Source organism: Grimontia sp. AD028, from assembly GCF_000973155.1.
GTDB classification, from domain to species: Bacteria; Pseudomonadota; Gammaproteobacteria; order Enterobacterales; family Vibrionaceae; genus Enterovibrio; species Enterovibrio indicus.
This window is the reverse complement of record NZ_LASY01000041.1, coordinates 1-53,711: the sequence shown is the minus strand read 5'-3', so window position 1 is coordinate 53,711 and position 53,711 is coordinate 1. Positions and strand designations below refer to the sequence as shown.

Here is a 53,711-nt window from a genome sequence, read left to right as displayed (position 1 = left end):
GCTACACATCGAAGCCTCTGCCTTGCATAAAATCCCCACAAACTGCTGCAAAAATCATCACCAAAGGTCAACAGCCCCTAGAACCCGTTAACGCGCCGATTATGCGCCTGCACACTTTGGTCAGCCAGAGAATCTCTACAGCACATATCCAATGCGTGACTAGGCTCACCAAAAACAGGTCGTTCGATGCCACCTTAAGGTTACTAATCTCTAGCATCCAGTTATTTCCACAAACGACTAATTCATCCAAAGCGATGACAATAAAAATATAAATTACTGTTTATTAGACTATTTAATGCATATTTTTACGAACCTGTCACTCTTCTCTTACTGAGAACAAGATCACACCTCACTTTCAATGTTACAAATATCCAGTAAAAGCCTTATCTCTCCTCTTCAAACAGTACACGCGAAAACGGGAAAATATATCTATTGGTGAGAGCCGTTAAAAACAAAAACTTTTGAGGGATAGACATCATGATTACATCGCTAATCAATGAAGATCTGATTTGCCTGAACCTGAAAGCAACGTCCAAAGAAGACGTTTTTGCAGAGATGATTGAACTTCTGCATGCTCAGGGCAGAGTCAACGACAAAGCACAGTTCCTGGCTGATATTCACGCCCGTGAAGAACTGGGTAACACCGGCTTCGAAGATGGTGTTGCCCTACCGCACGCAAAAAGTGCTGCAGTGATTGAGCCTGCTGTTGCTATCGGTATCAGCCGCGAAGGCATCGAATACGGTGCTGAAGATGGCCTGCCTTCAAAACTCTTTTTCATGATTGCTTCGCCAGACGGCGGCGCAAACCACCATATTGAAGTGCTGGCTGAACTGTCTTCAAAACTGATTGAAGATGGCTTTATCGAAAGCTTCATGAAAGCCGAAAGCGCTAAAGAGGCACTCGCTCTGCTACTCGAGAAAAAACAAGAACTGGAAACACCAGAAGCCAATAAAGGTTTGCTGATTGGTGTGACTGGTTGCCCTGCAGGTGTTGCACACACTTATCTGGCGGCAGAAGCACTGGAGAAAGGTGCAGCAGAACTGGGCTATGAAATGAAGGTAGAAACCAACGGTTCTATCGGCGTGAAAAACAGCCCGACTGCAGAAGAAATTGCCCGCGCAGAAGCGATTATCGTTTCCTGTGACAAGCAAGTGGACATGACCCGTTTTGCTGGCAAACGTCTGATCAAAACCGGAGTTAAAGCGCCAATCAAAGATGCAAAAGGCTTGATCAATCAAGCGCTGGAAGCTCCAGCATACGTTGCTTCTGCTGATGACAAAGCATCTGAGTCGTCTGAAAGCAAAGCTTCTCAGGCACGCTCTGATTTGTATCGTTACCTGATGAATGGCGTATCTCACATGATCCCATTCGTAGTAACCGGTGGCCTTTTGATCGCACTGGCACTGGCAATTGGTGGTCAGCCTACCGAAGCAGGCATGGCGATCCCTCCTGGCAGCATGTGGAACAAAGTGTTGGATGTGGGCGTGGTTGCCTTCACCCTGATGATCCCAATCCTTGCCGGTTACATTGCTTACGCGATTGCTGACCGTCCAGGTCTGGCTCCTGGCCTGATTGGTGGCTGGATTGCCAACAACGGTTCGTTCTATGGCGCAGAAGCAGGTACAGGCTTCATCGGTGCTATCGTTGCAGGTCTGCTGGTGGGTTACTTCGTGAAATGGGTAGCTACCCGTAACTATCACAAGTTTATCCAGCCATTGGTGCCAATCATGATTGCACCAATCACAGGTTCTCTGTTCATTGCTGGTCTGTTCATCTTCGTTATCGGCGCGCCAATCGCGGGACTGATGGAAGGCCTGAATACTATGCTGACCAACATGAGCACAGGTAACGTTATCCTGCTGGGTATTGTGCTGGGTGGTATGGCTGGCTTCGACATGGGCGGTCCATTCAATAAAGTGGCATTCCTGTTCTCAGTAGGCATGATTGCAAGCGGTCAAACACAGTTCATGGGGGCAATGGCATGTGCGATTCCTGTTGCTCCTCTAGGTATGGCGCTGGCTACGGTTATTGGCCGCAAGTTCAACATCTTCGAACAGTCTGAAATCGAAGCGGGTAAAGCTTCCGGTGCCATGGGTCTGGTGGGTATCTCTGAAGGTGCGATTCCTTTCGCAGCACAAGACCCAATGTCAGTGATTCCTGCGAACGTTATCGGCTCAATGGTTGCTGCGGTAATGGCCTTCTCCTTCGGCATCACCAACAGCGTAGCGCACGGTGGTCCAGTGGTTGCCCTTCTGGGTGCAATGAACAAACCTGTACTAGCGTTGGCGTGTATGGCTGCGGGTGCAGTGGTGACTGCTCTGGTTGCAGTATCCCTCAAGAAAATGCGTCAGGCGAAAGCGCAAAACGAAGTAGCAACAGCTTAATCTTGCGAAGAACGCTCCCTAAGGGGAGCGTTTTATTTGCGTGAAATCAGCTACGCAGAGCCATAATTTGATAGACTCCTTGCCAGATTTCGAAGGCTTAAAGAAGAACAATGACAACTCAATTTTTTCCTCTGAAAAACGTTATCCAGGACTATGCCTGGGGCAGTCACACTTCACTGACTGAACTGTTTGATATGCCAAACCCAGAGAACAAACCGCAAGCGGAAATCTGGATGGGTGCTCACCCAAATGGCTGTTCAAACATCGCTGTCGATAACAAAGAAACCCTACTATCAGATTTCATCAGCTCAGACATGGAAAACATTCTGGGCGCATCCACTACCCAGCAATTTGGTGAACTGCCTTACCTGTTCAAAGTGCTGTGTGCTGAAAAAGCGTTGTCAGTGCAGGTTCACCCAAGCAAAGCGCAGGCGGAAGCCGGTTTTGCAAAAGAAGAAGCGGCAGGTATTCCCCTGTCAGCGAGCTTTCGAAACTACAAAGACCCTAACCACAAACCGGAGTTGGTTTTCGCGCTGACTGATTACACGGCGATGAACGGCTTTCGAGACTACAGCGATATTCTGGGCTTTTTCCACCAGCTCAACATCGAAGAGTTGGCATCATTGGTAAGTGCATTGCAAGACAACCAGAGCGAACAAGGCCTGAGTGATTTCTTCGGTGCCCTGCTTTCTCTGGAAGGCGAAGCCAAAGACGCAGTGGTATCTAAATTACTGGCCTATGCAGATGCCAACCAAACTGATGAATTGTTTGCACTGCTGTTGACGCTGTCTGAGCAATACCCTGGCGATATCGGTCTGTTTTCACCGTTGATCCTGAATACGCTGACTCTTCAGCCGGGCGAAGCGATGTTCCTTGATGCCTGCACGCCACATGCTTATATCAAAGGGACAGGTCTGGAAATCATGGCGAACTCAGACAACGTGCTTCGCGCCGGTCTGACACCAAAACATATGGATGTACCGGAACTGATTTCCTGCACCCGATGCTTGCCAATGCCAGAAGATACTATCCTGCTGGCGCCACGCGTTGACGGCAATGCGCAGCACTACCCGATTCCTGTGCCGGATTTCAAATTCAGTGTTTACCGCAACGCTCTGAATGAAGTACTGAGCACACATAGCGCTGAAATCCTGATTGCTGTAGATGCACCACTGACTCTTACCCACTCGAATGGTGACAGCGTCACTTTGAGTAAGGGCGAATCCGTATTTATCCCGGCGTACGTTGGCGACTATCAGGCGAGCTGCGAAGGCTTGTTTGCCCGCGCCTATAACTAGGGGCTGTTGACCCTAATCACACCTAAGAAAATCCCCCTAAGTAAGATCGCCCGGCATTTGCTGGGCTTCTTTTTGTTTGTACCCGATTCCAACTTTTGCATATGCGTCAACGAGATGCGTAACAGTCAATTTAACAACCTTTTTCCACCATCTGAGAAAGTGTTGCTAAAGCCAAATGCGCTAAGATATTTGATTAATTTGCTATGTTTAACATTAGAAAAAGCCCCTACCATGCCTAGCTTCCTGAACACTCAGTGTCTCAGGAGTTAGTGTGCTCGAGGGAGTTATCTTGCATTCAAAGAAAGCGCTTTCATATGCCAGCAAGATAGTGAGCACGCAGTCTAAATAGAACTGACTACCCTCGGAGGGGCTCTATGCTCAAAGGAAAAATCATAGTGTCAGGAGTAACATCACTGGCCATTCTGTCGGGGTGCTTTCTTGAATCGAAAGTCCCTTACTACCCGGATTGGCCTCAGATCAACAGCGCAATCAAAAAAGACCCGGAAATAGAAAGCCGAGTTGCGGAAATACTCGCGCAAATGACGCTGGAAGAAAAAGTCGGACAGATGATCCAACCCGACCTTCGCAGTGTTACCCCTGAAGAAGCGAAAGAATACAAACTGGGTTCTCTTCTCAATGGCGGTGGCGGCTGGCCTGACGGCAACAAATACGCCACAGCCCAAGATTGGGCAAACGAATCAGATAAGTACTACCTCGCGCTTGAAGAAGCTTACGCAGACCGTGGTTTCCGTATTCCTTTCATGTGGGCAACCGATGCTGTCCACGGCCATAACAATGTTTTCAAAGCCACCGTCTTCCCACACAACATCGGTTTAGGTGCGGCCAACAACCCAAAACTGATCAAACAAATCGGTAAAGCCACGGCTCGTGAAGTCGCCGCAACTGGTCTTGACTGGACATTCGCTCCCACCGTCGCCACGCCTCGCGATTATCGCTGGGGGCGTGTTTATGAAGGCTATTCAGAAGACCCTGAAATCGTCTACCAATACGCCGGAAAAATGGTTGAAGGTCTTCAAGGTGGAGAGAAAGGATTGAAAAGCCAGCGCCACGTGATTTCTAACGTGAAACACTGGCTGGGCGATGGCGGCACCACGGACGGAGTTGACCGTGGCAAGAATGAATATAGCGAAGAGTACCTTCGTAATATTCATGCAACGGGCTACTTCTCGGGCCTGGATGCTGGTGCGCAAGTGGTCATGACGTCGTTTAACTCTTGGCACAACGAAGCTAACTACGACGTGATGGGCACCGACAACTACAATAAAAAGCTCCACGGCAGTAAGTACATCGTTAACGATGTGCTGAAAGACAAAATGGGCTTTGACGGCTTGGTTGTCACCGACTGGAATGGTCACAGCGAAATCAACGGCTGCACCGCAGGCAACTGTCCTCAAGCAGTGCTCGCTGGTAACGACATCTTTATGGTGACAGCCCGTAAAGATTGGCAGGCCTTCTACCGCAATGTGATCGATCAGGTGAATGACGGCACTATTCCAATGAGCCGCATTGATGATGCAGTCACCCGTATTCTTCGCGTGAAAATGCGCGCAGGCCTTTGGGAGAAGCCTCAGCCAACCGAACGTCGTCTCGCCGGTAAACAGGACATTCTGGGCTCAGACGCGCACCGTGAACTGGCGCGTAAAGCCGTCAGCCAATCTTTGGTTCTGCTAAAGAACAAAGACAATGCCCTGCCTCTGTCTTCCCAGAAACAGTATCTGGTGGTCGGCAGTGCAGCCAGCGATATCCAGAAACAAACCGGCGGTTGGTCTCTCACCTGGCAAGGCACAGAGAATACGCTTGAGCGTGACTTCCCTGGCGCAACCACCATGCTAATGGCGATGCAGGCTCAGGTCGGTGAAGAGAACATTTTCACCGATGTTGATGCTGCACCGCTGAATGCCACCGCTGTCGTGGTGATCGGGGAAGATGCCTACGCAGAGATGTTTGGTGATATCAACAAAACCAAAACGCTGGAATACGCGACCTTGAAATCGTCCTATGGGGCAGATCTCCGTCTGATCAAATCCCTTAAAGAGAAAGGTTTCAACGTCGTTACTGTGTTCTTCTCTGGCCGTCCACTATACGTGAATGAAGAGATCAATCACTCCGATGCCTTTGTTGCAGCATGGCTACCGGGCACCGAAGCAGGTGGTATCACTGACGTGCTGTTTGGTGTTGATGACAAAGACTTCCGCGGTCGCCTTTCTTTCTCCTGGCCAAAAACCAAGTGTTCCACCACCATCAACCGTAAAGCACCCAATCTGGTGAACTATGAAACACCGGAGATGGAACAGGATATCGAAGGCGACCACGCACCGCTGTTCGCTTACGGCTATGGCCTTTCTTACAACAAGAAGAAAAGCAGCAAGCTGAATATCGACTTAGATAACCTGCCACTTGATCCGCGTGAATACGGTTGTGGTCTGGATGCACCAGATGACGGTATTGCGACCACCAATCTAGAAATCTTTGGTCGTTCAGCCGATGACGAGTTTACTCCTCGCATTGCAGGCTCATCGAATGGCTGGGTCGGCGTGACAGTGTCTAACGGTACACCAACCACGATTGGCTCAATCACCACCACGCCGATTGATCACCTCCACCAGCAGGATGCGATCAATGTGAAGTTCACGGGTGAAGCACCAGCGCAGGTTTACATGCAGACTGCGGATGAGCAGGTTGTCGATAAGCAAAGCTATCTGAATGCGGATGCGACGCTTCAATTTGATATCGACATGAAATCCACCGCGCCGCAAAGCATGATTCTGGCAACCCACTGTGAGTGGCCGTGTCTGGGTCAGGTGCCTATTCACAAAGTATTGCCAGCACCAAGCGGTCAGGACGAAACCAAGTGGACGACCATCAAGATCCCGCTGCAATGTTTTGCCGACGAAGGCATGGCCTTCCAGATCCTCAATACCCCATTCCTGATTTATGCAGACGAGGAAGTTGAGTTCAATCTGGGTGAGGTTCGCTATGTGCCACGTAGTCTGGATGCAGCAGAAGACGCAATTACCTGTGAAGAGCTGAAAGTGCCGGTAGAACCGCCGCTTGAAGGCGATATCGTCGATGTATGGGAAACGTGGGAACCAAATATCACAACCTGGCAAGCACGCACAGACACATGGGAAAACCTCACTGACCACGTTGTGGTGACAGGCAATGATTCGTCTGATGCCACCCATGAGTTCACAGTCACTTACGATGCAAGCAGTCCAGAGTTCTACAAAGGTTTGGTATTGGTGAAAGGTAAAACACTGAACCTTTCCAACTTCCTGTCGGGCAACCTGACGTTCGATATTTACATCGAAACCTATGGTGAACCTGCGAATTCAGGTGAAACGCAAACCGAAGAGGTTGTTGTGAAAATGGAATCAACGGCGGGGTCTGGTAACGATTACCCACTGGGCAGTCTGGCTACTGGTCAATGGCACTCAGTGATGGTTCCGGTTGCTGAACTAAACACGGGCGCGCTAGACATCACCAAGGTCAACACGCCGTTTGCAACGCTGTCTGACTGGAATGCTTCGCAAGCTGCTGTGGTTTACCGCATCAGGAACATCAAACTGGAACAATAAGCTGACTCAGAAATTGCTCTCAAAGCCCGCTTCTGCGGGCTTTTTTTGTCTTTCTCGACAATTCCCCCGACTAACCTCCGTTTTTCCAGCCCATGCGAAAGAGAAGACCACTCTGATACGGTAACATCTTGATGTCTGAATATTATGTGGAAAGGAATCCATGCCGTTCAAATCTATGTCGTTTTGCTACCCCTGGCGTCCCTATCAATCCCGCGTGCTCGATACCATTCATGAGCATCTCAACGATCAACGACTGCACATCGTCGCTGCGCCTGGCGCTGGCAAAACCACCTTGGGGTTGGAGGTGTTCCGCCTATTGGGGAAACCGACTCTGGTGCTCTCCCCAACCCGCGTGATACGCGACCAATGGATTGACCGTCTTAAAGATTTTTGCGACACCGATTCGGTACAGGCATTACCTTGGGTCAGCAATTCTATTACAGAGCCAAAGACGCTCACTTCCATCACCTATCAGGCTTTGCATACCAAGCTCTCTGACGTGTTGGACAGTGAAGATGACGAAGCCGCGACGCTTGAAGATGACGATGGACTTGAAGGCGAAGAAGTTGACTGCTTTATTCAGCTTCTGCAAACCCACAAGATTAAAGTCCTGATCCTCGACGAAGCCCATCACCTTCGCAATGAGTGGTGGCGAGCACTCGAAAAAGTGTGTCAGGAAATCCCCGACATCACGCTGGTCTCCCTGACTGCAACGCCTCCTTATGATGCACAAGGTCATGAATGGACGCGATACGAACAGCTATGCGGCCCGATTGATGAGGAAATCTCAGTCCCCGAATTGGTGAAAGCCGGCACACTCTGCGCCCATCAGGATTATGTCTGGGCCTGCAATGCGACCCAAAAAGAAAGCAAACAGATCGAAGAATATGATCAGCAGGTGTCTACTCTTTGCCAATCACTTTTCGGCAACCCAACCTTCGAAGCCGTCGTGCTTGCCCACCCCTGGTTGGGTGAAGGCGAGTTTGAGCTGGCAGTGATCAAGCAACCCGAAATCGCCATCGCATTGCTGAGTTTTCTGAAAGCCAAAAATCTGCCCCTCGACGCGCAGTTGAAAACACTGTTGGACCTTACAGCCACTGATATTCCAGAGCTTGGCCGACATTGGTGGCAGGTATTAATTGAAACGGTGCTCTTCTCCAATACCTTCCAGCATGGCGAAGAGCATCTGTCATTTATCGATGATTTAAAGAAACAGCTCAGAGCCAACGAGCTCCTCTACAAACGCGAATTATCACTTGAGCGTTCACGTCGCAATGAGCGATCGCTTGCGTTAAGCAGCGCCAAGGTAGAGGCCTGCAGCAAGATTCATCACCTTGAACTTAAAAAACGTGGAGAATCCTTGCGGCAGGTCTTTTTGACTGACTATATCCGCGACGAAAACCTGACATCAGAAATCGATGCTGGAGAGACCAATCTCGGCGCTTGGCCCGTGTTTAAAACCATCACCTCAGACTCACCCATTCGTGAGCAGGTAGGTCTGCTGACCGGAAGGCTGAGCATTATTCCTACTTCACTATTGCCCGACCTCATCGCGCATATTGGTCATGACAAAGTCAAAACCCAAGCCATGGGTAATGAGGGGCAATATCTGAAGGTGACTGCACCACTAAACCAACTGACCATCGCTTTTACCGCGCTGCTGATGGAAGGCAAGCTCAAGGTGCTTGTCGGCACACGTTCGCTGTTGGGCGAAGGTTGGGATGCACCTGCAATCAATTCGTTGATCCTCGCCAGTTCAGTCGGTTCGTTTATGCTCACCAATCAAATGCGCGGGCGGGCTATCCGTATCGACAAGAGCGCGCCGGATAAAATCAGTTCGATTTGGCATCTTGCCGCCATCAACGTAAAGGCTTTTTCCGGTTGGTCTGACTACGACAATCTCAAGCGACGCTTTGATACTTTTGTCGGCCTATCAGAGAAAGACGATACCATTGAAAGTGGCTTTGATCGTATGGCTGCGAGATGGCTAAAGCATGATTATGTCCAAAAAGGGACCTCGCCGATTTTTGCCAACAACTCGCAAATGACCCAGCGCTTTAACGATATTGAACGCGCGGGTGAGCGCTGGAAGAAGGCGCTAACTGTTGAAGGCTCTGCGCGGGTATTACCATCAGTCAAAACACCACAAATTCAGGCGCTCCGTGGATACATGCTAAAAAACAGCTGGCGCTATTTATTTTCACAGCTGTTGATCGCCTTGTCCGGCACCTTTTTTTGGACGGTGCACTTATTCCAAAGCTCTAGCAACGTATTGTTACTGCTGGCTATGGCACTCACTGCCACCCTTATATACAAATTTCCGCAAACCGTCGCGACCACCAAAACCTTGTTACGTTTCTTGCCCGTAGATGGAGCACTCAAACAAATGGGTGTGGCACTGGCAGAAGCGCTTTGTCAGGCAGGATTTGTAGAAACCTCTATCCGCAGAATGAAAGTCAATGTCTATGAAACAGCAGATGGGCAATTTTATCTCTCCCTGTCTGGCTGCAGTTTCTATGAGTCTTCGATATTCGCCGATTGCATGCATGAGATTCTTTCGCCGATCGACAACCCAAGGTATTTGGTGATTCGGGAAGGCAAATTTCTAGGCACCAAGCGCGACGATTACCATGCTGTTCCTCTTCGGTTTGGTGCAAAGAAAGAGACTGCGATGATCTTCTATAAGGCGTGGTGTCAGCACGTCAGCCTTTCCGAACTGATTTACACAAGAACCCTAGATGGAAGGCAAGCCTTGCTTCAGGCAAAGATGAAGGCTTTTTCATCCAATTTCGAAAATGAAGTGAAACGTCAGGATCGATGGAACTGATAAGCGCGGGATTGAATATGCATCTTGCGGCGATCAACTGTCTTCATATCAATACAAACAGGTATACAAAACTCAACACTAATTAACCAAAAAAGAACCAAACCCTGACACAAAATCATTAGCTTTTGTTCTCTGGATGCGCCAATTTTGTCTGACTTTAGTAACAATTCATTGTATTCAGTCAGTTAGCCGCTCACTATCATAGACGTACAGCTTGCTGTGCACTCTGCTTAGATATCTATCCACGCAGAGTTCGCAACAGGCCTCCTATCCCTTGCCATGCAGGTGGCTTGTTGCACCCACACAAAAAACGCCCGCGATAGTCGCGGGCGTTTCTCATTCTGATCAATCACATTAAATCAGCGATTCAATACCGTAGTCTTTACCGAAGTTTTCCACCACAAAGTCGATGTCTTTGTCGCCCCGGCCAGAAAGGTTAATCAGGATTGAGCCTTTCTCTCCCTGTTTCGCCAGCTTCAACGCATAGGCCACAGCATGGGAGGATTCGATAGCAGGGATGATCCCTTCCAAACGCGACAATTCAAAGAAAGCGTCAATTGCTTCATCGTCGCTCACCGCACCGTAATTTACGCGCCCCAAGTCTTTCAGGTAGCTGTGCTGCGGACCTACCGATGGGTAATCCAATCCGCTCGCTACGGAATACACTTCCTGCGGTTCGCCATCTTTGTCTTTCAACATATATGACTTGAACCCATGCATGATGCCAGGCTCACCAAGGGTCAAGGTTGCCGCATGCTCTCCTTCCACATTCAGCGAACGACCAGCTGGTTCTGCACCATGAATGGCCACTTCTTCGTCTTCCAGAAAAGCGGTAAACAAACCCATCGCATTGGAGCCCCCGCCTACACAGGCGACAAGATTATCGGGTAGGCCACCTGTCATCTCTTTAAACTGCACTTTGGCTTCATTGCCGATGATGGATTGAAAGTCGCGCACCATCATTGGGAATGGATGAGGCCCCACCACTGATCCAATGGCGTAAATCTGGCTGATAGGATCTTTCATGTACGCTTCAAACGCAGCATCTACCGCCTCTTTCAGAGTCTTGCGACCATGGGTAGCGGGAATCACGTTCGCGCCAAGGATGCGCATACGGACGACATTCGGATGCTCCTTGCGAATATCGACTTCACCCATGTAGATATCACATTCCAACCCTACCAATGCGGCGGCCGTTGCCAGTGCTACGCCGTGTTGACCCGCTCCGGTTTCAGCAATCAACTTCTTCTTACCTAACTTTTTGGCCAACAGCGCTTCACCCAAACAATGGTTAATTTTGTGTGCGCCAGTATGGTTGAGATCTTCACGCTTCAAATAGATGTTGGTGCCGTATTTGGCGGAAAGGTTCTCAGCGTGAAAAATAGGGCTTGGACGACCAACAAAATGCTTATAAAGCCGAGCCAGTTCAGTTTTAAAGGCAGGATCCTTGCGACATTCTTCATAGGCAGCCGCAATTTCAATCATGATAGATTCCAACTCAGGCGGGATAAAACTGCCGCCATACTCCCCAAAATATCCCTGCGCATCTGGCTGCGCGTGTTCAAAGGTATTCTGCATGGGTCACTCCTGATCTCTGTCCTTGGATGATCCCTTTATGCCTTTCTAAAAGTTGGCGTAAAGGCTGATGAATAGCCCACACAAAATATATTGATTAAAGAAGAAGCAATACGGTAAATCGACAGTTTTGTGACAACCAATGGCGGTGTGCATCACATTTCACAGCTGTTTGTGGTACTTCGAACTAGAAATGCATGAATTTATTAATAAAAACATTGCGTTAGTAAGACTGCTGTGTCACCTCACACTTTATATGTGTCTACTCCCCACAAATGACTGTAAAGCTAGACAACACTAAGCCTACCGACAAGTGAAAACCCAGCCCTGAGAATCTCATATTACCTTTTTATTCAGCAGGATAATTCTTATCCCCGACACACATCAATGCCCATTAAGTCAGTCATATTGGTATGGCCTTTCATGCATTTGGGCACAAACAACGTCAATAATGTAAATAGAAGGATATAGATAATGACAGCCATATATGGATCTACCTGTGCTGACACCATCATCAGCAACTGCAACGTAGACTGGATTTACGGCAAGGGCGGCAACGACTACATCGTTGCCTATGGTAATGAATGTCTTATCGACGGTGGCGACGGTCATGACAAAATCATTGGCAGCGGTAGTAGTGATCACATCAAAGGTGGTAACGGAAACGACTGGATTGAGGGTGGTTGTGGTGATGACAAACTAGAGGGTGGCAATGGTTGCGACACCATTCAGGGTGGCGAAGGACACGACCTGATTTACGGAGGTTGTGATGATGACGCGCTTTATGGCGGAAATGGTAACGACACCTTAAAGGGCGAATGGGGTAACGATTTCCTCCAGGGCGGTTGTGGCGACGATAAACTTTGGGGGGGCGATGGACACGATACTCTCTTCGGTGGCGACGGTCATGACTATCTTGATGGTGGTTGCGGCAATGATGTCATGAAAGGCGGCAACGGTAATGACAAGTTGGTCGGTTACTATGGCGATGATCAGTTATTCGGTGGTGCAGGATGTGACGAACTGTTCGGTGGTTGCGATAACGACTATCTCCACGGTGGCGACCACAACGACTACCTGAATGGCGGCTGGGGACACGATAAGCTGGTTGGCGGAAACGGTGACGATAAGTTGGACGGAGACTGTGGCAATGACATCCTAAACGGTGGCTGCGGTAACGACAAACTCGATGGCGGTTGGGGTAATGACCTGATCGCCGGTGGTCAGGGCAATGATATTCTCACAGGTAATTGCGGTAAAGATACCTTCTACTTTGATGCCCATGACGGCTGCGACAAAATCACCGACTTCAATTGCTGGGATGACAAAATCCAGGTTGATGATTCACTCGCTACCTCTATTCACCAAATCAACATCACTAAATCCGGCGGTTGCATCACCCTAGATTTCTGCGATGGTACGTCTGTTCAGGTGAACAATGTTTGGGGCTGTTTCGACGCAAACTGCATCGACTTCGTAACAGGTTGCGAGCTGGTTTAAGCGCTCCGTTTAACTCACGTTTAAGGCGGCTCTGGCCGCCTTATTTGTATTGCGTCCACCTTTTGGATTTCAAATGGATGGTTTGCGGCGCATTGGTTTTTATCTTACTGTCGGTGTCATCGCAACGCATTTTCCCGCTCAAGGATGACACGGAAATCATGGAAAACAGCCTCAGCATTCGCGCCTATACCCGCCAGCGACAAGGCCATGCGCATGACTATCATCAACTGGTATTGCCTCTTCAGGGCACCATCCAAATTGAGCTTGATAACTATTCCGGTGGGGTCAGCGTTGGTGAGTGCGTGGTAATTCAAGCTGGCACTTTTCATCACTTCCGCGCCAACGAAGCCGCTCGGTTTATCGTGGCGGACATGGCTAAGCTGCCGAAAAACATCACAACACCCAACTTCGCAGTGTTTTCCATCAGCGCCCCCTTGCTGAGTTATCTCTATTTCGTGGAAAAACAGTTAGAACATGAGGTAGATGATTTGCTGGAAGGCGCTGTATTTGATGTTTTCTCTCGTTTACTCGCGCAGCAGGAAAACAACGAAGTGCCCGATCCCCGAATCCGCGCTGTCCAGTCACACATTGTCGAGCATCTGGATTCAGAGCTTTCGATAGAATCTCTGGCTGCGATTGCCTGCTTGAGCCCTACCCAATTTAAAAAGCGATTCAAAGAGATGTTAGGCATGAGCGCTTTTCAATACATCACTTTACAACGGATGGAAAAAGCCAAAGCCTTGCTGACACATACAGACTTGCCAGTACAATTAGTCGCTGAGCGGGTCGGCTATGGGGATCTTTCTGCATTCAGCCGCCGCTTTTCCGCGCACTTCGGCATGTCACCCAGAGTCTTCTCGGGCAACGGGGAATAAAGCGCCCTTTTAGCGGCAAGAAACGTCCTTTCAGCAAAGTTAGATAGCCAAACCAACGCTATCCTTGTTTTCATTCGAACAATTTGCAGTGGATGATTGAACAGTGAAAGGCATCTTCCTGAATATGGACCGCTCACTTCAAGGCAGTCTGGCCATTCTATTTTCCTCGATTCTCTGGGGTACGACCGGGACCGCAGCAGCGTTTGCGCCAGACATTAGTCCTTTGGGTATTGGTGCTTTTTCTATGGGGGTAAGTGGTTTATTGCTGGCGTTCTTGGCAAGAAAACCTCTTAAGGCAGACTTGCCTCGGATTCTCGAGTCTCGCACTCCATTGATCATTGGCGTTGTTGCACTGGCGATCTATCCCCTCGCCTTTTACTCTTCTATGCGCATGGCTGGTGTCGCTGTGGGTACTGTGGTGTCGATTGCCAGCGCCCCTTTTATGACGGTCTTCATCAACCGTCTTTTCGGCAAAGCCAATATAGTAAGCCTCCGCTGGGTGATGAGCTTTTTACTTGGTACTGTCGGTATCGTCATGCTGACGTTTGCGGAATCAGGTCACGCTGCCGTTGCTTCTGACAACAGCCAGAAATTGCTCGGCGTGTTACTGGGCCTAATAGCAGGTCTTTCCTATGCGACCTACGCTTGGGTGGCAAAGCAGTTGATTGATACTGGTGTGAAATCTGATTCAGCCATGGCGACGATTTTTGGCTTGGGTGCATTATTGCTACTGCCGACCTTGCTCTTCACTGGCGACAACCTTTTCTCTAGTTGGAACAATACCAGCGTCTCACTCTATATGGCGTTGGTCCCCATGTTTGTTGGCTACCTCGCTTTCGGGTTTGGACTTCGTCACGTTGACGCTAGCAAAGCCACCTTGTTGACGCTGTTTGAGCCTGTCGTCGCAGCCTGTTTCGCGGTGTTGATCGTCGGTGAGGTCATCGCGCCTATTGGCTGGGTGGGCATGGCACTTATCATGGTTTGCTTGGTGTTGCAGGCAACGGAAAGGGAACCCACAGAATCGCCACTCACCGAAGTCATTTAATAGTGACGTCTTTTATGTCTGAGAAAGACCAAGATATAGGTTTCAGCAACAGCGAGGAACGAGGACACAATGACAAGCGGGTGTTGATTTACTGCACGCCGGATAATGGTTAAAGAAAAAGGCGACACTAAGTCGCCTTAGTTTACTTCTATTGGTGGCTAGCTACCGCTTTTTGTGTTTCTACGGATAAGGTTACGAAGCGGCTGTGCACCACGATAAATCAACAATGACGCCAAAATCAGCGAACAGCCCGCAATCTTGTGGGCAGGCATGGCTTCGTAATACCAAACTACACTTAGGATCACCGTCCAAACGGGTTCCAGAATCATAATAATTGCCGCATTTGCTGCACTCGCGCCTTTCTGCCCCAAGGTTTGCATTAGATAACGGAGACTGGTTGCGACAAGCACGCTGAGCCCAAACCACACCCAGATATTTGATGGCACATGTTCTGGCCAGGTTTCCATGAGCAGTGAGGCAATCGTTGCCACTACACCTGTCACAAACAGTTGCACGCAGGTCAGTACTAACGCAGGAATACGTTGGGCGTAACGGCTGTTGGCATTGAAATGAATCGCAAGACAGAGTGCTGCCAGCAGGAACCAGATTTGGCTTGCAGATAACTGCCAACCCACACCACCAAGTGACAGGAGTGCTAAACCACAGACTGCGATTGGCATCGACAACCAGAAAATTCTCGGTGGTGCCTGCTTGAACAGCAACCACGCGATAGGAGGAACAAACAACATGGACAAGCTCATGATGAATGCGCCCTCACCAATCGAAGTACTGACAGACATGGCATAAATCCACGAGAGCAGAGCACAAGAGAGGATGCTCCCTACACCGCCCGCGCGAATGAGATCAGCCTTTTGCGAGCGTTTGAATGCCTTTAGGCAGAAAGGAACTAAAAACAAGGAGGCGGCAATAAAGCGAAGGCCAACAAAACCAAACGGCGGCAGTCCTTGAATCGCCTCTTTTGAGAAAATCCAGCCCCAAGCGGCCAACACGGTAGCAAACAACAAAATCAAAGAAGCGCGTCTTTCAGACAACATTCCACACCAAAAATGAAAAGAACTAAGCGGCAGACATTATCCCACTCCGTTTCGGTGGTGAACATTGAAATTGCGAGAAATCACAAAAAAAGCGGTGCCGAAGCACCGCAAGAGTCAGAAGGAGCTCGCCAGCCCCTATATGAGCGACACTCCGCCCTCCAGGGGGAATTAGGAGGAGCCGAGTACCGCAGTCATATCCGTTTTTATGTTGTCAGATTGAGTACCAAAGATAGCCTGCAGATTGTCACCAACTACCACCACATCTATTGCACCCAACGCTTTAATCGAGTCGATATTGGCTTGCTTGATGTCCTTCAGGTTGACACGTAAGCGGGTAATACACGCATCGACATTCTGGATGTTGCCTTTACCACCCATGGCAAACACCAAGTTGTGAGCCAGTTCTTCTCCAACAACATTGGATGTCGCAGCTTCTGTTTCTCCTTCGCGACCCGGCGTTTTCAAATCGAACGTGGTAATCGCGAAACGGAACAGGAAGTAGTAAAGCGCCGCCCAAAGAGGACCAATGATGGCGTAAAGCGCAGCATTCTCTGACAGCCCCCAGTAGAGGAAGAACTGCAGCGCGCCGTGGGCAAAATCGGTGCTGTGGAGGATTTCAAAGTAGTTCGTGATAGCAAAGCCAATGCCTGTCAGTACACAGTGCACAAAGTACAGAACCGGTGCAACGAACAGGAAGGTGAATTCGACAGGTTCAGTAATACCTGTTAACCAAGAGGTGAACGCGGCGGATGCCATCAAACCACCCACCATGACTTTTTTCTCTGGTGCAGCGCAGTGATACATCGCCAATGCAGCCGCTGGCAAAGCCCACATGGTGTACATAAAGCCGCCACCAAGACCAGTTGCTGTTTTGTCACCTGCAAAGAAGCGTTGCAGCTCACCGCGCACCACGTCGCCGTTTTCGTTGACGAAGCTACCTACTTCAAAGAACCACACCGCATTCCAAACATGGTGTAAACCCAGTGGGATCAACGCACGCTCAACAAAGCCATAAATACCGAATGCCGCTGGCTGACCAAGCCCACTGACTGCATCAATACCACCGTAAATACCGGCACTCACCAGCGGCCAGACAAAGGCACAGGCGATACCGAGGAACAGTGACACAAAGGCAGTAATGATCGGCACAAAACGCTTACCGGCAAAGAAGGCGAGATAGTCTGGCAGCTTGATAGTGTGGAATCGGTTAAAGAAGTAAGCCGCAAACGAACCAATCAGGAGCGAACCGAATATCCCGGTGTTAAGGCTGTTTATTCCTATCATCTGGGTCAAATACCCCTGATGCTCCTCTATGCCACGAAGTACAACGGTTTGGCCCATAGCGGCGTTAAACACAATCCAGCCTGCCACAGCAGCCAGTGCGGCGGTACCATCGTTGTTTTTCGCCAGACCAATCGCAACACCAATGACAAATAGCAGCGTGATGTTGCCGAAAATCATATCCGCGGATTGCATCATGATTGACCAGAAAGCATCTGGAAAGAACAGTTGTTGCGTTAAACCAAAGTTACCAACACCGAGCATTAAACCCGCCGCTGGCAACACAGCGACAGGCAGCATCAGCGAACGCCCGACTTTTTGTGCTTGTCCAAAGAATGAGCTGAACATAACAGATCCCTCTTGAATGAAAGTGTGTAATTCCCGGCATCAATGTGTCGGGATGCTTTCATCTTATTTCGCTGAGATCCGCCGTAGGTATCATTTGGAAATCGTTTTGTATCAACACGGTTACATAGTCGAATTGCCCCAGAAAAAGCTGTGAAACCGTTCGCATAATCGCCGCCCATCCCCCGTTCAAATTTTCCCCAATGCCATGATTGTGCAGAGGAAAATAAGGAGATGATTCATGGCATTTCAGAAAAGGATTTTGATTGTCGATGACAGCGAGGAGCTGAGAGATGCGCTCAGTGCTTACCTGACCAAATCAGGCTTCGACGTTGTGACCGCCGTCGATGGTGAGCAGATGCACAAGGTGCTGGCTCAGGGAGAGCCGAGCCTGATTATCCTCGATGTGATGTTACCCGGTGATGACGGTTTCACGCTCTGTAGTCAAATCCGAAAAACCTCCAACGTTCCTATCATCATGCTCACCGCCGTGACCGATGAAATCGACCGTGTCACCGGATTAGAGCTGGGCGCGGATGATTACATCACCAAAACCTTCAGTCCACGTGAATTGTTGGCGCGTATTAAAGCACTGCTGAGGCGCTCTCAGTTCAATCAGGGTTTAGAGGGCGCGCGTTATATTTGTTTTCTCGATTGGAAGCTCGACACACTGGCCCGGGTTCTGGTCACGCCGGGCGGTGATGAAACCACCCTGTCTGGCGCTGACTTCTCTTTGCTTAGTCTTTTCCTCCGACACCCTAACAAACCCCTTAGCCGCAACATCATTTCTGAAACCATTCGCGGTCGTGAAGCCATGCCACTCGAACGCGGTATAGATATTCAAGTCAGTCGTCTTCGCGCCAAACTGGAAGATCAGGACCATTCGCTGATCCGCACCCTTCGCAATGAAGGTTATATGCTGAGTGCGGATGTGATTCATGAAGCCTGAGCCTCAACCAAAAGAAGACGATAAGTACGAAACGAAAGGTAAGCTGCTCAATCGAATCTGGCCTTTGGGTCTCGCCAGCCGTTTTATTCTGATGCTTTCTCTGGTCATTCTGACATCGCAGGCACTGACCAGCGCGGTCTGGTATCGATACAGCTATATGCAGGAAAAAGAAGGCTTGGAAACGGCGCTGGAAAGCATTGCCTCCAATGCGGCATTCACTGTCTCTTATTATCGCAAACTGCCTAAATCGAGCCGCCATTTGGTGCTAGAGCAAAATCGCAGTATGGGCGGAACCCGTTTTTTTATCTCGCTCAACAGCAAGAGAATTGACGCTAGAGGATTAGCGGCATCGGAGAGAAAACAGGAGCTGGAACAAACCGTCAGCGAAGTGCTGAAAAGAACGCTTGGCCAGCAAATGTCCATAGACATTAATTTCAGCAAGCGCGACGATTTGCGTGTTTACGATGCAGAAGTGCCACTTGACGATATTCCGCGTGCCTTTGCCCGCTACACCATTGAAAAAGTGAAAGACGACCCACCTGTGCTGGTGATGCAGTTCAAGCTCCCCAATGAGCAAAGCGCGCCCGATGCACCGGAGCAATGGTTGTATCTGGCCACGAACCTTCCTGCACCTTATGTCTCGCTGGAATCACGCTTTCTCGATGCTCGCCAGCTTAATTTCATCCTGCTGACCTCGGTGTTTGTTTTACTTTGTACCTGGCTGATCGTGCGCCGGGAGATCAAGCCAATTAAGAACCTTGCCCGCGCCGCCAAATTGATGGGAAGCAAGATGGATGCGCCCATTATTAAAGAAGAAGGCAGCGGTGAACTCATTGCCGCCGTCCATGCATTCAACACCATGAACCGTCGCATCCGCGCTTATATACGTGACCGGGATTTGCTGTTCGGCGCGATATCACACGATCTCAAAACCCCTATTGCTTGCCTGAAACTTCGAACGGAAATGCTGGATGATGAAGAAACCAAAATCCGTTTTGAACGTTCACTCAACGAGCTCGAGTTTATGGTGCAAGGTGCCCTGCACTACATCAAAGACACAGATATCCGCGAACAGGTCGAATGGGTGGATATCAACGCTGTCCTCGAGGAAATCAGCGCCTTCTACGGTTCTGGAGAAAGTCAGGTCAGCGTTTTGGGTTCTGCTTCCCAATCGTTTCTGTGTAAACCCGTTGCCATAAAACGAATGCTGCACAACCTGATAGAGAACGGCGTGAAATATGGAGGACACGTGGATGTCAGCGTGCTGGATACTCCCCGTAATCTGGTCATCAAAATCCGAGACCATGGTCCCGGTATTCCGGATGAACTTCGAGAGCGCGTGTTCGAGCCCTACTTCCGCATTCATCAGGAAAAGGAAGAAGGCACTGGGCTTGGGCTGAGTATCGTGCGCAATATTATTCGTGGTCATGCTGGCAAGCTGGTTTTGCAAAATCATGCAGACGGTGGCCTCGTTGTCACTCTGTCGCTACCAAGAGAGGAATAACAATGAAAAGAACCCTTCTCGCCACCGCTTTGCTGGCAGCCAGTTTCCCCTCAATGGGTAATGCCGTCGAGTTGCTTCACTGGTGGACGTCGAACGGCGAACGTGAGGCATTAGCAGAGCTGGAATCTGCACTCGAACAACAAGGTTTCGCGTTAAAAAGTTCGCCCGTTCATGGCGGTGGTGGTGATACTGCGATGACCGTTTTACAAGCCAGAGCCATTGCTGGAAACCCGCCGGAAATGGCGCTGATTGAAGGGCCGGGTATTCAGTCGTGGGCAACGTTAGGGTTTGTTTCTGACTTACACTCTGTCGCCACCGAGCAAAAGTGGGATGAAAGACTCCCTGATATTGCCACCAGCATCAACACCTACAAAAATCACTTTGTTGCCGCCCCAGTCAACATTCACCGCGTTAACTGGCTATGGGTAAACAAGGCTGTTTTTGACGAAAATAAGCTCACTCCACCAACGGATTGGGATGAGTTTTTCACCGTAGCTGACGCGCTGAAAGGTCAGGGAATCCCCGCCCTTTCTATTGGCAATGAGCCTTGGCAACTGGCGATTTTGTTTGAAGTGCTCGCACTGGGTCTTTATGGCAGTGATTACTATCGTGAACTCCTGATTGAGTTTGATGATGCCTTGGTAACGAACCAAAAAACCGTTGAGCTATTTAAGACATTCCGTCGCCTCAAGCCTTATATGACCGATCCATCGATACCTGTTTCATGGGACGCCGCGACTTTAAATATGGCAGAGGGAAAAGCCGCCATGCAGCTTCAGGGAGACTGGGTGAAGGGCGAGCTCAGTTATATGAATCTCACACCCAGTCGAGATTATGACTGCCTGCCCGTGCCGGGAACCGCCAATACCTTTATCTACAATGTCGATAGTTTTGTGTTATTCCGGCTAAGAACAGAAGCGTCTGAAAACATGGCGAATCAACTGGCAAACACCTTGGTTTCCTCTGATTTTCAGTCCCGCTTTAACCAGAAGAAAGGCTCAATTCCCATTCTCAAAGATGTCGACATGACGCCATTTGATCTCTGCGCCAAAGCGTCCAAACAGGCATTTATTCATGCCGAAGCAAACAACACCCTACTCCCCAGCATGTCCGATTCCATGGCCGTCGCCCCACAGCTTCAGGAAGCCATGCTTGAGCTGATTAACCACTACTTCAATGACGATACCTTTACCGAAGAAGAAGCCATTAGCCAGTTAATGAAAATTGCTGCCAGTGTGCATTTCAATCGCTAACGTTAATCGCTAACCATAAGAAATTTCGATAAAGCTCTACAGCCTTTACTGCGTTTGTTATAAATAGAATATACCCAAGATATCTCATGCAGTAAGGACAAAGAATGAGTGCAGGACAAAGGGAAATGACATTACGTTTTCTGGCAGAGCCCGGAGACGTTAACTTTGGCGGAAAGGTACACGGTGGTGCCGTGATGAAATGGATTGACCTTGCAGCCTATGCAAATGCAGCAGCATGGAGTGGCAAATATTGCATTACGGCGTACGCTGGCGGTATTCGCTTCGTGCAACCGATTCACGTTGGCAACCTTGTCGAAGTCAGTGCCAAAGTCATCTACACGGGCACATCTTCTATGCATATTGCGATTGATGTGCAAGCCAGTGACCCGAAAGAGATGAAAAATCGTCTAACTACCCACTGTATCGTCATTATGGTGGCTGTGGACGAAAACGGTAAGCCTACACCTATTCCGAAATGGGTGCCGGAAACTGACGAAGACAAAGAGCTTGAGCAATCTGCCATTCGCCTGATGAACATGCGTAAGCAAATCGGCGAAGAGATGGAAGCCCATGTGAAACTTCTTAAGTAGCGAGAGAGTAATGCTCAAGATTGTTCAATTATATTGTTGAAGTTAAGAGTATTAAAATATTCTGAAATAAGAGGCCCCCCAGCCTCTTATTTTATATATATCAACCAACTAAATGACAAATTGAAAGAGTAATCAATAGATTTACATATATATTCAAACACACCATATCAACAACTAATTCGAACGATTCACACGAAATACCCAGAAAAATGGTAAAAATTCCCACTTTTTATCTCTTCCAACAGCATTTCATTCATATTCCATACTTTCTTATTTTCTAATGACTAATTATTTTAGAATCCTCTTAGTAACAACATCAAATTTACAAACGGAAAAGTAAGCAAATCATCTGATTTTTATAGAATTATTTATTTTCTTTAGCGAAAACTAAAAAACACCGCGTATTTTCCACCGCATTCCCCCTTTAAACAGTCCGGCAATTAATTCGACAGAAAATGTCTCATTTCTGAAACCTTTCAGTATAGAAACTCATCCGCTGATACGTCAGATTCCGCTGGCAAGAAAGCGCTTACATCGCGATCGATTTTTCTCAATCAGACAAACGGAGCATCAAATGGCCAACATCATTAATGGAACAGAAAATGATGACCACATCATCGGCACAAATGGCGTCGATTTTATCTATGGCAACGGCGGAAACGACTACATCGAAGGCTGGGATGGCACAGACTTTATCTATGGCGGTGATGGTGATGACACTGTTATTGGCGGTAAAGGCACAGATGAAGTGCATGGTGACGCGGGGAACGACTGGGTACGTGGTGGTCTGTCGAACGACAATCTTTACGGTGATTCGGGCGATGACCGAGTTGAGGGCTTTGATGGTGACGATAACCTGTATGGCGGAACCGGTGCTGATGATCTTTATGGCGGTCAAGGCCAAGATAACCTTTATGGTGGTGATGGCGACGACAAAGCTCGAGGTAACGAAGGAGATGACTTTGTTAGTGGCGGCTTGGGTAACGACATTCTCTTCGGTAATGAGGGCAACGATGAGATCAATGGCGATGAAGGCAATGACGTACTGTGGGGTAATGAAGGTGAAGACTTTATCCGTGGTGGCGAAGGCCAAGATTCACTCTGGGGTGGTAGCGAAAACGACCAGCTTTATGGTGGCGCCGACAACGATCAGCTGAGAGGCGAAGACGGCGCTGACAAATTGGGCGGTGGCTTAGGCGATGACAAGCTTTACGGCGGCAGCGGTGGTGATGAACTTTACGGTGATGTCGGTAACGATGAACTTTATGGCGGCGGTGGCAACGACTATCTGGTCGGTGGTGACGGCGACGACATCATGCACGGCGAAGGCAATGATGACCGCATGCTAGGTGGTGCAGGAAACGACACCATGTACGGTGGCAACATGTTGGATTATATGCACGGTGGTACGGGCAATGACACCCTGTATGGCGGTAACAACAATGATGAACTCCGCGGCTCCGAAGGTCATGACACCCTGTATGGTGAAGCCGGTGAAGACTACCTGAACGGTGGAGAAGGCAATGACTATCTGGACGGTGGTTATCATGCTGACATTCTCGAAGGTCACATGGGTAACGACATCCTTAAGGGCGGCGCAAACTCCGACAAACTTTATGGTGGCGGCGAAGACGACCAACTGTTTGGTGAAAATGGCGACGACTTCCTAGTAGGTGGGAACGGTGATGACTATTTGGTGGGTGGTTTCGGCGCGGATACCTTCTTCTTCGAATATCGTGATCACAATGACACCATCGCTGATTTCAGCAAAGGTCAAGGCGACAAAATACAAATCGACAGTTCTCTGCTGACGAAATTCAACCAAATTAGTATTACCCAAGTTGGTGCAGATACCGTGCTTGATTTGGGCAACCACACGACAGTGACATTGGAAGACTTCAATGCCAACAAAGTGACCAGCGATATGTTTGATTTCGTTTAATTCACTATTTGGATGCTGGGGTTCAACACTTCCCCAGCATTCTTAATGGTTCATGGAGGAACCAATGAAAAGCTTCGTAAAGTCTGCCTTAGCACTGTTACTGATTTTGAATGCAAACCCCATCCTTGCAGAGTCTAAAGAACGTATCACCGGTTTCGTACTACGTGGCGATGTAGATGGCTCAGTCAACAACTTTACCTCTGATCGAAATGGCTACGACGACCCTTATCAACTCGTTTCTGTTGAAACAAGTGATGGGCAAATAGAGCAAAAGCCTATCGGCGAATATATTGATGGACTCGTTGTTCAGGTTGAATGGCGTCACCTTCAGAAAGAAGAAGCGGGGCCAATCACCGAGAATAATGTCATTGATCAGGCGATTGCACGCGTCAATGAGTGGAACAATGACCCTGAGACAACTAACACCCTAGGCATTAAATTACGCGTCTTTTCAGGTGTTTTTTCTCCTAAATGGCTCACTTACCATTGGCACAAAGGGAAATACAAGCTGAAGAATTGCGAGAAAGGACAGAACGCTACAGCAGAAGAAATGTGCGGCGTAAGAGCCTATTTCAAAAATAACAAACAAGGCATCATCCCTTCCCATTGGAAGCTATCTTTCAGAACACACTGGAGAGACCTGCAAGAGAAACTTGCCGATAAATACGACAATGTTCCTGTGATCAGAGAACTCGCTGTTTCTGGCTGCATGACACACCATGCGGAAACAATGTGGCGCAACAAAGGCGATTACAACCGACCAGACGGAAAACACAACGTGCAGGCCTTGCTAAATGGAGGTATGACCCTGGAAAGCGACAAATCATGCCTTCGCTGGCAAATAAAAGTTGCTGCGAAGAAATGGGACAACACCCCAATCGCCATGGCGTACAACATGTGGAATGACTACGAGGTTGTTAATGACGAATTGATTTGGACAACAAAGCCGCAGTTCACAAAAGAGTTAATGGATAAATGTATTGAAGAGGCAGACACAAACTGCATCCTCGGCAACAACTCGTTGGGATTGAATGATATTGGAGATGAGAACAACACTGATGATGTCACCTATTACCTGAAAGAACTTGGAGAAGCCGGGCATCATATCTACGTCCAAACCGAAACAGAGATAAATAAGCAATGGGTCGCACTCGATCATGCTGCCGACGTACTCAATGCGCAGATGGGAGAACTTCCCAAAATTAAAGCGATGAACAAAGAGAGTCCAACTTTTCTAACGGGCAGTAACATGCAAAATGCCCGAAATAATTTAAAGTTCTAACCAAAACTTTTTGCCGGGCTATCCGGCAATTTTTTTGGATATAGGGTCTTTTCACGGGGGTCTATTACCCCCTTTTCTTTTCCCTGTTCCAACCCCATTCAATGCTCACTATTCCTGTTGAACATCCATTCTCTATGCTCCTTTTTGCACTGATTTGTGAACAGCCACCATTCAATGCTCATCTGTCCAAACACTAATACAGACTTGCTAACGCGCTTTGTTTTGTAATCAGTTTTGATGGCCAAAAACAATTATCAGCCAAGATTCTAAAACTTCTCATTCCGTCTTGGACGTTAAATATTGCCGCCGACGGAAAGCATTCCACGGAGATAGGTATGTCTATTCAAGCACCAAGTCTTTCTAACGAAGGAACGTATTCACTCACGCTCAGTTCAGCCAACCTTGAACTCACCGATTTCGTTTATACAACCACTACCTATAACGAGATTACCGGTACAGAAAACGACGACGTCCTCTATGGTGTCGAAGGTAACAACCGTATTTACGGGCTCGGTGGAAGAGACACCCTTTATGGTCACGAGAGCACCGACGAGCTATATGGTGGCAGTCTTGACGATAAGCTCTATGGCTATGGCGGAAATGACTTCCTCTATGGCGATGGTGGCAAAGATACCTTATATGGTGGCCTTGGAGAGGATGAGTTATATGGCGGCATAGGTGACGACAAGCTTTATGGTGAGGAAGGCAACGACAAATTATACGGTGGCACCCTAAACGATACTCTCCATGGGGGCGAAGGTAATGATGAGCTTTTCGGCGAGCAAGACAACGACAAATTATACGGTGGTGCCGACCAGGATAAGCTCTATGGTGGCGATGGCAGAGACACCCTCTATGGTGATGAAGGTGATGACTCTCTGAGTGGGGATGCCGGTAACGATAGGCTTTATGGCGGTGACGGAAACGACATCCTGAATGGAGGTGCCGATCATGACACACTCTATGGGGGGCAAGGTAACGATTTACTTCATGGTAATCAGGGCTGGGATTCCCTCTACGGAGAGGCTGGAGACGACATTCTGATTGACGAAGATGGAGGCTCTCTCTCAGGTGGTGATGGGAACGATACTCTGACTGTTTATGGGAATGATAGATCTACGCTGGATGGAGATAACGATAATGACACCCTCAATGGCGGTGGCGGTAACGATACACTCAGTGGCGGCGGTGATCATGATGTCCTGAATGGCGGTGACGGCGACGATACCTTGTATGGCGGCGAATCGTTTAGGGCCGATTGGCGCCCCGCCAACGACGATGGTGATGACACTCTGAACGGCGGAACAGGTAACGATACCCTATACGGTGACTATCGAACCGTCTCACATAGTAGTGTCACCGGCAATGATACGCTTAATGGTGGAGATGGCGACGATATTCTTTATGGTGACTACGAGATTAATGGTATCAACAGCATTGGGGGCAACGATACACTTTCTGGTGGTGTAGGGAACGACTACCTAAATGGTGGTGACGGACAGGACCTTGCCATGGGTGGTACTGGTAACGATGTTATTTTTGAGTCTGAACTGGCGATTGGTGGCAGCGGAAATGACAGAGTTCATGGAGATTCAAGCTCATCCGATACTCTTATAGGGGGTGCGGGTGATGACTGGGTGGAAGGCTATGGAAATGATGTTGCAAGGGGTGGCAGTGGCAATGACGTATTAACGAGCCTTGGCAACAAAGACACGCTATTGGGGGGCGAGGGAAATGATGTCCTCCACGTTGTCGGCAGTCTAGGAAATGGAGCTGTCCTGTTCGCTGGGTCAGGGGATGATATCCTGTCCGGCAATGCCAATAATCAATGGTTTCATGGCGGTGCAGGCTCGGACACTTTCCATTTTGGCACTTCCTTGTATTTTGACCTCGCCAAAAGTGCAAATTCGATACCCTCCTATTTCACTGGGCATGACAAAATAGCCGACTTCGAAATTGGCATTGATACCATCGCCATCGATACAGCGATTGCCTCTGACTTTGATGATCTGGTTATCGAGCAAGTGGGCTCAAAAGCTGTGATTACTCTGTCTAATGGCTCCACCATTACCCTGAACAATACCAACGCTTCCTTGTTATCCGCCGACGATTTTTCGTTTACAAGCACATCGACCTTCAATGATTCCCTGAGTACTTGGGGAGCGCACATTGGAGAGTCTTGGCACTATGGCGGTAGCTTTCAATCAAACCAATGGGTTTTCGGTGATAAACGGCACGACGTCATCACCGCGACTCACTATGCGGATGGTGGAGCAGGAAATGACACGCTAATCAGTCACGGTAAAAAAGAGATTTTGGTGGGTGGTGAAGGTGCTGATACGTTCGATCTCCAGTTTGGGTCCAGTGGTATCACGACAATTAAGGACTTTGACGTTAACGAAGACCAATTGATATTTAAAGCGACTATCAGTTACTACGGTTTTGATTATTCAGAGAGACCTAGTCTGACTTTCTCACCATCAAGCTTGGCACCTACCGCCTACGAAAATGGCACGGTCCTCAAAGCTGACCTAGGCTTTGAAATCTATTTAGAAGGCGTTGATCCAGACTCAATAGCATTAGATGACATCACACTTCTCCTACGCGCTGCATCCGACGGTATTGGGAATACACTTATCGGTGGCAACCGTGATGACTATCTTAATGGCAACTCCGGCAGCGACACTCTCGAAGGCCGTGGCGGCAATGACACTCTGATTGGAGGCGGAGGTCATGACACACTCCTCGGCGGTGAAGGCAATGATGAGCTGTCTGGTGATGGTGGTAACGATAGCCTTGACGGTGGTCAAGGGAGCGACAGACTCCATGCTGGAGAGGGAGAGAACCAACTCTCCGGAGGCGAAGGCGCTGACACCTTTTTGATTGGTCATTTCAGTACTGAGTTGGCTGGCTTTAACAGCTATGATTGGAACTCTTTCAATAACTACCGATATGAAGACACCATCACCGACTTTGAAGCGGCCGTTGACTCCTTGAATATTACCCACTTGCTGGATGACAACACTATCCGGTTCCTCGCTAATGAAGACAACATATTCAGAGGAAGTGATTTGATTAAGCAAGTAGGCAATGATGTCGTAATTCAAGGCTCATCAACAGCCATCTCCACCCTTCAAAATGTTCAGCTCGATGACTTTTCAGATGAGCAGGTTTCCTTCACTTTAATTGGCAGAAACTCCGCCAACCATATCATCGGCGGCGCCAGTGATGATTATCTTTTTGGACGTGCGAGTAACGACATACTGGAAGGAGGAAACGGGAAAGACTGGATACAAGGAGACGAAGGTTACGATACCCTCACTGGTGGACAAGGTGCAGACACTTTTGTCTTAAGTGACGCTCGACAGACTTACAGCAGCAGCGTTGAAACAGATACCATCACTGATTTTGAAATTGGTATCGATAAGATCGCATTCAACAACATCCACTACGCCGAGATTAACTTTGATGATTTCATCATCACACAACAAGGCGATGACACCTTGGTTCAGATGATCCGTAAATTCGACTTCGGCGGAGAGACTGAATATGTTGATGACAACGTCAATGTGCTGCTGAAAAACATTAACGCTGAAGACATCAGCGCTGATGATTTTGATTTCTTCTATCTGTCTTGATGCTTCACATTATCGTTCTGAAAACAGCGCCAATAGGCGCTGTTTTTTCTACATCGACATGGGCTGTGAGCTATGAGCTATGGCTCAATCTGCCCTCGAATTTCACCACTTCCAACCGCAGGTGTATGCACATTCACGTAGTGCCCGCCTGACTGAAACATCGCTTTTTGTTCGTCGGTCAAGGTGGTATCTGCTGGCGTTTGCCACACGGAAGGGTCATCCACGCTTTGTTCCAAACCAACCACAACGCCGCCGCTGGTGCCAGCGATACCTTGGTGGATATGTGCCGCCACTGCATCCTCAACACCTTGGGTAACCACGCTTAAATCCAGGTTACCATTTACATCATTCAGCAAGGCATAACCATCACCGCTGGCGTCTGTCGCAACAGGCGGAACTTCCTGACCACCTGACAATGGGAAGGTGTAGATGGAATAGTCAGACGAGAAAATCTGCCCACGGATTTCGCCAGGCGGGTTCGCTGGCGTGTGGAAATTGGTGTAAAAGGCGCCTGAAAGCATGTCTTCAAACGTTTCTGCGCTTAATGACATGTCCTCAGGCGCCGTCCACACATTGGGATCCTCCGCGTTTTGATCCAACGCCACCAGCACGCCGCCATTGCTGCCAACGCGACCAGTATGGATATGGGCTGCGACTGCATCTTCAATGCCCTGCGAATTCACCCTTAGATTCAGCGTTTCTTCGACGCTGTTATAAGCCAGATAACCTTGTCCACCGGCATCAGTCGCGACCGACGGCACCTGTTGGCTGCCATCCGCTTTGAAGGAGAGAATAGTGATAGTCTTCGGCACAATTTGCGCGCGCACTTCGCCTGAAGGCACGGCTTCGGTGTGAACATTGATGTACCAATCGCCGTTCTTCAGCGCTTCCATTTCGGCATAGCTTAAGCCGTTCTCACGAACCACTAAATAGCGCTTTTCACCGTGTTTCCATTTGTGCTTTTTCGGCGCTTCAAAGGTGTATTCCACACCGCCAGTTTCCCCTATTCCACCGCTATGAATATGGGCAAACTTGAATCCTTCGATATCATCGATATACAGCCTAGCCCGAAGCTTTTTGCGTTTTTCATCAAGCTGGACACGCGCTTTTGTCGACAGCTCTGAATCATTGAGCGGCACTGCCTGGCTGCCACTCAAGGTTAAGTGATACGTTTGCGTCGCCTCAAATCCACACGCTGACAACAGAAACACTGCCATCAACACCACTAGCTTTTTCATCCTAAAATCCTCTTTTGTCCTAAATGATCAGGTTTCTTCTTTCACCTGTTTTCTGAAGACGAAGATCGGATTCGGGTAGATGCAGCGATTTGCACCATGACCCTCAAAGCATTAGTGAATAGTCAGGAGTGAAATGTAAAACGCGTTATCGAGACAAAGGTCTGTAAAGTTTATTGCAGAGGTGAGCGCTAAAATCAGGTATGGTCAGTCTCCACCACAACCGCCACTATCTCCGCTCGCATCACCACTGGAGCCCGCGCAGCCTGAGGAACAGCCGATGTGACTCGCACAGTAGGTATTTGAGTTACTCCTCTGACAGTCGAGTGAGTACTTAAAACCATCGTCAATATTTAGCCTTGAGTCTATGTCGAAAAGAAGCGGAAGTTTTGTCGGATTCGCCGGATTGATACCTTCACGATCGCAAGATAAACGCCATGCCCGTTTGATGCCATCTAACGCAACAGTAGGCGTTGCCATTGCCTCGGTGGGCGTATGGTGCAGAAACCTATCAAATGCTTTATCACAAAATACTTGGTATTCACGGGTGAATAAAATGAACTCATGCCAAGCCACATCTACGACCTGCGAAGGCATCGCGACCAAGCGTTTATTTCCCTCATGACAAAGAAAGAAATATTCTTTCAAACCATCGATAACCAGGGATAGATTTTCATCCGTCAGGTGGGGATAACGCTGGTGAACCTTTGTTTTGATCGCTTTGTTGAAACGGTATGTGCCAATGAATACCCGCTGTGCCTTTCGCTTTTGGTACCGCGAAACGTAGAAGAACACCACAACTAAAAAAACGCACCCTATGTACCAGATTTCCATATCACGCTCCAATCCCTTTTGTTGGCTACGCTAACGGAATATAACGGCGGATAAAATGGGCGAATTCTCAAAACTAAGTGAAAATCATCACTATCAGCGAGAATAATGAACGTGGAAGTGGATAGGTTGCAGCCTAAAGTTCAAGCCGACGACTTGAGAATCAAGCTCACAAGATATGAACGCAAACTCATATACATTCCCCCAAGTTCGTACACAAATGAAGCGTTAAAGGCACTGCCTATTAAAAAGATAGGAAGAAACAATCATATTTTGGGGAAAATGCTGGTATTTTATTGGCCTCACGACCTTGGGCACGTTTCTCCATTCGAGACTGATTAATCGCCCATCGCAGGGAAATCCAAATGGCGAAAGAAAACAACAATATTGTGATTTTTGGTGCTTCCGGTGATCTTGCTAAGCGCAAGCTGATCCCAGCACTCTATCACCTTTATGCAAATGGCATGATGCCAGAGAACTTTACGATTCTTGGCGTTAGCCGCACCGACTACTCCGACGACGCTTTCCGCGACAAACTCGCCGCGTTTTTAAGAGAAAATGAGAAGGTGGATGAAGCCGTTCTCGCGCGTTTTAGCCAACACCTTTACTACCTTCCTATCAATCCTGCTGAGTCCAGCGAATACAGCAAACTGGTTACCCGCCTGGACGAACTGAGCGATAAACATCACACCGGCAACAACAATCTCTACTATTTGGCGACGCCGCCAAGCCTTTATGGCGTCATTCCAGAGTGTCTGGCAGACCACAATCTGCACGACCAATCCAACGGCTGGAAACGCCTGATTGTTGAAAAGCCTTTCGGCTATGACACTGCATCTGCAGAAGAGCTGGACAAGAAACTCCACCGTAATTTTAACGAAAAGCAGCTGTACCACATCGACCACTATTTGGGTAAAGAGACGGTTCAGAACCTGCTGGTATTCCGCTTCTCAAACGGCATGTTTGAGCCGCTGTGGAACCGTAACTTCATTGATTATGTTGAAATCACTGGCGCTGAGTTCTTAGGTGTAGAAGGTCGTGGCGGTTACTACGACGGTTCAGGTGCGGTGCGCGACATGCTGCAAAACCACCTGCTACAGGTGCTGGGCATGGTTGCGATGGAACCACCCGCGGCTATCCGCTCTGACTCCATTCGTGATGAAGTCACCAAGGTTATGCAGAGCTTCCGTCCACTGAGTGACGACGATCTGAAGAACAATCTGGTACTGGGTCAGTACACGGGCTCCAACGTTCGCGGCGAAAAGCTGTTAGGCTACCGCGAAGAGCCGGGCGTGGCGGAAGACTCACGTACCGAGACTTACATCGGCTTGAAGATGTTTGTCGACACCTGGCGCTGGAACGGCGTGCCTTTCTATGTACGTACAGGAAAGCGCTTGCCGACACGTGTGACCGAAGTGGTTATTCACTTCAAGAAAACCCCTCACCCAGTGTTCGGTGCCAATGCTCCTGAAAATAAACTCATCATCCGTATTCAGCCGGATGAAGGCATTCTGATGAGCTTCGGCCTTAAAAAGCCAGGCGCTGGCTTCGAGGCTAAAGAAGTCTCAATGGAATTCCACTACCAGAACCTGCAAGAAGCACAGCTTCTGACCGCCTACGAGCGCTTACTGTTGGATGCCGTAAAAGGCGACTCGACGCTGTTTGCGCGCTCTGACGCAGTGAAAGCATGTTGGGAGTTTGTTGAACCCATTCTGCGCTACAAGGAAGATCCAGATGTGCTGTTCGGTTATGCCGCAGGCACCTGGGGCCCAGAAAAAGCGGATGCGCTGCTGAAACGCGATGGACGCGAGTGGCGCTACCCATGTAAAAACCTAACCAATACAGAATATTGCGAGCTGTGAAATGAAGGAATTCCGCATTTTAGATAATGCAGACGCCGTGGTGTTAGAACTTGCGTCGTCGATGAAAAGCCTGAGTGAACAAGGACGTCCCGTTCATATCTCACTCTCTGGTGGCAGCACACCGAAACTACTGTTCAAACTGCTGGCACAGCCAGAATGGGCGAAGAGCATTCAATGGCAAAACCTCCACTTCTGGTGGGGTGATGAGCGCTGCGTGGCACCGGATGATGCTGAAAGCAACTACGGCGAAGCTAACACCCTGCTGTTCAGCCACATCGAGATCCCCGCTGAGAATATTCATCGCATTCGTGGTGAAGATGATGCAGAGCAGGAAGCCAAGCGACTGGCTGACGAAATCAAAGCAGAAGTGCCAGAGAAAAACGGCTTGCCTGCGTTTGACTGGATCTTGCTTGGTATGGGCGACGACGGCCACACTGCGTCCCTCTTCCCAGGTCAAACTGACTACGATGAACCTGCTCTGACTGTGGTTGCGGCGCACCCGCAATCAGGACAGCTGCGTGTTTCGAAAAGTGCATGTTTGCTGAATAATGCTGACCGCATCAGCTACCTGGTACTGGGCGCAGGCAAAGCAGAAATGATTGAAGCAATTCACGGTGAAAACGCCGATGCAAACCTGCCTTATCCGGCAGCGCATATTCAATCAACACATGGCACAACAGAATGGTATTTAGATGCTGCTGCCGCGAAGGCATTGGCGTAAGGAGTTTATAAAAATGAAAGGCGATATCGGCGTAATTGGTCTGGCGGTAATGGGCCAGAACCTTATCCTGAACATGAACGACAACGGCTTCAAAGTGGTTGCTTACAACCGCACGACGTCAAAAGTTGACGAGTTCCTTGAAAGCGCAGCAAAAGGCACCAACATCATTGGCGCATACTCACTGGAAGCTTTAGTTGAGAAACTAGAAAAACCACGCAAAGTAATGCTGATGGTACGCGCGGGCGACGTTGTTGATCAGTTTATCGACGCCCTGACTCCTTTGCTGGACGAAGGCGACATCATCATCGATGGCGGTAACTCTAACTACCCAGACAGCACACGCCGCATGAAAGATCTGGAAGAAAAAGGGCTGGTATTCATTGGCGCTGGCGTTTCAGGCGGCGAAGAAGGTGCGCGTTTCGGACCTTCAATCATGCCAGGTGGTAACCCAGCGGGTTGGCCAGCAGTAAAACCTATCTTCCAAGCGATTTCAGCGAAGACCGACAGCGGCGAAGCTTGCTGTGACTGGGTTGGCCGTGAAGGTGCAGGCCACTTCGTGAAAATGGTTCACAACGGTATCGAATACGGCGACATGCAGCTGATCAGTGAAGCTTACCACTTCATGAAAGAAGGTCTGGGCATGAACCACGATGAAATGCAGGCGACCATGACTGCATGGAACAAGACCGAGCTGGACAGCTACCTGATGGAAATCAGCTCTGAAATCGTGGGCTACCGCGACGAAGACGGCGACATCGTGCTGGAGAAAATCCTTGATACCGCAGGCCAGAAAGGCACTGGTAAGTGGACAGGCATCAATGCACTGGACTTCGGTATTCCACTGACGCTGATCACTGAATCTGTATTTGCACGCGCTCTGTCTGCACGTAAAGAAGAGCGTGAAGAAGCCGCTGCTCTGTTCCAACACAAGATTGGCCCAGTAGAAGGCGACCGCGAAGTTTGGCTGGAAGCACTGCGTAAAGCACTGCTGGCGGCGAAAATCATCTCTTACGCACAAGGCTTTATGCTGATCCGCGAAGCGTCAGAGCAATATAACTGGGATCTGAACTACGGAAACGTTGCCCTGTTGTGGCGTGGTGGCTGTATTATCCGCAGTGCGTTCCTGGGTAACATCCGTGATGCATACGAAGCGAACCCAGAGCTGAAATTCCTGGGCTCTGACGAGTACTTCAAGAACATCCTGGAAGATTGCATGGGCTCATGGCGTAAAGTCGTGGCGAAGACCTTCGAAATCGGTCTGCCATCACCAGGCCTGTCTTCTGCGTTGACCTTCCTTGATGGTTACACAACTGCTCGCCTGCCAGCGAACATGCTGCAAGCACAGCGCGACTACTTCGGTGCGCACACTTATGAGCGTACTGACCGTCCACGTGGTGAATTCTTCCACACCAATTGGACAGGTAAAGGCGGCGACACTGTATCGACCACCTACAACAGCTAATCCCTGTTGCTGGAACAAAAAAAGGAGCCGAATGGCTCCTTTTTCTTTTCTGGCGGTTACTCCGCCAATACGCTGGTTAACATCGCGAGTTGCTGAAAACCCAATTGTTCATAAAGTGGCAGTCCTGCTTTGGATGCCTGAAGGGTGACATATTCGCAGTCAAGTTCTTTCGCCAATGCCAGACTGTGTTGCATCAGCGCAGAGGCCACACCCATCTTCCTGAACTCTCTCAGTGTACCCAGTTGATGAATGCCCAAGGTGTTTCCCGTTTTGTAGAGAATCACAGTGCCCGCGATTTCACCTTCTTTGTGGAGTGCAAAAATATGGCTGTTGTTATCGGCGTTAAGGTGCTGAATCACCGCTTCATCAATTACATAGTTGAAAGCCTTTGAGCAGGCGGCTGTCCAGTCAGTGACTTGCTTTGTTGTTGATACCCGCTCAATCTCTTTTCCGAACTCAAACTCTGCGTCTTGCGGTAATTCGTAGGTCATCACCACCAATTGCATCGCCACTGACAACGTAAGGCCGTGCTGATCGCTAAGCAGTTGAAGACATTTTGCATCCAACTCATCTACCGTTGATGCCCTTTGCCCAGAAGAGAAATTCACACCATGAAGGCTCAAGCCGGGACTCCAGCGCTTATTGGGCCAGCTGGGATGAACAAACAGTTCTCCCTCCTGCTTAGCACCCAGCGCCTGCCAGTAGAGATTCAAATTATCGAGGTTGGCTTGCAACGCAGCGTTCATGAAAAGTCCTTATTGATTAGTACAATACCCAGCACCAGCAACGCAGCACCGAGTAATTTGACCGCTGAGATCGACTTGATTGGGCTGTCGAATGCGCCAAAGTGACTCAGCAACATGGCAATAATGATTTGCCCTGCCAGCGAGTAACTCATCAGGTTCCCTACCCCCATTTTAGGGATAAGAAAATACAAGCTACCTACACCTATCACACTGAATACACAGGACAACCAGAGATACCAAGGGATCTGGGTCAGCTTTTCCCAATCCAGACCTGTGTTTGAGGCCGAAATCCCACCCGCGTTGTAAAGCACCGCAACAGCGAGGCTCACGAGAACAAAACTGGTCAGGAAGGCATAGCTGGTTGCGAGCCAGCTGTTACCAAGCATTTGACCCAGTTGCGCATTCATCGCCGCCTGAATGGCAATGCAGCCACCCGCGGCAAGTGCCATTAGCGTTAAACTGCTCATAACGTTTCTACCAGTTGGTCACGGGACAAACGAAACTTGGGACGATTCGCTGTGCGGTCAGTGTCCGAACGCACCCCAACAGGACAAATAATCACAGCGTTGAGCCCTTGCTTATCCAGTCCCAACACTTCGTTGAGCCCTGCTGAATCAAACCCTGTCATCGGGCAAGCATCAATCTGTTCAACGGCAGCGTGGCTGACCAATGTTCCCAATGCGATAAAGCATTGCTGTGCGGCCCACGCTGCCTGTTGTGGTTGGCTAAGTCCCAGCAAGCTGCTGGCAATTTGATCTTGATAAGCGCGTAAGTCTGACGCCGGACGGTTCTGGTTGGCAGCCAGCTGCTCAATGAAGTCTTCAATGTCTGCCTCATTGAGCGAGGTCTTGTGTGCCAGAACCAGAAGGTGAGAATTATCAGCTACTTTCTGCTGGCCATAACTGTGCGCTAAGCAAGCTTGTTTCAACGCTGGGTTTTCAACCACCAACAATTTAAACGGTTGAACGCCGTAAGAAGAAGGCGCCAAACGAACACTTTCGATAAGGCCTTCGATAGCTTCCTGGCTGAGTGTTTGTTCTGAAAACTGGTTGACGGCGTAGCGCCAATTCAATGCATCTAATACGTTCATCTCTGTCTCTCCTTGCGTTGATGGAGAGAGATTACGCAATGCCGGAACCAGACGCCTTTACATATGTTGATTTAGTAAATTTGTTTTCTAATTCGGCTCAGCTGAGTGGGAGTAATGCCGAGGTAACTAGCGATGTGGTATTGCGGCAACCTGGGAGCGATTGCAGAAAAGTCGGTCAGAAACGCCTGATATCTGTCTTTGGCTTCATGCTCAAGATAACTGATTTCCTTCGGCTCCTTTTCCAAAAGCCAATGTTTCTCCAAATAGTGAATATGAAAACGCATTAAATCCGGATGCATAAACAGCGCGACACGAAACTGTTTGAAGTCGATTTCGACCAGTTCGCAAGGCTCTAAAGCCTGAATGGCAATCCGGCTTGGCGCTTGCTGAAGCAGCGCACTCATGCAACCGGGAAACCTGCCTTCATCAAAGAAGTTCTTGTTGTATTCGTTGCCCTCTTCATCCAGCAAAAATGCGCGCATCAGACCTTTGTGAAGAAAAGCAAAATGCGTGGGAGTTTGCGCGATATCGTAAAGCGTTACTCCTTTATCAATGCTTGTCACCTTGCAGCAGGCCATGAGCGCCTGCATGGATGCTTCATCGATCGCATAATAGCGGCGCACCGTCTCTTGTAAGTGTTCGAGTCGGGGAGACATAGGGGCTTCCTTATCCATTTTTTCCTGCAACACACGCTAACTAATGAGCGCGGAGAGTGAAACCAACGCTGATGGATAGACCGTCGTTCTGCGGATGGGTTAACAATGAAAGTGGAAAAACAAAGGCTCTGAGATCTACTCTCAGAGCCTTTAACAATAAATTAACTGAGTGGTTGTTCAGTCAACAGAGCCTAAAAAGTGCATTAAACGTCATACAGGCCAGTGACGAACTCCACATTGACGTAGTTCAAGCCGTAACACCAGCCTTTAAGAACCACTTCTGTACCGTCTGCAAAGCCAAGGTGCGTGCCATCCCAGCCGACAGAAACGCTAATGTCAGAGGTCGACGTCGCCAGACTGTTGTCAATTTGGATGGTGTCTTGCCAGTAGCAGAAGTCCCAAACGTTATTGGTATCATCATTGGCATCGAAGAAGAACAGATCGCAGCCTGAACCGCCCCACAGCTCATCATTACCTGCAGAAGCCGCGAGGATGTCATTACCACAACCGCCGATCAGCCAATCGTCACCATTGCCTGCCCAAATGTCATCGTTGCCCCACTCACCCCAGAGTTTGTCGCAACCATCACCACCTTCGAGTTTGTCGTTACCGCAACCACCGATAAGTTGGTCGTTACCATCTTGACCAAACAACATATCATGGCCGTAACCACCCCAGATCTTATCGTCACCACCCTGGCCGAACGCGATGTCATCGCCACAACCACCTAGGATGATATCGTTGTCTTCCAGCCCCCAGATGTAATCGTTACCTGCGCCGCCATCAATGTAGTCAGTGCCGCCACCGCCCTGGATATGGTCATCACCATTACCACCCAGTAATGTGTCGCAACCTTCACCGCCGTACATGTTGTCGTTGCCATCGCCGCCAACCATGTAGTCATTGCCGTTATCCCCAAACAGGATATCGTCACCTGAGCCACCATCTATACAGTCGTTACCATCACCGCCTTTGATTTGGTCGTTACCGCATTCACCATATAGGTAGTCATTACCACCAAAGCCATAGATGTTGTCGTTACCCCAGCCGCCGTATACCACATCACAATCCGCGCCACCGAAAACAGAATCATTGCCGTTTCCTGCGTAGATGTAATCGACGCCATTGCCGCTGTAGATGATGTCATCGCCATCGTATGCATAGATACAGTCATGCGAGTCAGTGCCGTTCAACGTTTCATCGTTGTTCGTACCTACTATTGTTGCCATTGTCCTAACCTCTGTCCTGTTTATTGGGATCTCTTCGTTCGACATGAATGCTCATGTCGACAGTTCCACTCTAATCAAACGACATCATCCATTAGTTCTCACTAATGAAGCAGTCCATATGAAACTCACAGCGACTTAATGAGTATTTGAGGAAAGTACCAATCCGGCTTGTCGATTTTTCTTAACGCTTTTTTGGTCACGTCCTCTATCGCCAAACTGGAAAACATAACCTCATCCAGCTATTTTCCAATACCTTGTGGCATCAGCAACAAATAAGACAAGCCAAACCAAATAGGCACGCAAAATTCAATCATAAATAAGCATTATTTTTTTAGGGAAATTCGGGGGTTAGCCCCTCATACTGCTTACAAAAGAAGGACTAGTGTTCAACGGTTTCTTACAATCCCATGTCTAAGGCATAAGAAGACAGGCAGACTTTTTGGGAGGGAAATCAACAAAACGGGTAACCCCAGCATCCTAAAGACCTTTTCAAGGTTAGGGATGATGGGGCTATTGGGGTATTCCGATATAGACTGTAAAAAAGGCAAAGCCTGTTAGAAAGCTAAGAGTTGGTTTTTCGTTACAAGGACATGCTCTGCATTCTTTAATCCCCTCTCTAAAAACGCCTGCATCCGACTCCGACACATTTCCCGTCTCCATGCTTGCTATCCACGATTTTAAACAAAGATGGGCTTCATTCAGGCGTCAGTTTTCACATTCACTATCAACGACGCTCACCTCTATATCATCAAAATTAAGGAAACCAATATGCGAAACTTCCTCATCCTATTTACCATCTGCTTCAGTATTCTCGCCACGCAACCCGCATTCGCAAAGCGTCCCAAAGGCATTGAATTTCTAAACTCTGGCACCGTGCTTCCCACACATCTGCCCTTTTCTGAGGCGGTGCGAGTTGATAACACCATTTATCTGTCTGGACAGATCGGCATTTTGCCCGGCACGTTAACCTTGGCTCCTGGTGGCATAGAAGCTGAGTCACGACAAACGATGGAGAACATCAAAACTTCGCTTAACGCTAACGGCTATAACATGAGCAATCTCGTCAAATGCACCGTATTACTCGCTGATATGTCTGAGTGGAATACTTTCAACGATATCTACAGAACCTACTTTTCAGACAAATATCCAGCAAGAAGCGCAATTGGTGCAAACGGATTGGCACTGGGTGCGAAAGTAGAGGTGGAATGCATCGCAGCGATTGAGTGATGAATTTCGGGCCATATACAACGAGAAAGGCTGCCAAATTGGCAGCCTTTCTTTTGGGCTCATTTCTAATATATCCAAATCTACTCGCCCGAGCGGCTGATGGCCTCCTTGCCGTTGTAAACCAAGCGCGTCGACCAAGGGATGGGGTTTCTCATGGCAAAGTGCGCCATGCAGCCGTTTTCTGCTTCATCCAGCAGATCTTTAATTCTCTCTTCCGGCTCAGGGCTCTCAATAATCACGTGCGTTTCGACAATATCGCAGCCGCCGTCTGTCATGTAACCATGCTCACGCATATGACCAAGATTGGTTCTGAACACAATGCGTTGCTCAAGCTTTAAGGAATCCACCTTAATGTTGCGGGCAGTGAGAATATCCGTCAGGTGAGTCATCAAACAAAAGCCGATGCCCGCTGAAAAGAATGCCAATGGCGGCGGCGCCGTGTCATTACCGACAGGCGGCTGTTCATCACAATAGAGCTTTACCGGGCTAAAACCCGGGATATTGACGGAAACCACTCCCGTCTTTTTCTGCATGTCTCCTGCCTCAGCGCTTAAATTCACTTCAAAGCGATACGGTTCCGGATGACGGGCTTTCGAGAATGTGGACTGTTGGTATTGCGTGGTCGCCGGCTGTTCACTGCTCAATTCGCCAACGTGAAAGAACTTTTCGTTCGACATTGTATTCTCCTGATACGCGCTAGAGGCTGATTAAATCTTACCCAAGAACAGGTGGAGAATGCCGTCAAAGTCATCCTTGAGACGAGGTTTTATGGTGTTATCATTCAACTTATAACACTTTACTGAAGGAAATCGTCATGCTGACCAATCAGGACAAAAAGATACTCTCACAGCTTCAAGAAAACGGACGCATGACGATTGTGGAGCTCGCCAAAGCCACTGACATGTCAGAATCAACTTGCCTACGACGTACAAAAAGCCTCGAAGATTCCGGTGTGATAAAAAGCTATGGCGCAATGCTTGATGCCGAAGAAGCAGGGTTTGGTGTGACGGCTTTTGTTCAGGTCAGCATCGACCAGAAAAGCGAAGCGGCGTTTGATTTGTTCAAATCAGCAGTGAAAGATCACCCGCTGATCCTGGAGTGCTATTCACTTTCTGGCCCCTACGATCACCTGATGAAGGTTGTCGCCAGAACCAACAAAGAACTCTCGCACTTTGTGTTAAAGACACTGAGAAGCTTTCCGGAAGTGAGAGAAGCACAAACCCTATTTGTGCTGGATGAAGTGAAACACACTACTGCCCTGCCGCTTAATCTGGCGGAGCCGGTTAGGAAGGGTTGATTCTCTCAGAAATTTTCCACAATCAGCTTAACGAAAAACGACCCTGCTTGAGGGCCGTTTTGTTAGTTGATTGAGTTCTATTATTTCATATACTTACGCCAAGTATCTTAACGTAACCAGCCGACAAAATTACTACTCGTCTTCACCTGATAAAGCAGCGGCTAGCTCTGGATCATCGAAAAATGCATCAAGCAATATTTTCACCGCTTCTTGGTAACCGATATGTGCATTGGGAATAGCAATGTTACCCATGAAAGAGGACTCCCATTCATGATGAATTTTATGAGTCTTTTCATAGATGGTCTTTTCACTACGGACAACAGAAAAGTCCGCGGCTAAATCAGCCGTACCGATGCTTGTACCAGAAGCGTCGACATTGTTTTCTGTTAGGACCGCATTAACAACAGTATTGCTGTTTTCATCCCATAAAGAGGCCAGTTTGAGTTCTTCTTCCAACCCTTTCTTGAGGTACTCAGCATATGAGTTGCTATAAGGAGAAGACATACGGCCTCCTCTTAGTGTCACGTTGTTAATAGACACTTCTTCCATGGAAAAGTCACCAGATTTCATTTCCGCGGATTCAACATCTTTCAGCTCATTCCCGACGAGAAGGCCTGCTTGATAAGGAGGAGCCATCGTCGAACAGCCAGAAACCATCGCCGCAAGAAACAAAAATGCAACAAATTTCACAATATTCATGAATGATTCCTTTTACTTCCTGAACTCTGGCGCAGCAGCTATTTCTTGCAACATTTTCTTATAAGCGTCTTCGGTTGCTCGTCGAGCGGACAGTGAAAAGTCATGCTTAAACTCATCAAACTCCGCTTTGCCCTGAGATGTAACGGTTTTGCTCCAAACATTTGCGCCAGAACTATCAACCGCAGAACAAGTCAACTCATAGGTAAAGTCGGTTGGGGGCCATGTGAAAGCACTGTCCGAAGAGGAGTCCGTTTTCACTTGAGTACTGAAGACATAACTAATGTTCTTATCAGCAATGAACGCTTTGTTATCACCATCTTCAAGCGAATATACTTTCGAGAATACTCGTGACAACATTGCATTTAAGGCAACTTCAGTATCCGCGTACGGTTTGTAGGTAACATCATCACCACCGCCACCCGGTGTAGTCACTGACTTTACGCGATCTTCGCTTGAAATATGGTATGCAACACTCTTATCAATTTTATTCTCAACATTTACAGATGTAATGTTTTCTATTGGTGGTGAAATCTGTATCGCATGTGAACATCCACCAAGAACTGAAACAAGAACAATGCTACCAGCTAATTTTATAAATCCATTCATATTACAACTCCTAAAAACCACCCAGAAGCCTGAATAAAGACAAAACTTATCTTTACCTAGCTTTACCACTGACGTCATTTGGTCATAAATAAAAATAAAATTGAATATCAATCAAGATACATGCATGCAATCTAATATTTATAATATAACCTTTAGTTACCATACCTATTATAGATATCCGACCAACTTATCTTACAGCAAGGCTTTTTAGGTCAGCATCCTAAATTAAAGAAAATCCTTGGTACATCTTGTAGTTGCGACGCATAGCACATTCGCTTTCAATGAACCTCGAGCAGGCCTTAATTAGTCTATCTATACACATAATCAACCCCTAAATAGTTTGAAAAAGATCTCAGCCCCATCGTGAACATAAGATAGATCTATAACCGTATTTTTTGCTTTTAAAGTAAGCTCCATCATATCTGCTCTTTAAGTTTGTAACACTAACCACTCCATTATGTAAGCTACTGATAAAATTTGCGTTTTCGCATATCCCGAATCGAAAAGGCTTCTGACTAGGTTCCCAATCTGCCCAAACCTACACAATTCTGCACTAGCTATTCCAAAGACGAACAGTTAAAGCCAAATGAGATATATGATAAATTTATGGGTCATACGTTTCATAAAAGGGAGTTATCTATGAAAGGAAGGTTTTTTCTGTTTTGGTTGTTAAGTGGTTCATTAACAGCTTGTGGAGGAGGAAGTGACTCCAATTCAAACTCGGACACACAAACACTGGGCGGTTTGCAGGGTGCAGAGCTCAAGCTTGATGGCTCTTATTTCGAGAGTAAAACGGTTACTGCGACATTAACTCACCCAAACTCAGAAGTATTAAGTGACGCGAGAATCTCATTTCAATGGTTTGACGAAGCTGGCGCTATATGGGGCGCAGATTCGAACAAAATTCAATTAACAGCGTCGGATATTGATAAAAACATCTATGCAACAGCAACCGTTTCAATTGATGGTAAGGATGCCCGTCAATTTACTAGCCCTTCATTCACCGTCGAAAGCAAAATTGATTTACTCACCTTCTTTGACGAAAGCTACAGGATGCAGATATCTCTCGGCGCGGCCGAAAACGATGCATGGGCAGTTCCAGAAAGCCCTTGGGCAGCAAGTGGTGATGACTATATTCCAACCGCAGTATCTGACGGAAAAGGAAACATTATCGTTGCGTGGCAAAGTGAATACAGCCCTGATTTTGGTGGTGAATATGATATCGTTTATTCAAGATCGACTGACAACGGTCAAACATGGAGTGAAAGGTCTCTTCTTAACGCTGCGGATACAAACGATTCAGAATCAGATGAAGATGTTTCATTGGCAACGGATGGCAATGGAACCTGGGTCGCCGTTTGGTCTTCAAATGAGGACATAAATGGTGCAGGCACAGATAGCGATATCGTTTTCGTCGTATCTACTGACAACGGCGAGACTTGGACGACACCGAACTGGCTTAATGATTATGCTATGTCAGAAACTAAGCAAGACTGGCAACCACGAGTAAAGGTTTTTGATAACCATTGGATCGTAGTATGGGTTTCCAACTTCGACCTTGATGGAGGAATATCAAGCGATAGAGACATACTCTTTAGTTACTCTGACGACAAAGGCGTCTCATGGAGTTCTCCTGAATATCTGAACAGCGCGGCTCAGTCTGATCTAGCTAGTGACGCTGATTATTTTCCCGAATTGGACATAAACGCTAATGGCATTGGTGCTGCAATATGGAGTGCGCACCATGGTGATGATGATTTAGATATCTATGCAGCAATCACGAGTGACTTTGGGAAAACCTGGTCGACATCCCAGAGGCTTAATAGCTATGGGGCTACAGATGGAACAACGCATCACGACTACGCACGACACATCGAAGTTTCTTCAACGGGAAAAATAGTCGCTTCATGGGAGGGAGAAAATCCAGCAAACGGAACAGATAGCGACGCCTACTATAGCTTTTCCGAAGACACCGGTATGACTTGGGCTGTGGAGCAAACATTAAATACAGACGCCTCCTTGGACAACACACAAGAAGAGTTTGTCCAAATATCAACTGACAACAGCGGTTCATGGTATGGACTTTGGAGCGACGCAGCCGGAGGCCTATGGATGAGAAGAAGTAACGACCTAACGAATTGGAGTGATGCAGCAAAATTATCTTCAGATAATGAAGAAGGATTTGAATTTCTCATTCACTAACTATTCTCCGACTCAAATCCACCAAATCAGTTAGAAAGCACTAACTAAGTATACTTTGAAAGTTAAACTCTTGTTGCCCGCTCCTATTAGCGGGCATTTATCTTTTCAAAAAGCTGTGTGAATCTTTTCCAAACTGCCAAAGTCACCGAGCCGTGAGTGGCTCTCATTTCTCCGTCTCTAAGACCAACAAAGAATGCTCGCACTTTGTATTAAAAACACTGAGAAGCTTTCTAAAGTGAGAGAATCACAGACCCTGTTTGTGCTGGATGAAGTGAAACATACCACGGCGCTGCCAATTAATCTGGCGAAGCCGGTTAGGAAGGGTTGATCAAGTATAGGAATAGCAAGTTAGTGTTGCGGATCATCCGGCGCAGAGAAGGCATCAGAACCTTTCATCTTGTCACGTTTCTTCCACTCATCCTCAACATGCAATTCAGCTCTTTCAGTTAGAGTTTCAATGTGTATTGAGGCATCACAGTCATCGACATCTACAGATCTATTGTAGACAAAATAGAAAATCAGCCCGATCAAAAACAAAACGATAGAGATACCCATCAGTACAGAATCCGCCCAAAAGGCACTGATAAAAAACGCTCCCATCGCAACCAACATCATCACTAAACCAACGGTGCTTTTCATTTTTAAGTCCTTACCTAATAACCATTTTCAAGTTATCAAATAAAACAGCTAACCAGCGTTTCATTTTTAGGCTAAGCCGTTAACGACAGGGGCTAATCAAAAAACACCCAACACAGCTTTTTCCAGTTAGATCTGGATAACAAGTTAGTAGTAACAACAAGCAAAAGCCCCACTTCCTCATTAGTTAGACCGTTTCGTCTGAAAGGGGTTGATAGATTAGAGCGTCCCATAACCCAAAAAAAGACGTATAACTATGAAAGCATCACACATCATCGCGTCAGTGGCTCTGACCCTTTCCAGCTTTGCAGTCGCAGATCAATTGGATGACATCCTCGAAGCTGGCGTCATTCGCGTAGGCACCACCGGCGATTACAAACCTTTCTCTTTCTATGATGGCCAAAACTACTCAGGCTATGACATCGATGTTGCACAATATCTGGGCGAACAACTCGGCGTAAAAGTGGAGTTTGTGCCCACCACCTGGAAAGCCCTACTTGATGGCTTGAAAGAAGATAAGTACGACATTGCCATGGGCGGCATTACCCGCCGAATGCAGCGCCAACTCAACGCCGAACAAACTCAGGGTTATATGGTTTTTGGTAAGTGTTTCCTCGTCGCGAAAGGCAATGCTGGCAAGTACAACTCTCTTGAGACAGTAAATCTGCCTTCGGTTCGAGTGGGCGTAAACATCGGCGGGACCAACGAAAAATTTGCGGATGCAAACCTCTCGAACGCCAGCTTCACCAAGTTTGAAAACAATCTGGATGTGCCAAAAGCTGTCGCGGCAGGTGAAGTGGATGTGATGGTAACGGAAACGCCAGAAGGCCTTTTCTACGAAGTCACCAACGACAAACTGGAAGCTGCTCGGTGTGAAGAGCCTTTCACCCGCAGCCAGTTTGGCTACCTGATTCCCAAAGGCGAACAAGGCCTGCTGAATACCGTCAACTTCGCTATTGATGAAATGAAGCTCAAGGGCATCGACAAACAACTGATGCAGAAAAACCAGCTAATTGCAGAGCAGAAGTTCAATGTGGTGCTAACCGCTGCAGATGGAAAGAAAGTTGATATCATTCAGGCAGTCAAAGACGCGACAGGCCTGAGCCTGATTGAATCCAAATCCGTGGTAGAAAGCCTTCCGGCTGTGCTCAGAGAGAAGCTGTCGAAAAGCGAGGCCGAGAAATTAGAAAAAGCGCTGGAAGCGGCAGGCGCCACTATCGACATAAAACCGGTTCAATAAAACGCAAACCAATCAGTAAGGCTGGCAGCTCCGCCAGCCTTAAAGTTACCTCAGTATCACCCGATTCAAACTGTCTTCCTACTGTGACGTATACGCCAATACCCACGCCCAACCTTGAATGTCAGCACCATCTGAACACAGAATTAAAACACAGCCCTGCACTTTTTTCTTATTTGCCGCATTGCTAAGGGGTCATTATGCTACGTTTGTTTACGATTGAATCTGGCGCGATAACGGAAATTCCTGTTGGGGAAAACGCTGACCTCAAACAGTTGGTGGAACAAGCCAAATGGATAGATGCACACGATCCTACTGATACGGAACGCGAACTTGTCAGCTCTTTACTTCGCATCGACTTACCTGAATCTGATGATGTTGAGGAAATTGAAACCTCTGCCAGATACTTCGCTGACAAGAGTGGCCTTCATGTTCACTCTCTATTCCTATCAAAAAGTGAAGGACGGCACACCACAGTCACCGTCGCCTGTATTTTGCAGAGCGAACGTCTGATAACCATTCGTGATGGCGACGTTGCCGATTTTCGCTTACTCAGGCTTCGCGCAAGACGTCGACAAGTTCGATGCAAAGATGTAGAAACCCTTTTAGTGACTTTACTGGAGCAGAAAGTCGAAAACCATGCGGATACGCTGGAAGACTTGCACCGCGAGTTGGAAAAAGTCAGCCATGCTGTGCTTGAAGATGACGATTCCGATTTGGAAGAAAGCATTGAGCAATTGGCAAAGCTTGAGGACAGTAACGGAAAAGTGCGCCTTTGTTTGATGGATAACCAACGTGCGATTTCCTTCCTGCTTCGCCATTTGCAAAGCAGAAACGAGCACAGAGAAACGTTACACGAAATCGGCCGGGATATTGATGCTTTGATGTCCCACACCACCTTCCTATTCGACAAAATCAACTTCCTGATGGACTCGACTCAGGGCTTTATCAACATCGAACAAAACCAGATCATCAAGATCTTCTCAATTGCAGCGGTTGTTTTCCTGCCACCGACGGTGGTCGCCAGTATCTATGGAATGAATTTTCACTTTATGCCGGAATTAGAATGGAAATACGGCTTCCCCTTTGCGATCGGATTGATGATCGCCTCGGGCGTTGCGCCTTTGGTCTATTTCAAGAAGAAGGGATGGCTGTGAGCATTCTAAAAGTACCCAGAAATCACCAATAAGCTCAATATGCCTATCTTAGTTTCAAATATTGAGCTTTAATGTAAATAAAATCTTATCTAGAATCCGCATCATGGTTCCACTTATTGACAAGGAGAATCATGATGAAACTGACACTTATCGCCCCACTTTTGGCCGCCGTGGCGTTTAATAGCCACGCATTTACCCTGAGCAGTAGCGACATTCAAGAAGGCTCAAGAATGGCAGATACTTTTGTGTTCCAAGGTTTCGGCTGTTCAGGCGATAACCTCTCTCCACAATTAAGTTGGAAAGATGCACCGGAAGGAACCAAAAGCTTTGCGATTACGGCATACGACCCAGATGCACCTACTGGTAGTGGATGGTGGCACTGGCTGGCACTCGATATTCCCGCTTCAACCACCCAGCTAGATCAAGGTGCATCAGGCAAGTTGAAACAAGCGCACGAGATGGAAAATGACTACGGGGCTGTCGGCTTTGGTGGTGCCTGCCCACCAAAAGGTCATGGAATGCATCGCTATCAATTTACGGTTTGGGCGTTACCTTCTGAAGAGCTGGCGTTGCCAAAGAATCCATCTAACGCGCTGATTGGATACATGTTGAATGCTTCCGCATTGGGTAAAGCAACGCTAACCGCTACCTATGTGAACGAATAAGGAATCGAGATGACGAGAGCACTGGTGAAGACTGGACAATTTCGTGGCGTAACAAAACAGCCTCTTCGAAACGTACTTGTCTATGCCCCTACCGTTATCTGGGTAAACCGAGGATTGAAGCAGCTTTGGTGGCAAGATTGCTCTCGTCAGTATTCCTCACATGACTGGTTGGTTGTTCCGGCCAGTCATTCCCTTACGTTCGTCAACGAACCTTCACAAACCGATTTCTTTTCCAGAACGCTAACCTTTCTAGAGCCTCCGCCTAACGAGTGGCTTGAGGACAATGCTTCAGTAGCACCAATAGCCGAAGAACCGCGTCTTTCTGTCACGCCGCAGTTGGCGTACTGTTTTGATGTCTTGTATGAAATGGCGGGAAAGTCACTATCTGAAGAAACTCAAAAGCAGTTTCTGCTGGCATTTTACGCTGAGCTTCAGGAAGCCAATGCTTTGCGCCTTCTCTTCCCCGGAAGTGATAAATCTTTGAGCGAAAAACTTGCGAGCTACCTAAGCCTAAACCCGGGTAATGCGCATAGCGTTGAATCCGTTGCTGCCGACTTTTCAATGAGCTCGGCAACTTTGAAGAGAAAGCTCGCTGCAGAAAACACGTCGTTTCGCCATATCCTTACCAACGTTCGGATGGTTTATGCCCTCTCACTCATGCAGAATTCCCGCTCACAGCTTAATATTGCGCTTGCCTGTGGCTATCAATCTGAAGCGCGATTTTCGCAGAGGTTTAAAGAAGTCTTCGGGCTGACACCCAAAGAGTATGTTCAGACATTGTAGGAAAACCAACGTGCACAGCACTTTCTGGGGCGCGTATAAGAAAAAAGCCTGACGCTTTCGCATCAGGCTTTAATCAGTGGCGGAACGGCCGGGCTGGCGCTCCAGCGGGACTCAAGCCGCATGGCTCGTGAGTGTCCCTTCTCTTGGAATCTGATAAATACAAAAAGCCCCGCAGTTTCCTGCGGGGCTTTGTTGTGTTGGCGGAGCGGACGGGACTCGAACCCGCGACCCCCGGCGTGACAGGCCGGTATTCTAACCAACTGAACTACCGCTCCAATTCTTGTGAAATCCGGCTTTAAAGCCCAACTTCCAGAATGTGGCGGAGAGATAGGGATTTACTCGGTCGCTTCGCTCCCTTGCCCTTCGGGCCAACGGCAAGCCGTTGTTGTCTCGCGCTTCGCGCTCGACTGAACCCTGTCCAGGCTTCTTCACCCTATCTCTCGGAGGAATGTTTCATCCTCTGAGTCAAACACCTAGTTAAAGCTGTTTGATTTAAAAGTGGCGGAGAGATAGGGATTTGAACCCTAGATACGCTATTAACGTATGCCGGTTTTCAAGACCGGTGCTTTCAACCACTCAGCCATCTCTCCGTAAGTGCGGCGAATATTATCTACAGTTCCGAAAACTGTAAACACTTTTTTAGCTGAGAAAGTCCGTTTGACGGTTTTGAAATCAATCTGCTTTAAATCTATGCCAAAGCAAGCGCAATCTTACAAAGCAATAGTGAAACAGATTCACTTTTGCCTTACTTTAAAGACAACCCGCCATAAGTTTTCGAACATAATAAGGAAACAGAATTGATACTTCACTTTAATGTATCATCCTGTTAAAACACTTCGTTATGGAAATGCTTTAACGAGGTTTTTACGCGAATAATCTGATACCTAGCTGAATAGGTTCGCAGTAGAAGCCAGTTCATTAAGCAATCAGCAGTTAGGACTATCATGCAACTCAGTAATTTCTTACTCAAGCTATCTAACACCCCTGAACTTGTTGAATTTGAAGACACCATCTCGGTGATCGATCGGTTTTACCATTACTCACCAGCCGAATTTATAAATGGTGACTTGACCAACAAGGCAGGTCAAAACGCAGGTTCATGCAAGATATTTGCCTTCGGGAAGCTTCATGGACTGGATGAGCGCGCAGTATTAGCGTGCTTTGGCAGGTATTACAGAGAGGATGTTCTCGCGCACCCAAGCGGTAAAGATCATCTTAACATTCGCAATTTCATCCATTCCGGTTGGAAAGGCGTATCTTTCGACAGGCTACCACTATCCCCTAAAGAGCCAAGCGACAGTTAAAAAGAAAGCCCCTACTGAGGGGCTTTGTCATTCTTTATGGCTACCCATCTTTGTTGATTTGGACGATGAGTTCATCTTCAATCTGTGCGGCCATTTCATTTGGCACCTGACAGGTGCCGGCATTTTCGTGGCCACCACCGCCATATTTCAGCATCAGCTCGCCAATATTTGTCTGTGATGATTTGTCAAAGATTGATTTGCCACAGGCAAACACGGTGTTTTGCTTCTGGAACCCCCACAAAACATGCACAGAGATATTGCATTGTGGGTAAAGGGCATAGATCTCGAAGCGATTCCCCGCCCATATTGTGTCTTCACGTCGTAAGTCCAACACAACCAGATTGCCGCACACAGATGCACAGCGCCTGATTTGCTCCTGAAATTTCTCGCGATGATTGAAATAAAGATCCACGCGCTCCTTCACATCTGGAAGAGCCATGATTTCCGCAATAGGTTTATCTTTGCAGTAATCAATCAAATCCATCATCAATTCGTAGTTAGAAATTCGAAACTCTCTGAAACGCCCAAGGCCTGTTCGGGAGTCCATCATGAAGTTCAGTAAGCCCCACCCTTCCGGATAGAGCACTTCATCTTTTGTATATTGCGCAGAGTCGCCCTTATCAACCTCCTCCATCATTTCTTCCCAAGCGTCCGGGAATGTGTTTTCGCCGCCAAAGTGTTTCCACACTACGCGGGCTGCCGAAGGTGCATCTGGGTCAATGATGTGGTTGGCGCTAAGTTCCTGGTTACGAATCATCTCAGAAGCATGGTGGTCGATACAGAGGTGTGCTTTTGCGTTGTAAGGTAAGTTGGTCGTGATGTCATACTCGGTGATCTCAACGACCCCGTCCTGCATGTCTTTTGGATGTACGAATTTGATCTCATCAATCAAATCGATGTGTTTTAACAGCACCGCACATACCAATCCGTCGAAGTCACTTCGTGTGATAAGACGATATCGTCTTTCCGGCATTTGTTTCACTCCCATAGGCGAGGGATAGCCCCCGATGTGTTTCTTGTTCTAGATGTTGCGACATACTTTAAGAATAAGACGAATGTCCGGTTCTGCAACTTGAGGGGAGTGTTAATTCAATGCAGCACTTTGTCAGATAAGAAAAAAGCCGCTTTTAAGCGGCTTTATTGTAGGAAAATCTATTGATTATGCTGGCAAGAAATTCTCGCCCAACATACACCTAACGCTGCCTCCACCAATGGTTTCAATGGTTGAAACATCAATGGGAACCAGTTTGCCATGTTTACGTAACACGCGTTTTTGCTCCAAGGTAAACGCATTATAGGCTGACAGAGACATCGCAATCAGTCGCTCGCCTTTGTCGTTTTGAAGTTGGAGGATGTTGCCGCAAAACTGACCCATTTGCTCTTCGGTAATTGATACGACGTTTTTCGTCTTTTGTAATGAATTCAAAACTCTGCGACGTTCGAATTCTTCAATGATTTCATCGCATATTACTGCGAATCCCTCACCCACAGCCATCATCACATTGGTGTGATATACAGGCGAGCCAGAAGACATTCGCGTATCAAAGTAAATCACCTCTTTAAATCCAGCACGATTGACATATTGCTGAAGCAAATTGCGGTCACAGCGCACTGATAAGGCGGCATACACAGTGGAGTTGATATGATCCATGATCATCACCCCTGTGCTTTCTAAGAAAGCCTCCGGAGATTCCAGATTCCCGAGTTGAAGAACCTGTGTAGGGTTGAAACCAGACTCACGGAGTGCATCTACCAAAGTTTCAGGACGAACTTCCCGGCGGCGGTTCTCACACGCCATTGGAAAGAGGTAAACATCTCCATCAGCAGTGGTAGAAAACCAGTTATTGGGAAAGACGGCGTCAGGAGTCTCGCCTTGAGCGGTTGAGTAATCCATTACCGTTACATCCACACCATGTGAACGCAACAGCTCGACCATCCCGTAAAACTCTTTTAGCGCCTTGGTACGAATTTCAGCGTCAGTCAGAGCCAGAGATTTTTGGAACTCGTTATCTGCGCTGGTTTCCACATTAAATTTGAAATCAATAGGTGGCACCATCACCACAGCTTTCGCTGCGTGGATAGTGGCCTGAGAGTTGATCGTATCTCTCTGGATGGGTGCGACCATCTAAACACCTCAACATTTTATTAACATTATTGTTATGAGGTTAATTTTAGACAGGGTCTCGAGGGAAAGTTACCTAAATGAGATGAGAATATGCAGCTTTGGTTAAGCCATTACCTTTTTAAAGCCATTTATTTAGGTGATTTACCTATGAAGCACAATTTTAGCCCTTCACTTTGCCTTAACGTTTCGTTATCAAGACAAAGCGATAAGGTCAGGATTGATCCCAGCACTTCGCTTGTATTCAGCAATAACAATTTCACTGCGGGTTTGAATAACACCAGGAAGTTGAATAATGCGGGTCGACATGAACTTCTGATAAGCCTTGATGTTCTTCACACGCACTTTCACCATGGCATCGAAGTCGCCGGACAGCGAGTAACACTCTTCAATCTCGGGAATCAACATGGCAGATTTGGCGAACTTATCGAAGATGGAAAGGTTAGTCTGATCAAGACGCATATGAATAAAGACAACCACGTCTAAACCCAGTTTCTCTGCGGAAATATCCGCATGATACCCAGAGATGTACCCTTCCCTTTCGAGGCGTTTTACCCGTTCAGAGCAAGGTGTGGTAGTGAGGTTTACCCGTTTGGCGAGCTCAACAACTGGCAAGCGGCCATTGGATTGGAGAATGCGGAGGATTTCGATATCTGTGCGGTCGAGGGTGGTTACATTAGTGTTTGCCATTTTAAAGCTTCCATGCCAGCGAAATACCTAACAGAGTTAATTAGAGCAGATAATATGACTTTGTCCTATCTTTGAACCATTAACACTCCAAGTAATTTTTAGGTCTATAGGAAAAGACGCATACAAAAAAGCCCAGACCTAAGTCTGGGCTTTCGAATGTGGTTGCGGGAGCCGGATTTGAACCGACGACCTTCGGGTTATGAGCCCGACGAGCTACCAGGCTGCTCCATCCCGCGTCCGTATTTCACCGTTCAAGTACGATGACAGCTTCCCACCTCTTCTAAGAGAAAGTGGAGCGACACACGAGGTTC

The 53,711-nt window shown here is 47.9% G+C and carries 42 protein-coding genes, 3 tRNA genes, 1 other RNA gene and 1 pseudogene; 26 read left to right on the top strand and 21 right to left on the bottom strand.

Annotated elements, in window-relative coordinates:
• Positions 1 to 477 precede the first annotated feature (477 nt).
• The 4 genes from RN22_RS10065 (at position 478) to RN22_RS10050 (ending at position 10,109) form a co-directional block, all read left to right on the top strand.
• Entirely contained in the window at positions 478 to 2,385 is a 1,908-nt protein-coding gene (locus RN22_RS10065; RefSeq protein ID WP_046304161.1) for a fructose-specific PTS transporter subunit EIIC, read from the top strand.
• A 110-nt stretch (positions 2,386 to 2,495) separates the two neighbouring features.
• Positions 2,496 to 3,683: a mannose-6-phosphate isomerase, class I gene (gene manA, locus RN22_RS10060; protein WP_046304160.1), complete on the top strand. Its 1,188-nt coding sequence runs from the start codon at positions 2,496 to 2,498 to the stop codon at positions 3,681 to 3,683.
• A 374-nt stretch (positions 3,684 to 4,057) separates the two neighbouring features.
• Positions 4,058 to 7,282 (top strand): glycoside hydrolase family 3 protein, encoded by a 3,225-nt coding sequence (locus RN22_RS10055; protein ID WP_046304159.1) that lies wholly within the window; start codon positions 4,058 to 4,060, stop codon positions 7,280 to 7,282.
• 160 nt (positions 7,283 to 7,442) lie between these two features.
• On the top strand, positions 7,443 to 10,109 hold the full coding sequence (locus tag RN22_RS10050) for a DEAD/DEAH box helicase family protein (RefSeq protein WP_046304158.1): 2,667 nt from the start codon (positions 7,443 to 7,445) through the stop codon (positions 10,107 to 10,109).
• 354 nt (positions 10,110 to 10,463) lie between these two features.
• Here RN22_RS10050 and trpB read toward each other — a convergent pair whose 3' ends face one another.
• A complete protein-coding gene (trpB, locus tag RN22_RS10045) occupies positions 10,464 to 11,687 on the bottom strand; it encodes a tryptophan synthase subunit beta (protein ID WP_046304157.1) in 1,224 nt (407 codons plus the stop codon).
• A gap of 471 nt (positions 11,688 to 12,158) precedes the next feature.
• On the opposite strand from trpB, the gene RN22_RS10040 reads away from it, so the two are divergent.
• The 3 genes from RN22_RS10040 to RN22_RS10030 all read left to right on the top strand — a co-directional run bounded on the left by RN22_RS10040 (position 12,159) and on the right by RN22_RS10030 (position 15,104).
• Positions 12,159 to 13,184: a calcium-binding protein gene (locus RN22_RS10040; RefSeq protein ID WP_046304156.1), complete on the top strand. Its 1,026-nt coding sequence runs from the start codon at positions 12,159 to 12,161 to the stop codon at positions 13,182 to 13,184.
• 158 nt (positions 13,185 to 13,342) lie between these two features.
• Positions 13,343 to 14,059 carry an AraC family transcriptional regulator gene (locus RN22_RS10035; protein WP_046304164.1) on the top strand — a complete coding sequence of 239 codons (717 nt, stop codon included), beginning with the start codon at positions 13,343 to 13,345 and terminating at the stop codon, positions 14,057 to 14,059.
• A 124-nt stretch (positions 14,060 to 14,183) separates the two neighbouring features.
• Positions 14,184 to 15,104, top strand: coding sequence for a DMT family transporter (locus RN22_RS10030; RefSeq protein WP_046304155.1), 921 nt, complete (start codon positions 14,184 to 14,186; stop codon positions 15,102 to 15,104).
• Between the two features lie 158 nt (positions 15,105 to 15,262).
• Here RN22_RS10030 and RN22_RS10025 read toward each other — a convergent pair whose 3' ends face one another.
• Positions 15,263 to 16,159, bottom strand: coding sequence for a DMT family transporter (locus RN22_RS10025; RefSeq protein WP_046304154.1), 897 nt, complete (start codon positions 16,157 to 16,159; stop codon positions 15,263 to 15,265).
• Between the two features lie 168 nt (positions 16,160 to 16,327).
• On the bottom strand, positions 16,328 to 17,788 hold the full coding sequence (ptsG, locus tag RN22_RS10020; protein WP_046304153.1) for a glucose-specific PTS transporter subunit IIBC: 1,461 nt from the start codon (positions 17,786 to 17,788) through the stop codon (positions 16,328 to 16,330).
• Positions 17,789 to 18,026: 238 nt separating this feature from the next.
• Between ptsG and RN22_RS10015 the strand changes: the two genes are divergently transcribed.
• The 7 genes from RN22_RS10015 to RN22_RS09985 all read left to right on the top strand — a co-directional run bounded on the left by RN22_RS10015 (position 18,027) and on the right by RN22_RS09985 (position 28,943).
• Positions 18,027 to 18,734, top strand: coding sequence for a response regulator (locus tag RN22_RS10015; RefSeq protein WP_046304152.1), 708 nt, complete (start codon positions 18,027 to 18,029; stop codon positions 18,732 to 18,734).
• Entirely contained in the window at positions 18,724 to 20,238 is a 1,515-nt protein-coding gene (locus RN22_RS10010) for an ATP-binding protein (protein WP_052737520.1), read from the top strand. Before RN22_RS10015 ends, RN22_RS10010 begins: the two co-directional genes overlap by 11 nt.
• Positions 20,239 to 20,240: 2 nt before the next feature.
• Entirely contained in the window at positions 20,241 to 21,491 is a 1,251-nt protein-coding gene (locus RN22_RS10005) for an ABC transporter substrate-binding protein (RefSeq protein ID WP_046304151.1), read from the top strand.
• A gap of 104 nt (positions 21,492 to 21,595) precedes the next feature.
• Complete coding sequence (locus RN22_RS10000; protein WP_002541650.1) at positions 21,596 to 22,081, top strand: acyl-CoA thioesterase; 486 nt, start codon at positions 21,596 to 21,598, stop codon at positions 22,079 to 22,081.
• A gap of 574 nt (positions 22,082 to 22,655) precedes the next feature.
• Positions 22,656 to 24,023: a calcium-binding protein gene (locus RN22_RS09995; RefSeq protein ID WP_046304150.1), complete on the top strand. Its 1,368-nt coding sequence runs from the start codon at positions 22,656 to 22,658 to the stop codon at positions 24,021 to 24,023.
• A gap of 64 nt (positions 24,024 to 24,087) precedes the next feature.
• On the top strand, positions 24,088 to 25,305 hold the full coding sequence (locus tag RN22_RS09990) for a hypothetical protein (protein ID WP_046304149.1): 1,218 nt from the start codon (positions 24,088 to 24,090) through the stop codon (positions 25,303 to 25,305).
• A 335-nt stretch (positions 25,306 to 25,640) separates the two neighbouring features.
• On the top strand, positions 25,641 to 28,943 hold the full coding sequence (locus RN22_RS09985) for a hypothetical protein (protein WP_046304148.1): 3,303 nt from the start codon (positions 25,641 to 25,643) through the stop codon (positions 28,941 to 28,943).
• Between the two features lie 77 nt (positions 28,944 to 29,020).
• Here RN22_RS09985 and RN22_RS09980 read toward each other — a convergent pair whose 3' ends face one another.
• Complete coding sequence (locus tag RN22_RS09980) at positions 29,021 to 30,181, bottom strand: CHRD domain-containing protein (protein ID WP_046304147.1); 1,161 nt, start codon at positions 30,179 to 30,181, stop codon at positions 29,021 to 29,023.
• Between the two features lie 204 nt (positions 30,182 to 30,385).
• Positions 30,386 to 31,012, bottom strand: coding sequence for a hypothetical protein (locus RN22_RS09975; RefSeq protein ID WP_046304146.1), 627 nt, complete (start codon positions 31,010 to 31,012; stop codon positions 30,386 to 30,388).
• Positions 31,013 to 31,374: 362 nt separating this feature from the next.
• Here RN22_RS09975 and zwf point away from each other — a divergent pair, with 362 nt between their 5' ends.
• From zwf to gnd, 3 genes are read left to right on the top strand one after another with little or no spacing between them, the layout of a single operon-like run.
• Entirely contained in the window at positions 31,375 to 32,871 is a 1,497-nt protein-coding gene (gene zwf, locus RN22_RS09965) for a glucose-6-phosphate dehydrogenase (protein ID WP_002541639.1), read from the top strand.
• 1 nt (position 32,872) lies between these two features.
• The gene (pgl, locus tag RN22_RS09960) at positions 32,873 to 33,592 is read left to right on the top strand and encodes a 6-phosphogluconolactonase (protein ID WP_046304144.1); all 720 of its coding nucleotides are present in this window, start codon (positions 32,873 to 32,875) and stop codon (positions 33,590 to 33,592) included.
• 13 nt (positions 33,593 to 33,605) lie between these two features.
• Positions 33,606 to 35,054 (top strand): decarboxylating NADP(+)-dependent phosphogluconate dehydrogenase, encoded by a 1,449-nt coding sequence (gene gnd / locus RN22_RS09955; RefSeq protein ID WP_046304143.1) that lies wholly within the window; start codon positions 33,606 to 33,608, stop codon positions 35,052 to 35,054.
• Positions 35,055 to 35,110: 56 nt separating this feature from the next.
• Here the strand turns inward: gnd and RN22_RS09950 are convergent, their stop codons facing one another.
• From RN22_RS09950 to RN22_RS09930, 5 genes are all read right to left on the bottom strand, one after another.
• Positions 35,111 to 35,800: a GNAT family N-acetyltransferase gene (locus RN22_RS09950; protein ID WP_046304142.1), complete on the bottom strand. Its 690-nt coding sequence runs from the start codon at positions 35,798 to 35,800 to the stop codon at positions 35,111 to 35,113.
• Positions 35,797 to 36,267 carry a DMT family transporter gene (locus tag RN22_RS09945; RefSeq protein WP_002541635.1) on the bottom strand — a complete coding sequence of 157 codons (471 nt, stop codon included), beginning with the start codon at positions 36,265 to 36,267 and terminating at the stop codon, positions 35,797 to 35,799. The genes RN22_RS09950 and RN22_RS09945 overlap by 4 nt, the downstream gene beginning before the upstream one ends.
• Positions 36,264 to 36,890, bottom strand: a complete 627-nt coding sequence (locus tag RN22_RS09940; protein WP_046304141.1) for a nitroreductase family protein — start codon at positions 36,888 to 36,890, stop codon at positions 36,264 to 36,266. The genes RN22_RS09945 and RN22_RS09940 overlap by 4 nt, the downstream gene beginning before the upstream one ends.
• 71 nt (positions 36,891 to 36,961) lie before the next feature.
• On the bottom strand, positions 36,962 to 37,564 hold the full coding sequence (locus RN22_RS09935; RefSeq protein ID WP_231590879.1) for a Crp/Fnr family transcriptional regulator: 603 nt from the start codon (positions 37,562 to 37,564) through the stop codon (positions 36,962 to 36,964).
• Positions 37,565 to 37,749: 185 nt separating this feature from the next.
• The gene (locus RN22_RS09930) at positions 37,750 to 38,775 is read right to left on the bottom strand and encodes a calcium-binding protein (protein ID WP_002541627.1); all 1,026 of its coding nucleotides are present in this window, start codon (positions 38,773 to 38,775) and stop codon (positions 37,750 to 37,752) included.
• Between the two features lie 768 nt (positions 38,776 to 39,543).
• Between RN22_RS09930 and RN22_RS09925 the strand changes: the two genes are divergently transcribed.
• Complete coding sequence (locus RN22_RS09925) at positions 39,544 to 40,002, top strand: RidA family protein (protein ID WP_046304162.1); 459 nt, start codon at positions 39,544 to 39,546, stop codon at positions 40,000 to 40,002.
• Between the two features lie 80 nt (positions 40,003 to 40,082).
• Here RN22_RS09925 and RN22_RS09920 read toward each other — a convergent pair whose 3' ends face one another.
• Entirely contained in the window at positions 40,083 to 40,679 is a 597-nt protein-coding gene (locus RN22_RS09920; RefSeq protein ID WP_046304139.1) for an OsmC family protein, read from the bottom strand.
• A 137-nt stretch (positions 40,680 to 40,816) separates the two neighbouring features.
• On the opposite strand from RN22_RS09920, the gene RN22_RS09915 reads away from it, so the two are divergent.
• Positions 40,817 to 41,299, top strand: a complete 483-nt coding sequence (locus RN22_RS09915; protein WP_046304138.1) for an Lrp/AsnC family transcriptional regulator — start codon at positions 40,817 to 40,819, stop codon at positions 41,297 to 41,299.
• Between the two features lie 132 nt (positions 41,300 to 41,431).
• Here RN22_RS09915 and RN22_RS09910 read toward each other — a convergent pair whose 3' ends face one another.
• Together RN22_RS09910 and RN22_RS09905 are read right to left on the bottom strand one after the other, a co-directional pair.
• Positions 41,432 to 41,998, bottom strand: a complete 567-nt coding sequence (locus RN22_RS09910; protein WP_046304137.1) for a hypothetical protein — start codon at positions 41,996 to 41,998, stop codon at positions 41,432 to 41,434.
• Positions 41,999 to 42,010: 12 nt separating this feature from the next.
• On the bottom strand, positions 42,011 to 42,604 hold the full coding sequence (locus RN22_RS09905; protein ID WP_046304136.1) for a hypothetical protein: 594 nt from the start codon (positions 42,602 to 42,604) through the stop codon (positions 42,011 to 42,013).
• A gap of 639 nt (positions 42,605 to 43,243) precedes the next feature.
• Between RN22_RS09905 and RN22_RS09900 the strand changes: the two genes are divergently transcribed.
• A complete protein-coding gene (locus RN22_RS09900; RefSeq protein WP_046304135.1) occupies positions 43,244 to 44,806 on the top strand; it encodes a sialidase family protein in 1,563 nt (520 codons plus the stop codon).
• Between the two features lie 348 nt (positions 44,807 to 45,154).
• On the opposite strand, the gene RN22_RS09895 is transcribed toward RN22_RS09900, so the two are convergent.
• A complete protein-coding gene (locus RN22_RS09895) occupies positions 45,155 to 45,445 on the bottom strand; it encodes a hypothetical protein (protein WP_046304134.1) in 291 nt (96 codons plus the stop codon).
• 253 nt (positions 45,446 to 45,698) lie between these two features.
• Here RN22_RS09895 and RN22_RS09890 point away from each other — a divergent pair.
• The 5 genes and pseudogenes from RN22_RS09890 to RN22_RS09875 form a co-directional block, all read left to right on the top strand.
• A pseudogene (locus RN22_RS09890) lies at positions 45,699 to 46,454 on the top strand (transporter substrate-binding domain-containing protein); the annotation flags it as partial.
• A complete protein-coding gene (locus RN22_RS25440; protein WP_231590880.1) occupies positions 46,437 to 46,682 on the top strand; it encodes a ribosomal protein L7/L12 in 246 nt (81 codons plus the stop codon). The pseudogene RN22_RS09890 and the gene RN22_RS25440, both read left to right, overlap by 18 nt.
• 197 nt (positions 46,683 to 46,879) lie before the next feature.
• Positions 46,880 to 47,836, top strand: a complete 957-nt coding sequence (gene corA / locus RN22_RS09885; RefSeq protein ID WP_002541617.1) for a magnesium/cobalt transporter CorA — start codon at positions 46,880 to 46,882, stop codon at positions 47,834 to 47,836.
• Between the two features lie 134 nt (positions 47,837 to 47,970).
• A complete protein-coding gene (locus RN22_RS09880; RefSeq protein ID WP_046304132.1) occupies positions 47,971 to 48,501 on the top strand; it encodes a YbhB/YbcL family Raf kinase inhibitor-like protein in 531 nt (176 codons plus the stop codon).
• 9 nt (positions 48,502 to 48,510) lie between these two features.
• Positions 48,511 to 49,284: a helix-turn-helix transcriptional regulator gene (locus tag RN22_RS09875; protein ID WP_046304131.1), complete on the top strand. Its 774-nt coding sequence runs from the start codon at positions 48,511 to 48,513 to the stop codon at positions 49,282 to 49,284.
• Between the two features lie 198 nt (positions 49,285 to 49,482).
• Here the strand turns inward: RN22_RS09875 and RN22_RS09870 are convergent.
• The 3 genes from RN22_RS09870 to RN22_RS09865 form a co-directional block, all read right to left on the bottom strand.
• Positions 49,483 to 49,559: transfer RNA gene (locus RN22_RS09870), tRNA-Asp, on the bottom strand.
• Positions 49,560 to 49,601: 42 nt separating this feature from the next.
• Positions 49,602 to 49,736: non-coding RNA, RtT sRNA (locus tag RN22_RS24695), on the bottom strand.
• Between the two features lie 47 nt (positions 49,737 to 49,783).
• Positions 49,784 to 49,874 (bottom strand) — tRNA-Ser (locus RN22_RS09865).
• Positions 49,875 to 50,228: 354 nt separating this feature from the next.
• Between RN22_RS09865 and RN22_RS09860 the strand changes: the two genes are divergently transcribed.
• Positions 50,229 to 50,588: a HopJ type III effector protein gene (locus tag RN22_RS09860; RefSeq protein ID WP_046304130.1), complete on the top strand. Its 360-nt coding sequence runs from the start codon at positions 50,229 to 50,231 to the stop codon at positions 50,586 to 50,588.
• 40 nt (positions 50,589 to 50,628) lie between these two features.
• Here RN22_RS09860 and RN22_RS09855 read toward each other — a convergent pair whose 3' ends face one another.
• The 4 genes from RN22_RS09855 to RN22_RS09840 form a co-directional block, all read right to left on the bottom strand.
• Entirely contained in the window at positions 50,629 to 51,561 is a 933-nt protein-coding gene (locus RN22_RS09855) for an exopolyphosphatase (protein WP_046304129.1), read from the bottom strand.
• A 186-nt stretch (positions 51,562 to 51,747) separates the two neighbouring features.
• Positions 51,748 to 52,713, bottom strand: a complete 966-nt coding sequence (gene ctlX / locus RN22_RS09850; protein WP_046304128.1) for a citrulline utilization hydrolase CtlX — start codon at positions 52,711 to 52,713, stop codon at positions 51,748 to 51,750.
• A 192-nt stretch (positions 52,714 to 52,905) separates the two neighbouring features.
• Entirely contained in the window at positions 52,906 to 53,400 is a 495-nt protein-coding gene (locus RN22_RS09845) for an Lrp/AsnC family transcriptional regulator (RefSeq protein WP_046304127.1), read from the bottom strand.
• A 159-nt stretch (positions 53,401 to 53,559) separates the two neighbouring features.
• Positions 53,560 to 53,636 (bottom strand) — tRNA-Met (locus RN22_RS09840).
• Positions 53,637 to 53,711 lie beyond the last annotated feature (75 nt).

What these genes read in the sequence shown, in the direction of transcription:
- RN22_RS09940 (WP_046304141.1), bottom strand. Translation starts at nt 36,890, where the DNA reads ATGAACGTATTAGATGCATTGAATTGGCGCTACGCCGTCAACCAGTTT.
- RN22_RS09880 (WP_046304132.1), top strand. Translation starts at nt 47,971, where the DNA reads ATGAAACTGACACTTATCGCCCCACTTTTGGCCGCCGTGGCGTTTAAT.
- corA (WP_002541617.1), top strand. Translation starts at nt 46,880, where the DNA reads ATGCTACGTTTGTTTACGATTGAATCTGGCGCGATAACGGAAATTCCT.
- RN22_RS09945 (WP_002541635.1), bottom strand. Translation starts at nt 36,267, where the DNA reads ATGAGCAGTTTAACGCTAATGGCACTTGCCGCGGGTGGCTGCATTGCC.
- RN22_RS09990 (WP_046304149.1), top strand. Translation starts at nt 24,088, where the DNA reads ATGAAAAGCTTCGTAAAGTCTGCCTTAGCACTGTTACTGATTTTGAAT.
- zwf (WP_002541639.1), top strand. Translation starts at nt 31,375, where the DNA reads ATGGCGAAAGAAAACAACAATATTGTGATTTTTGGTGCTTCCGGTGAT.
- trpB (WP_046304157.1), bottom strand. Translation starts at nt 11,687, where the DNA reads ATGCAGAATACCTTTGAACACGCGCAGCCAGATGCGCAGGGATATTTT.
- RN22_RS10015 (WP_046304152.1), top strand. Translation starts at nt 18,027, where the DNA reads ATGGCATTTCAGAAAAGGATTTTGATTGTCGATGACAGCGAGGAGCTG.
- ctlX (WP_046304128.1), bottom strand. Translation starts at nt 52,713, where the DNA reads ATGGTCGCACCCATCCAGAGAGATACGATCAACTCTCAGGCCACTATC.
- RN22_RS10050 (WP_046304158.1), top strand. Translation starts at nt 7,443, where the DNA reads ATGCCGTTCAAATCTATGTCGTTTTGCTACCCCTGGCGTCCCTATCAA.
- RN22_RS09895 (WP_046304134.1), bottom strand. Translation starts at nt 45,445, where the DNA reads ATGAAAAGCACCGTTGGTTTAGTGATGATGTTGGTTGCGATGGGAGCG.
- RN22_RS09975 (WP_046304146.1), bottom strand. Translation starts at nt 31,012, where the DNA reads ATGGAAATCTGGTACATAGGGTGCGTTTTTTTAGTTGTGGTGTTCTTC.
- RN22_RS09950 (WP_046304142.1), bottom strand. Translation starts at nt 35,800, where the DNA reads ATGAACGCTGCGTTGCAAGCCAACCTCGATAATTTGAATCTCTACTGG.
- RN22_RS09920 (WP_046304139.1), bottom strand. Translation starts at nt 40,679, where the DNA reads ATGTCGAACGAAAAGTTCTTTCACGTTGGCGAATTGAGCAGTGAACAG.
- RN22_RS10055 (WP_046304159.1), top strand. Translation starts at nt 4,058, where the DNA reads ATGCTCAAAGGAAAAATCATAGTGTCAGGAGTAACATCACTGGCCATT.
- RN22_RS09915 (WP_046304138.1), top strand. Translation starts at nt 40,817, where the DNA reads ATGCTGACCAATCAGGACAAAAAGATACTCTCACAGCTTCAAGAAAAC.
- RN22_RS09985 (WP_046304148.1), top strand. Translation starts at nt 25,641, where the DNA reads ATGTCTATTCAAGCACCAAGTCTTTCTAACGAAGGAACGTATTCACTC.
- RN22_RS09860 (WP_046304130.1), top strand. Translation starts at nt 50,229, where the DNA reads ATGCAACTCAGTAATTTCTTACTCAAGCTATCTAACACCCCTGAACTT.
- RN22_RS09910 (WP_046304137.1), bottom strand. Translation starts at nt 41,998, where the DNA reads ATGAATATTGTGAAATTTGTTGCATTTTTGTTTCTTGCGGCGATGGTT.
- RN22_RS09900 (WP_046304135.1), top strand. Translation starts at nt 43,244, where the DNA reads ATGAAAGGAAGGTTTTTTCTGTTTTGGTTGTTAAGTGGTTCATTAACA.
- RN22_RS10000 (WP_002541650.1), top strand. Translation starts at nt 21,596, where the DNA reads ATGAGTGCAGGACAAAGGGAAATGACATTACGTTTTCTGGCAGAGCCC.
- RN22_RS10030 (WP_046304155.1), top strand. Translation starts at nt 14,184, where the DNA reads ATGGACCGCTCACTTCAAGGCAGTCTGGCCATTCTATTTTCCTCGATT.
- RN22_RS10025 (WP_046304154.1), bottom strand. Translation starts at nt 16,159, where the DNA reads ATGTTGTCTGAAAGACGCGCTTCTTTGATTTTGTTGTTTGCTACCGTG.
- RN22_RS25440 (WP_231590880.1), top strand. Translation starts at nt 46,437, where the DNA reads ATGCAGAAAAACCAGCTAATTGCAGAGCAGAAGTTCAATGTGGTGCTA.
- RN22_RS09855 (WP_046304129.1), bottom strand. Translation starts at nt 51,561, where the DNA reads ATGCCGGAAAGACGATATCGTCTTATCACACGAAGTGACTTCGACGGA.
- RN22_RS09980 (WP_046304147.1), bottom strand. Translation starts at nt 30,181, where the DNA reads ATGAAAAAGCTAGTGGTGTTGATGGCAGTGTTTCTGTTGTCAGCGTGT.
- manA (WP_046304160.1), top strand. Translation starts at nt 2,496, where the DNA reads ATGACAACTCAATTTTTTCCTCTGAAAAACGTTATCCAGGACTATGCC.
- RN22_RS09935 (WP_231590879.1), bottom strand. Translation starts at nt 37,564, where the DNA reads ATGGATAAGGAAGCCCCTATGTCTCCCCGACTCGAACACTTACAAGAG.
- gnd (WP_046304143.1), top strand. Translation starts at nt 33,606, where the DNA reads ATGAAAGGCGATATCGGCGTAATTGGTCTGGCGGTAATGGGCCAGAAC.
- RN22_RS09905 (WP_046304136.1), bottom strand. Translation starts at nt 42,604, where the DNA reads ATGAATGGATTTATAAAATTAGCTGGTAGCATTGTTCTTGTTTCAGTT.
- RN22_RS10005 (WP_046304151.1), top strand. Translation starts at nt 20,241, where the DNA reads ATGAAAAGAACCCTTCTCGCCACCGCTTTGCTGGCAGCCAGTTTCCCC.
- RN22_RS09925 (WP_046304162.1), top strand. Translation starts at nt 39,544, where the DNA reads ATGCGAAACTTCCTCATCCTATTTACCATCTGCTTCAGTATTCTCGCC.
- RN22_RS09875 (WP_046304131.1), top strand. Translation starts at nt 48,511, where the DNA reads ATGACGAGAGCACTGGTGAAGACTGGACAATTTCGTGGCGTAACAAAA.
- RN22_RS10040 (WP_046304156.1), top strand. Translation starts at nt 12,159, where the DNA reads ATGACAGCCATATATGGATCTACCTGTGCTGACACCATCATCAGCAAC.
- RN22_RS10010 (WP_052737520.1), top strand. Translation starts at nt 18,724, where the DNA reads ATGAAGCCTGAGCCTCAACCAAAAGAAGACGATAAGTACGAAACGAAA.
- RN22_RS09845 (WP_046304127.1), bottom strand. Translation starts at nt 53,400, where the DNA reads ATGGCAAACACTAATGTAACCACCCTCGACCGCACAGATATCGAAATC.
- RN22_RS10065 (WP_046304161.1), top strand. Translation starts at nt 478, where the DNA reads ATGATTACATCGCTAATCAATGAAGATCTGATTTGCCTGAACCTGAAA.
- RN22_RS09930 (WP_002541627.1), bottom strand. Translation starts at nt 38,775, where the DNA reads ATGGCAACAATAGTAGGTACGAACAACGATGAAACGTTGAACGGCACT.
- RN22_RS09995 (WP_046304150.1), top strand. Translation starts at nt 22,656, where the DNA reads ATGGCCAACATCATTAATGGAACAGAAAATGATGACCACATCATCGGC.
- pgl (WP_046304144.1), top strand. Translation starts at nt 32,873, where the DNA reads ATGAAGGAATTCCGCATTTTAGATAATGCAGACGCCGTGGTGTTAGAA.
- RN22_RS10035 (WP_046304164.1), top strand. Translation starts at nt 13,343, where the DNA reads ATGGAAAACAGCCTCAGCATTCGCGCCTATACCCGCCAGCGACAAGGC.
- ptsG (WP_046304153.1), bottom strand. Translation starts at nt 17,788, where the DNA reads ATGTTCAGCTCATTCTTTGGACAAGCACAAAAAGTCGGGCGTTCGCTG.